This is a genomic window from Paraburkholderia eburnea (assembly GCF_002917095.1).
Classification (GTDB): Bacteria; Pseudomonadota; Gammaproteobacteria; order Burkholderiales; family Burkholderiaceae; genus Paraburkholderia; species Paraburkholderia eburnea.
This window is the reverse complement of record NZ_PQGA01000005.1, coordinates 286,269-343,310: the sequence shown is the minus strand read 5'-3', so window position 1 is coordinate 343,310 and position 57,042 is coordinate 286,269. Positions and strand designations below refer to the sequence as shown.

Here is a 57,042-nt window from a genome sequence, read left to right as displayed (position 1 = left end):
CGTGACCCAGCGGCGCACCAACCTGCGCAGCCGTAGCAAGCGCCGCCGACACGCCAGGCACAATGCGCAGATCGACCCGATGCCAGCGTGAATCCTCGGCCCCTTCGAGCGCTTCGAGCACCGCGGCCGCCATGGCAAAAACACCGGGATCGCCCGACGACACTACAGCGACGCGCCGCCCCTCGCTAGCAAGCTCGAACGCATGCCGCGCACGCTGCAACTCTTCGCGATTATCGGTCGCATGACGCACCTGCCCAGGCCGCAGCGGGCCAGCCATCTCCACGTAAGTCGCATAACCGACAATATCGGTGGCTTCATCGAGCGCGGTGCGCGCCATCGGCGTGAGCAGATCGGCGCGACCTGGGCCGAGACCCAGCACCGTGAGCCGTCCGCGCGCCCGTCCGAGCCTGGACACGTCGAGCGGTTCGTCCGCGACGCCTAAAACGATGCCATGCCCGGCTTCGAGCCGTCGATGCGGCTCAGGCAGTTTCAGCGCGCCAAACACATCGCCATCGACAAACCGCAACGGCACGCCCAACGCAGACGCCGCCTGTTCGAATGCCGCATCGCCCATGTGCACGGCGGGCGCGATGAGCACGGCAAGCGCCTGTTCGGCCACGCCGTTTGCCTGCAACGCCTCGCGCACATATTCGGCCAACAGCGCAGGCGCTTCGGTTGCGCACGCAACGACCGAGCGCGGATGAATCACCAGATGCTCGGGATTGCCGTCCCACGCCTGCGGACTCACGCGGATCGCATGGCTCGCCGCCGCGTCGCGCGGCAGATCGACGTTGTCGAGCCAGGGCGCGTCGCCGTCGATGCGCGTCGTGTCGCCCGCGAGCAGATCCGACACGAAGCGCTTGCCTTGCGCGAGGCTCGCCAGCGCATATCCTTCGGGCGGATTGAGCAGGCAGGTGCCGAAGCGCAGTTCGCCGCTCGTCGTGATCGCAGGCGCGATGCCAAGCGCCGCGCCCATCTCGCGGGCCATCACGTTGACGCCCGTGAGGCCGCCGAGCAGCGGCACGACGGCGCTGCCGTCCTCCGCGAGCGCGAGCACGGGTGGCTCGATGCCCTTGTTGGCCAGCAGCGGCGCGAGGCAGCGGATCACGATGCCCGCCGCGCAGAGCGCGATGAGCGGCGTGCCGCGCCGGTAGAGTTCGCGCAGATGTTCGCCCAGTTCGCTGAACGCGATATCGCCTTGCGCGCGATCCTGCAAGGCGTGAATCCGGGCGCCCGCATAGAGCGCTTTCACGCGCTGCGCGGTGGCGAGCGCGCCAGGCCCGAGCACGACGACGGCGGGCGGTTGCAGCGCGGCGTTCAGCGTTGCCATTTTTCCCCCGGCACGACGAGCAGCGAGAAGTAGGGCGACGCCATCGGATCGACGTCGTCGAGCGGCACGATGCGCTGGTTCGACATCGTTGCGCGCTCAACATACAGCGCGCGATCGGCCAGGCCGAGTTCGGTCAGCACGCGGCGCACTTTCTCGAAGTTGCGGCCCAGCTTCATGATGACGGCGGCGTCCGCATCGGCAAGACGACGGCGCAGTTCTTCCTCGGGCAACACGCCGGAGAGCACCGCGAGGCTCTGGTTGCGATAGACGAGCGGCACGCCCAGCACCGCCACGCCGCCCAGCATCGAGCACACGCCCGGCACCACTTCGGCCTCGTAGCGCGCCGCAAGCCGGTCGTGCAGATACATGTACGAGCCGTAGAAGAACGGGTCGCCTTCGCAGATCACGGCCACGTCGCGGCCCGCGTCCAGATGCGCGGCGACGGTTTCGGCTGCACCGTCGTAGAAGTCCGCGATGATCGCCTCGTACGAGAGCGGCGGCTCCAGCGCTTCCGTGGTCACCGGATAGACGAGCGGCAGTTGTTCCTGCTGCGCTTCGAGGTGATTTTCGATGATGCCGAACGCGTTGCCCTTCTTGCCCTTGGCGACGAAGTACGCGACCACGGGCGCGGCCTTGATGAGGCGCAGCGCCTTGAGCGTGAGCAGTTCCGGGTCGCCAGGGCCGACGCCGATGCCGTGCAGACGTCCTTTGATGGACATTTATTCGATCTCCGAAGCAAGTGCGTTGACGGCGGCGGCGGCCATCGCGCTGCCGCCACGGCGGCCCTGCACGACCACGAAGGGCACGCCGAGCTTCGCGCTCGCGAGCAGCGCCTTCGATTCGGCGGCGCCCACGAAGCCCACCGGCATGCCGAGGATCAGCGCGGGGCGAGGCGCGCCCGCCTCGATCATGTCGATGAGGTGAAACAGGGCCGTGGGCGCATTGCCGATGGCGACGACGCTGCCTTCAAGGTGCGGGCGCCAGAGTTCGAGCGCGGCGGCCGAACGGGTGTTGCCCAGTTCGCGCGCGAGCGTGGGCACCGCGGGGTCGTCGAGCGTGCAGATGACGGCGTTGTCGGCGGGCAGGCGCGCGCGCGTGACGCCGAAGGCGACCATCTTTGCGTCGCAGAGAATGGGCGCGCCGTTGGCAAGCGCCGCGCGGCCGGCCGCGCCCGCGCCTGGCGAGAAGGCCAGATCGGCGACGACGTCGACCATGCCGCAGGCGTGGATCACGCGCACGGCGAGTTTTTCGAGGTCGGCGGGAATGTGCGAGAGATCGGCTTCGGCACGGATCGTCGCGAAGGACTCGCGATAGATCGCCTGGCCGTCGCGGATGTAATCAGACATCAGGAGTGCTCCGGGGCCGCTGCGTGAGCAACTGCTTGAATAGCTGCGCGGCGGCTTCGATCGTCAGGTGGCGCGCGACGGAGCGGCCGAATGGGGCCGTGTGCGCGTCGCGCTCGTTGAGGTGTTCGTCACGGTGCGCGCCGTCGTGCTCGTACACGTCGTACGTGCCGGGCGCCACGGCGAGCAGCGTGAACGGCGCGCGGTGGGCGGCGGCGCAGGAGCGCTCGCAGCCGCTCAGGTGGACGTGTACGCCGGGCGGCAGGTGGGCGGCGAGACGCAGGGCGTCGGCCTTGGTATCGGCGCGGCTCTTCGCGCAGCCCGCCGACCCTGTGCAGGCGATCGTGCGGGCGAGCGGGTGGGCGGGGTCGGCGATAAAGCCGAGCGCTTGCAGGCGTTCCAGCACGTTCCGCGTGACGCCGTTATCGATATTCGGCAGGATTGCGCCTTGCCAGGGCGTGATGCGCAGCGTGCCGTCGCCGTGCGTTTGCGCGAGCGTGGCGAGCGCATGCAGCGTCGCGGCGTCAAGACGCGCGAGCGGCGGCTCGCAGCCGACGTAGCGCCTGGTGCGATTCAGCGCGTGCACGCCGAGCCGCAACGCGAGATCGACGCCAGGACGACGCCAGCCGCGATCGCACGCGATATCGGGCGAGGTATGTTCTTGTGCCCGTTGCAGCACCGCCTGCGCGCCATGCACAGCGACGACTTCACGCATGCGCGTCTCGCCGGGCTGGGCGAGATCGAGGAAGGCGTGCAGCAGCGCGTGGATCAATCTGACCGCTTCAGTCGCCGCGATCGAGCCGAGCGAGCCGAGCGAGCCGTCGGCGGGACAACCCGCGAGGCCGAACATGAAGCGCACGCCGTCGTCGTGCGCCGCCGCGGCCAGCCAGATATCGTGCGGATGATCGAGCGCCGCAAGCCGTTCGCCGCCATCGATCAGCAACGCGAACTTGGGCGAAAGCGCCGCGAAACGCGGCTCGCCTTGCAGCATGGCGACGATGGGGGCGACGAGCTTCGTGGTGTCGATGAGCGCTTCGGAATCGAGGCCGGCGAGCGGACTAAGCATCAGGTTGCGCAGTTCGTCGGCGGCGCGCAGATCCGCGCTGGCACAGACGCCCGGACCCAGGCCCGCATCGACGAGCGCAGCCGTGAGCGCTGCTTCGCTGCCCGCGCGGATGCCGCGCACCTGAAGGTTCGCGCGATTCGTCAGTTCGAGCGCGCCCTGCGCATGCGCGAGCGCGGCTTCGGCAATCGCGTGCGCCTGCGTGGCTTGTAGCAAGCCGCCAGGCAAGCGAATGCGGCAGAGGCCGCCGTCGAGCGCCGCGACGACGCGCACGAGCCCCGGGCACGCCGAACGGCGGGCCGCGGCCCATGCAGCGGGGGACGAAGCGAGGGAAAAAGCGGGCTTCGAGTCGTGATTCAAGGGGCACTCGTGTTGGGAATCGCGCGGTCGTCGAACCGGGCCGCCTCACTGGCCGAAGCGGCGCGACTCATGCGCGAGCGCTGGCCGTATCGGCAAGGGGCGAGAAACGCGTGGGACATTCGCGGTTTCCGGCCCGTCCGGTGCCAGCGGAAGCGGTATTATGCCCGTTTTCCAGCGCGATCCGCGAATCCCGACGGGCCGCGCGCAACGCATGACGGAGCACGGATGCAGGGCAGGCGAGCGTGGCTGACGGTGATCGGCATAGGCGAGGACGGATATGCGGGGCTGGGGCGCGAGGCGCGCCGCGCGCTCTTCGCGGCAACGGTCGTGACGGGCGGCGCGCGCCATCTGGCAATGCTGCCGTCGCGCGTGCAGGCGCGCCGCGAGCCGTGGCCGCAGCCGTTCAGCGTCGAGCCGTTGCTTGCGCTGCGCGGTAAGCGCGAGCCGGTCTGCGTGCTGGCGAGCGGCGATCCGATGTTCTACGGCGTGGGCGCGACGCTCGCGCGTCAGCTTCCGGTGGATGAACTGTGCGTGTTGCCCGCGCCTTCGTCGCTGTCGCTTGCGGCGGCGCGTCTCGGCTGGGCCTTGCAGGATACGGCGGCGGTGTCGCTGGTGGGCCGGCCGCTCGACGCGCTGCGGCGGCATCTCTTTGCGCGTTCGCGCGTGCTCGCGTTGAGCGCCGATGGACGCACGCCCCAGGACATTGCCGCCTTGCTTGTCGAACAGGGCTTCGGCGCGACGCGTCTGATCGTGTTCGAGCATCTGGGCGGCGCGCAGGAGCGGCGCATCGATGGCCGCGCCGACGCGTGGCATGACGGCACAATCGTCGAAGAAGTCGCGGCCCTGAATCTCGTGGCCTTCGAGTGCATCGCCGCCGACGGTGCCGACTTCAACCCGGCACGGCCCTGGACGCTTACGCCCGGCCTGCCCGACGACGCTTACCGGCACGACGGCCAGCTCACCAAGCGCGACGTGCGCGCGCTCACGCTCGCCCGCCTCGCGCCGACGCCGGGCGCATTGCTCTGGGACGTGGGCGCGGGCAGCGGTTCGATCGGCATCGAATGGATGCGCGCGCATGCGGCTTGCCGCGCGATCGCGATCGAGTCGAACGGCGAGCGCCAGCGCTTCATCGAACACAATCGCGACGCGCTGGGCGTGCCCGCGCTGCAACTCGTGGCGGGGCGCGCGCCCGACGCGCTCGCGGGACTCGCCGCGCCCGACGCGGTGTTCATCGGCGGCGGCGTAACGGCGCCGGGCGTGCTGGAGACCTGCTGGGAACGGCTGGCGCCGGGCGGGCGGCTCGTGGCGAACGCGGTGACCGTGCAGAGCGAAGCGGCGCTCGTGGCATGGCGCGCGCAGCATGGCGGCACGCTGACGCGCATCGGCATCGGCGAGGCTCAGCCGCTCGGTCGCTTCGACACCTGGCGCCAGGCGCTGCCCGTCACGCTGTTCGAGGCGATCAAGCCATGACCGTGCGGGTGTTGTTGCTGGGCGGCACGGGCGACGCGCTGCGGATCGCGCGCGCACTCGGTCCCAAGCACGTTTATAGCCTCGCGGGTCTGGGTCGCGTGCCCGCCGATCTGCCTTGCGCGGTGCGTGTGGGCGGCTTTGGCGGCGCACAGGGACTCGCGCACTATCTTGCCGACGAAGGCATCACGCTGGTGCTCGACGCCACGCACCCCTACGCGGCGCAGATCAGCGCGAACGCGGCGCTTGCGTGCGACCAGACGCAGGTGCCTTACTGGGCGCTGCGCCGCGCGCCGTGGCAACCGCAGCCGGGCGACGACTGGTGCAAGGTGCGCGACTGGGCGGGCGTGATCGAAGCCATTACGCCCTATGCGCGCGTGCTTTTCACGCTCGGTCGCGAACCGCTCGCGCATCTGGGCGAAGTGCCTGGGCATCAGCACTGGACCGTGCGGTGTCTCGACGCGCATCCGGGGCACGCTCGCGCGAGGGTGATCGACGCGCGCGGACCGTTCACGCACGAGGGCGAACGCGCGCTCTTCGAGGCGGGGCGTTACGACGTAATCGTCAGCAAGAACAGCGGCGGCGCGGCGACGGAAGCAAAACTTGCCGTGGCACGCGAAATGGGCCTGCCCGTGGTCATGATGCAGCGGCCTTCGCTGCCGCCGGCGCAACGCGAATTCGCTTCGGTGCAGGATGTGCTGGATGCACTCGCGACTCACACTCAACGGAATATCGACGCATGACTGTTTTCTTTATCGGCGCGGGGCCGGGCGATCCCGAACTGATCACCGTAAAAGGCCAGCGGCTTGTGCGGACTTGTCCCGTCATTCTCTACGCGGGTTCGCTCGTGCCGCCCGCGGTGCTCGAAGGCCATCGCGCGCAACAGGTCGTGGATACCGCGCCGCTCACGCTCGACGAGATTGTCTCGCTGCTCGAAAACGCCCATCGGCAAGGTCATGATGTGGCGCGCGTGCATTCGGGCGATCCGTCGCTGTATGGTGCGATCGGCGAGCAGATCAGACGCTTGCGTGAGATTGGGATTCCTTATGAAGTGGTGCCCGGCGTGACGGCGACGGCGGCGTGTGCGGCGGCGCTCGGCAACGAACTCACGCTGCCAGGCATTTCGCAGACGCTGATTCTCACGCGCTATGCGACCAAAACGTCGATGCCCGAAGGCGAGGCGTTGAGCGATCTCGCGCGGCACCGCGCGACGATGGCGATTCATCTGGGCGTGCGCCATATCGCGCGCATCGTCGAGGAATTGCGTCCCCACTATGGCGACGATTGCCCCGTGGCCGTGATCTATCGCGCAAGCTGGCCCGATGAGGAGCGCGTGACGGGGACGCTCGCGGATATCGCCCGGAAGGTGCAGGCGACGGATATCGAGCGCACGGCGCTGATCCTCGTTGGCCGCGTGCTGGGGGCGGTCGGGTTTGCGGATTCGACGTTGTACGGGGCGGCAAAGCGGTAGGAGCGAACGGGTAATACCCGAACGAAATTTGCGCGACGTTGTGCTATGTCGCTGTCGATACTAAACCAGGCACATCACCTCATTCAATGCGCGCCGGCATGTTTATGATCGGCGTGCGTATGCGGCTGGGTCAGCGCGCTCACCGCTGCAAGCACGACGATATTCACGCCCAATGCGAGAAAGCCGATGTTGATGTCCTTGAGCGTATCGGGTGCGAATGGAATCAATTGCGCCACGCTCACATGTGTCACCGTGGTAAGCACGACCACCAGCACACCCGACAAAATTCCGCAAAATGCACCTTGTTTCGTGACGCGATTACGCGCAGACAAGCTGCATACGAGTGCCGGAAACAATTGCGTGACGAAGTTATAACCCATCAGCAAGAGCGCCACGATGGTCTCGCCGCCATTGAGCGTAAAGCCCACCGCGACCAGCGCGATCACCGGCACGAAGAGGCGCGCGAGTTTCGCCACGCGTTCGTCGTCGGCCTGTTTCATCATGGCGCCGCGATACACGTCGTTGGCGATGAGCGTCGAAGCGGTGGTGAGAATCATCGATCCCGGCACGAGCGCGGTGAGCACGCCCGCCGCGCCGATCACGCCCACGAACCACGGATCGAAGGTCTGCAGCGCGAGGCGAAACAGCGAAAGATCGATGTCGCCGCCCTTGAGGCCGGGCACCTTGAGCACCGCCGCAAATCCACAGAAGAACACGAACAGCAGAATCAATTGATAAAGCGGCAGGATCGCGGCATTGCGGCGGAAAATGCGTTCGTCCTTTGCGGTATAGACCGAGCCGAACGTATGCGGCCACATGAAAAAGCCGAGCGCGGTGAGCAGCACGGTCGACTGGAACCACGTCACGCTTTGGCCTTTGGCAGGGAAGGTGAGGAAGCCGGGTTTCGCGGCGTCGATGGCGCGGAACATTTCCCCGAGGCCGCCATAGTGATGAATCGGCAGATAAATGCCCAGAAATACGGCGATGGCGAGAATCATCGTGTCCTTCACGACCGAATTCCACGCACAGCCGCGCACGCCCGAGACGATCACGTAAGCCGTCACCACGGCCGCGCCGATCCAGATCGCCGCCGTCGATGAAATCGCGCCATACGAGGCCGTCGTCACGATGATGCCCAGGCCCTTGAGCTGCAGCACGAGATACGGCACGAGCGCGAGCACGCCCACGCAGGCGACCAGCACGCCCAGCGCGGGACTGTTGTACTTGCGCGAGAAAAAGTGCGGCTGCGACATCAGCCGGTGCTGCTTGGCATAGCGCCACACGGGCGGCAGCATCCAGTAAGAGAGGATGTACGCGAGCGTCGCGTAGGCGAGGATGTAGTAGACCGGCGCGCCCTTGCCGTAGGCGAAGCCGCTGCCGCCGAGGAACGTGAAGGTGGTGTAGATCTCGCCCGCCATCAGCAGGAACACGAAGGCGGTGCCGAAGCTGCGTCCGCCCACGGACCACTGTTCGAGACTCATGTCGTGCCCGCGTCGCGCGCGCATGCCCAGACACAGCGCGACGACCGTGATTGCCGCAATGATGACGAGTGCGCTCATGGTCGCACCTCGCGTTGCGGATCGACGGCGGTGCGGTTGACCGGATCGAGGCGATAAACGATGGCCATGATCGCCGACGTCAGCACGACCCACAGGACGATCCACGCCAGCACCAGCGGCATGCCGAGTATGAGCGGTTCGGTGCGGTTGACGAACGGCACGCCCAGCAGGATGCCGATAAAAGGTAGCGCTGCGAGCAACCTCAGTGACATGGCAACTCCTTTTTGCAAAAGGGGAAACGTCGCGACCGGGTTCGAGCGATTTACTCTATGCCCGCGAACGCGCCCCGTAAAGCCGCCAAAAATCCCGAGGCAGGCTTACGCGCCCGCACGCTACCGATCGCTGCCGATGGATGGTGCGCCGCGTCACGCACAAGCCGATTCCGTGCCTGCGCAGCGCATTCAGAGGGCACGCCGCTGGCCGATCCAGTTACACTTCACGCACCCTGGCGGGATGTGCCTGCACGACGCGCGCGCCGCCGCAGTATTCAATCTCTGCACTAGCCCCGTTTTTCGGATCGACTTCATGATCGAGAGCCTGATTTCAGACATTCTGTTCGGTTTCACCGGACTGATCAGCATCATCAATCCCATCGGCATTGCCTTTGTCTTTCTCGACCGCACGGCGACGCTCACCGACGAGGAGCGGCGCCTGCTCGCCAAGCGCGTGGCCACCAATGCCGGCCTCGTGCTGCTGGTGGCCTTTTTCGTGGGCACGCCGATCCTGCATTTCTTCGGCATTTCGATGGAGGCGCTGCGCATCGGCGGCGGTCTTGCTGTGGCCGTGAGCGGCTGGCAGATGCTCAACGCGCCGGAACCGGAGCCGCCTGCGGCGAGCGATCCGGCGCTCAAGCCGGTCAGTTCGTGGTCGGCGAGCGGCAAGGCTTTCTTTCCGCTGACAGTGCCGCTGACCACCGGTCCCGGATCGATCGCGACGGCCATCGCGCTCAACGCGAACCGCACGCACAAGCTTTCCGCGTGGCTGCTGTCGAGCATCGCCTCGGTGGTGATTTCGCTGCTGGTCATGCTGGTGATCTATTACGTCTACAGCCGCGCCGCGCGTCTCGCGCACTATCTGGGCGTGGAGGGCACGCGCGTCGCCATGCGTGTATCGTCGTTCCTGTTGTTGTGTATCGGTGTGCAGATCATCTTGACCGGCCTGACCGGTTTCCTCACGCCGATTGCCGGACTGCACGCGGCGAATTAAGCGGGGAACCGGGCTGGAAGCCGGGCGCGAAGCCGCACGGCGGCCGCGCGCCAATCTGATCGACGGAGGCAACGATGTGCCGCTGGCTTGCTTACACGGGTAATCCGATTTCGCTCGAAACCGTGCTGTTTCGCGCGCGCCATTCGCTGATCGACCAGAGCCTGCATTCGACGCTCGGCGCCACCACGACCAACGGCGACGGCTTTGGCCTGGGCTGGTATCAGCATCCGCACGATATTCCGTATCGCTATCGCAGCGTTCACCCGGCCTGGAACGACCGCAATCTGCGCGAGCTGGCGCGGGCGGTGCACGCGCCGTTGTTCGTCGCGCACATTCGCGCCGCCACGCATACGCCGGTGCAGGAGACCAACTGCCATCCGTTCCGGCATCGGCGCTGGATGTTCGCGCACAACGGGCTGATCCGCAGTTTTCCGCTTGTGCGGCGCGAATTACTGCTCGCGATCGATCCGGAGCGCTTCAATGCGCTCGAAGGCTCCACCGATTCGGAGGTCATGTTCTATCTGGCGATGACGTTCGGACTCGAACTCGATCCGGTCACGGCGCTCGAGCGCATGGCCGGCTTCGTCGAGGCCACCGCGCAAAAGCACGGCATCGAGCCGGCGCTCAACATGACGGTCTTCGTGAGCGACGGCGAGCAGATCGTGGCCGTGCGCTATTCGAGCGAGCACGACTCGCGCTCGCTCTTTCACAGCACGTCGTTCAAACATTTGCGCGAGCTGTATCCCGACGATCCGCGCATCGCGGCCGTGGGAGAGGATGCCTATCTGCTGGTGTCCGAACCGATCGTCGATCTGCCGGAGGCCTGGGCCGAGGTGCCCGAAGCCACCGCGATCGTGGTGCGCGGCGCGCAGATCGAATACCGTGATTTCAAACCCGTCGCGCCTTGAAGTAGCGCGAACCCCGCCTTTAGCGATGTGAGCCCAGCCACGCCACGCGCGCTGCGCGGCGGGCCGCGGCGCGCGCGAGCACTTCGTCGAACAGCGACACATCGACGGGCTTGACGAGGTGCATTTCGAAGCCCGCGGCGCGCGTGAGTTCGATATCGGCGGCCTGGCCGAAACCCGTCATCGCCGCGAATACCGTATGGGCAAGCGCCTCCAGCGTGCGCAGGTCGCGCAGCGCCGCATAGCCGTCGATCTCGGGCATGGCGATGTCGATGAGCGCGGCGTCGGGCGTGAAGCGCTCGGCCCATTCGCGCGCCTGGGCGGCGCTATAGGCCACGCGCACGTCGTGGCCCTTCAGTTCGAGCAGCATCGCCAGGCTGTCGGCGGAATCGCGGTTGTCGTCCACCACGAGCACGCGCAGCGGCAACGACCCGTCGTGCGTGAGCACAGGCTGGCCGACCGTGCTGATCAGCCCTTCCGTCAGGTCCACCTGCGCCGCGTTGCTGGTGCGCGCGAGCGGCAGGCGGATCGTGAACGTGCTGCCCGCGCCCGGCCCGTCGCTGGCCGCCGAAATGGTGCCGCCGTGCAGCTCGACGAGCGAGCGGCACAGCATCAGGCCGATGCCCAGGCCGTTTTCGCTCGGCCCGGGCATCGAGCGGTCCTGGCTGAAGAGGCCGAAGATCGATTCGAAGGTTTCGGGCCGCAAACCGCGTCCTTCGTCGCGCACCTGGATCAGCACGCCGCGTCCGGCCTCCTGCACTTCGACGGCAATGCGGCTGTGGTCCGGCGAAAACTTGGAGGCGTTGTGCAGCAGGTTCTGCAAGACCTGCACGAGGCGCGTGTGGTCGCCGGTCATCAGTAACCGCGAGGCGGGCACGACGGTTTCCACGCGCTGTCCGCGCGCGGCGGTGAAAGGCTCCACCGCTTCGAGCGCGTCCTTCACCACTTCGCACAGATCGAGCGGCGCCTCGCGCAGTTCGATCTTGCCCGAGGTGATGCGGCCGACGTCGAGCAGGTCGTCCACGAGGCGCGTGAGATGGACGATCTGGCGGTCGATCAGTTCGCGCGCGCGCTCGACTTCGGGACTCTGCGCGCTCATCAGGCGCATCGTGGCGACGGCGTTGCGCACCGGCGCGAGCGGGTTGCGCAGTTCGTGCGCGAGCATGGCGAGGAATTGCTTCATCTGCTCGCTCGAATGTTCGAGTTCGTCGGTGCGGCGGCTCTCGGTCATGTCGCGCGTGACCTTGGCGAAGCCGGTCAGGCGGCCGTGCGCGTCATGAATCGCCGTAAGCGTGACGTTGGCCCAGAACATCGAGCCGTCCTTGCGCACGCGCCAGCCTTCGTGGACGCAGCGGCCCAGATCGGCGGCATGGCGCAGCTCGCGCTCGGGCGCGCCCGCCGCGATGTCGTCGGGCGGGTAAAACACCGAAAAATGCTGGCCGATGATTTCAGCCGGACGGTAGCCCTTGAGATTGGTGGCGCCGCTGTTCCAGCTCACCACGCGGCCCTGCGCGTCGAGCATGAAGATCGCGTAGTCGCTCACGCTTTCAACCAGCAGGCGAAAGCGTTCTTCGGAAAGCCGCAGCGCTTCGACCTGGCGGCGCTCCGCCGTGAGGTCGCGGGTGATCTTGGCAAAGCCCGCGAGCGAGCCGTCCTGTTCGCGCAAGGCGGTGATCACCACGTTGGCCCAGAACATCGAGCCATCTTTGCGCAGACGCCAGCCTTCGTCGTTGAAGCGGCCGTGCAGGGCAGCCTGCTCCAGCTCGTGCTCGGGCCAGCGCCGGGCGTTGGCTTCGTCGGTATAGAAACGGGAAAAGTGCTGGCCGATGATTTCGTGCGCTTCGTAGCCCTTGATACGTGCGGCGCCCCGGTTCCAGCTCACCACATGGCCGCGCGGGTCGAGCAGGAAAATCGCGTAGTCCTCGATGGGCTGCACTAGCGCTTCGAAGCGGCGCCCGCTATGGCCTTCGGCGGACAAGCCGGCAGCGGGTTGCATCGCGGGATCGGACGTGGTCATGGTCCTTTCTAATCGGAAATGAGAGACGGCCGGGCGCTCGCGCGGCGCCGCGTACCGCGCCGCAGCTTACCACGCACGCTGGCCGGCGCGATCGTACTTTTCGGCCATGGCGGGGATGCCGGCGCGCACCAGACGCTCGGCGCGGCGCACCTGGCGGGTCAGCAGCACGACATGCGCCGGCGCGACGCGGCGGCGGCGCAAGGCCCAGAATGCGCCGCGCAACAGCGCGAAACCGGCCGGTCCGAGCGAGCGCTGCCGCGCGAATACGACCAGCGCGCGGCCCGTGGCGGCGAGCGCGTCGCGCATCGGCAGGCGCATCCACGCCACCCACGCCGAGTTGCGCGCGTGCGTGCAGTGCTGCGCGCGTGTGAGCCAGCGGTAGAGCGGCTCGCGGTGCGCGAGCGCCGATTCGCAGTAGACGATCGAATGGCCGGCGGCGAGCACGTCGAGCGCGGCAAGCTCTTCCGCGCCGCCGTGCGAAAGCCGCTCTTCATAGCCGCCGAGCGTGCGGAACACGGCCGTGCGGAACACGCAGGCACCTGCCATGTAGTTCGCGAGCGCGGGGCCGGGCAGGTCGTCGTCGCCGGGCGAGGTGGCGTTGAGCATCAGGCAGGCGGGGTGGATTTCGCGCTCATCGTGGCCGACCACGCGTGCGTTGAGCACGGCCACCTGGCGGTGTTCGTCGAGCCATTGCACCGCATGGGCGAGCGCGCCGGGCGCAAACCAGGTGCTGTCGTCACAGCAGGCCACGTATTCGGTGGGCGCCAGCGCAACGGCGCGGTTGAAGCCCGTCATGCCGCGATCGCCCAGCCCCTGAACGATGCGCACCTGCGGAAACAGCGAAGCTAGCAGGCCGACTGTGGAGTCGGTCGAGCCGTTGTCGGCGACGATCACATAAGGATGCTCGGGCAGAGCGGTGAGGCGCGCGACGGTATCGACAGTCTGGCGCACGTGATTGCGCGTGAGCACCACGACGGTGATGCGGGAACCCGACGGGGGAGTCGGGGCACTGGGGGCGCCGGAGGCGCCAGGAGCGGGAGCGGAGGCGTTCATCGCGGTTCCATCTTCCATCGCGTTGCGGGCGGCGCAAGCCGGCGGCCAGCATGCAGATTGCTCTGCGGAGGTCTTTTCAGGATACGCCGTTGCGGATCGGCTTGCACCCCGCCGGAGCGGCCCTGATCGGCCCGAATCGCTTGCGCTGGCGGGGATTCTGACGGTCTGGCACAAACGATGCTGCATTGCGCAAGCCCCGCGATAGCACTTCATACCGCATCAGGTCGCGCATGCGCCATGCCCAGGAAGCGGAACGGGATCGTGCCGCGCTTCGCCCGCATACCCGGCCAGTGCGGGATCAATGCGCGGGCACCGCCGATTTAGGCACGTTGGACGCGCGGGTGTTTTCCGTGTGCGGATACATCGCGAGCAACACGCGCAGCACGCCATTGGTCCAGCCGAAGCCGTCCTGCAGCGGATATTCGCCGCCGCCCGCCGAGGACGCCTTCGCCGCCGCCGCGCTCACGTCGTACTTCTCGACCAGCTTGTGCGTGCGCTGGTAGTAGACGAGATTCGTCGCGATCCAGCGCGTGGCGATGGTCTGCGCGAGCGCGCTTTCGCCATAACGGCGCAGGCCCGTCACCGCGAGATATTGCAGCGGCGCCCAGCCGTTCGGCTCGTCCCACTGCTGGCCGCTTGCCACCTGCGTGGTCGCGAGGCCGCCTGGGCGCAGCAATCCCGCGCGCACCGCGCCCGCTGTCTGACGGGCCTGTTCGCGCGTCGCCACACCCGCATAGAGCGGATAAACCGTTGCGGCCGTGAGCCGATGCGTGAGCGCGCCGTGCACGAAATCGTAGTCGCTGAAGGCGTGGATCTGCGGGTCCCAGAGCACCCGGCCGATCGCGGCGGCGCGTTGCTGCGCGCGCTGGCTCATCTGCTGCGCCTCGCCTGCGTCGCCGCTCATGCCATAGCCTTTGGCGAGCGCGCGCTCGAGATCGACCAGCAGCGAATTCAGATCGACGGGGACGAGCGACGTGATGTCGATGGTCGCGAGCGTGCGGTTGTCGGCGAACCAGCGCGAGCTGAAATCCCAGCCCGTTTCGCCGCCCGCGCGCAGATTGCGCCAGAGTTCGGGCGCGCCGCGTTGCGGGGCGCTTTGCGCGGTCAGCACGTCTTCGCGATACGACTCGTCGCGCGGCGTGTCGCGCGCGTCCCAGTAGCGGTTGAGCAAGGTGCCGTCCGCGAGACGCACGACATGGCGCGTCGCCTCGCCCGGCTTGAGCGTGTCGGCGCCTGCCATCCAGTAGTCGTATTCCTTGCGCAGTTCGGGCAGATAGCGCACGTAGGTCGCGTCGCCGTCGCGGCGCGCGACGAGCGCCACCATCTGCGCGAAAAACGGCGGCTGCGAACGGCTCAGGTAATAGCTGCGATTGCCGTTCGGAATGTGGCCGTAGCGATCGATCAGGGTAGCGAAATTGTCGAGTTCGTCGCGCGTGAGATCGTGGCGTCCGCTCGCTTCGAGGCCGAGCATGATGAAGTACGAATCCCAGTAGTAAATCTCGTTGAAACGCCCGCCCGGCACGACATACGGTTTGGGCAGCGGCAGCAGCGACGAGTACGGCTGCTGCGTGCTATCCGGATTGCGGCGCAGCACATCCCAGAGCGTGTCGATGTGGCTCACGACGTTTTGATTCGGATCGGAAACATAGTGATCGTCGGTCTGTTTCTGATCGGAAAAATGCTGGGCGACGAACGCGCGCAATGCGCTTTTGCGTGCGTCGGGATCGGCGAAGGCGGCGTTGCGCGAACTCCAGACCTCGTAGTCGGCGACGATTTTCGCGGGCGCTTCGTTGGGCACCATGTCGGCGAACGTTTTGCTGTCGGGGAAGACCTGGGCAAGTTCGACGTCGCGATAGAGCTGGCCGAACAGTTCGGACGGCGGTTTGGGTGCGCTTTGTAAATCCTGCCGAGGGGCGGTGGCGGAGGTGGTGGTTTCGGATGCAGGCGCGGACGCGGCGGTCTGCGCGAACGTCAGCGGCGTCGCGCAGACGAGCGGCAATGTTGCGATCAGGGCGGCGGCGCAGCGGCGGGCGCGGGAGGCGTCTGGATTGAGCATCGGGAATAACGGCATCGGCGTGGCTCGCGGTGATTGTTGGTGGAAGGGCGCTTACCGGCGCGCGACCGTGTCGCCGGCAAAAACGCTGTGGCGCAGCAATTTTCGTTCCGCCCCCGTTGGCGACGATTGAAGCGGCGTCCTCGCACTATCTAAATTCGGCATAGTTCCTATTCTTCATATCGCGTTGCGCGATACCGCGTGCCGAAGCCAAACTTGCGCAAAATCAACTACGCAAACGGAGACACCTATGCGCACCCAGGTTGGCATCATCGGCGCGGGCCCTGCGGGCCTGCTTCTTTCCCATCTTCTTCATCTGCGCGGCATCGACTCGGTCGTGCTCGAAATGCGCGGCCGCGAGCAGATCGAATCGACGATCCGCGCGGGCGTGCTTGAACAAGGCACCATGGATACGCTGACCGAAGCCGGCGTCGGCGCGCGCATGAAGGCCGAAGGCGCGCTGCACCACGGCTTCGAACTGGCGTTCGAAGGCAAGCGCCGCCGCATCGATCTCACCGCGCTCACGGGCAAGGCCATCACGGTCTACGCGCAGCACGAGGTACTCAAGGACCTGGTGGCGGCGCGCGTGGCCGCCGACGGCAAACTGTTCTTCGGCGTGAAGAACACGTCGATTCACGGCATCGACACGGATACGCCCTCGATTCGCTTCGAGCACGAAGGCGAGCAGCACACGCTGCATTGCGACTACGTGATCGGCTGCGACGGCTCGCAGGGCGTCTCGCGCGCGGCCATCCCCGCCGCGCTGCGCCAGGACTACGAGCGCGTGTTCCCGTTCGGCTGGTTCGGCATCCTCGTGGAAGCGCCGCCCTCGTCCGACGAACTGATTTACGCACGCCACGATCGCGGCTTCGCGCTCGTCAGCACGCGCTCGCCCAACGTGCAGCGCATGTATTTCCAGTGCGATCCGAAGGACACCGTCGATAACTGGTCCGACGACCGCATCTGGGCCGAACTGCACGCCCGCGTCGATTCGGAAGAAGGCCATCAGGTGGTCGAAGGCAGGATCTTCCAGAAGAACATCGTCGGCATGCGTAGTTTCGTCTCGACGACGATGCAGCACGGCCGCCTGTTCCTCGCGGGCGACGCGGCGCATATCGTGCCGCCGACGGGCGCAAAGGGCCTCAATCTGGCCGTGGCGGACGTGCGCGTGCTGACCGCGGCGCTGGTGGCGTTCTACACGGAAAACCGCACGGATCTGCTCGACGGTTATAGCGAAACCGCGCTGCGCCGCATCTGGCGCGCCGAGCACTTCTCGTACTGGATGACGCGCATGATGCACCGCCTCGACGACGCCACGCCGTTCGAGCAGCGTTTGCAGGTCGCGGAGCTTGAGCACGTGACCACGTCGCGCGCGGCGGCGATGGCGATGGCCGAAAACTATGTGGGCGCGGTGGCGGTTTAATCCGCTCAGGCGTCATGTAACGCGAAGGGGGCGGCTGGAAGCGCCCCTTTTTCATGGTCTGTCCGGCGCGCCGTTCACACCCAGCCCAGCCAGCGCCACCACGTCGCCGCGAACAACAGCAGCAATAGATAGCCGATCACGCTCAGCACGAGGCCGACGCGCGCGAACTGCCTGGCGGTGAAGGTATCGGTGGCGAGGCACACCATGTTCTGCGGCGCGTTGATCGGCAGGATGAAGCCGAAGCTCATCGTGAACCCGAGCAGCATGGCGATTCCCAGGCGATTGAAGTCGCCCGACATCGACTGCAGCACCGCGATCAGGATCGGCAGCATGGCCGAAGTCAGCGCCGTGGCGCTCGCGAACCCGAGGTGGATCACGACCAGAAACGCGGCCAGAATCGCAAACGCCATGAACGGCCCGGCCGTATCCAGCCCGGTGTGATGCGCGACGAGGTCGCCTAGCCATTGGCCCGCCTTCGTCGTCAGCAGCGCGGTGCCGAGGCTGATGCCCACGCCGAATACGATGACCGTGCCCCACGGAATGCGGCTTTGCACCGTCTTCCAGTCCATCACGCCGAAGCGCGGCAGAAGCAGCAGCACGAGACCCACGTAGGTGACCGAGGTGGTGTCGAAGGGGTGCAGCTTGCCTTCGGTGGCCCAGAAACACAGCAGGCCGATGGAGACGCCCAGCAGACGCTTTTGCGGGCCTGTCATGGGCCCGAGTTCGCGCAGCGACCGTTCGACGGCTTCCTTGCCGCCCGCGATGGCGTCGGTTTCGGGCGGCAGCATCTTGAGCACCAGCACGAACAGCACCGCCGACATCACCAGCGCCCACGGCGCGCCCGCGATCAGCCAGTCGAGCCACGTCACGCGCGCACCCAGCATCTTGTCCATGAAGCCCACGGTCAGCAGATTCTGCGCGGCGGCGGTCTGGATGCCGACGTTCCAGATGCTGGTCGCCTCCGCCACCACGATCATGATGTCGGCCGCGATATTCGAGCGCTTGTCCACGCCGAACGCCGAGATCACGCCGACCATGATCGGCACCACGCAGGCGCTGCGCGCGGTGGCGCTCGGCACCACGAGCGAGAGCACGATGGTCACCGCGATCGCGCCGATCAGGATGCGCCGCGTGGTGGTGCCGATCAGCGAGAGCGTGACGAGCGCGATGCGCTTGTCGAGGCCGGTAACGGTCATCGCCGCCGAGATGAAGAGCGCGCCCGCCACCAGCGCAAGCGCGGAATTCGAGAAGCCCGCGAGCGCCATGCTGATTGCCCGGGACGTGCCGTACAGCTGCGAGGGATCGTCGATGGTGGGTGCGGTGCCCACGAGAAACGCCATCAGCGACGTGATGATGATGGCGCTCGCTTCGTAGGAGACGGCTTCGGTGAGCCACACGACCACGGCGAAGGCGAGGATCGCCAGCATGCGCTGACCGGCCACGGGCAGGCTCGCCGGCAGCGGCAGCAGCAACACGACGACGAGCGCGATCGCGCCCGCGATCAGGCCGATCGGCAGCCCGGTTTTTTTCTGCGCCTGTGCGGCGCTTGCCTCCGGTTTCATTGCGTTCATGCGTTGCGCTCCATGTGGACCGGCACGTCGCGCATCGTCCCATAACGGACTGGGGTGTGCGTCGTAGGTGCTCTGTAATGGGGCGAGACGGTGGAAACGCGAAAAGCGGGAGCGGCGGAGGGAGGCGCTGCGAAGGATCGTTGGCAGGACCGGCAGCGCCGGTCCTCGTGCTACGTCGGCAAAAACGAAACGACTGCGAACTTACTGGCTTGCGCCCTGGGCTGCAGCGGCTTTCTTTTGTGCGTCCTGGAGGTTCTGCGGGTAATTCGGGTCGTTGTTCGCGGGCTTGTAGCCGGCGTCTTCGAGCTTCTTCAGTTCCGCGTTGTTCTTGGCGCGGGCGGCCTTTCGTTCGGCCTTGCGCTGCGCGCGCGCCTGCTTCTTCGCGGCGGCCTTCTGTTCCTTCGTGAGCGGCGCCGATGCCGTGGCCGGTGCCGTGGCGGCGGGCGCGCTGGCGTCCTGGGCGAACACGGGAGCGGCGGTGCCGAGCAGGAATGCGGCGGTGGCCGCGGCGAGAGTCAGCTTGCTGGTGGTGGAACGCATTGATACCCCTCTTGGTTGGTGTGTGCTGCTGGATTCAGGGTGGGTGATGCAGGCAAGGCGAGAAGCCGTACAAAAGCGGCGCGGTCCGAAACGCCGCAGATTTGCCGGATGCCGCACCCCGGGGTCAATGTATACGATCCTTGTAAAAGACGGTAGCAAGTGCCGACCCTAATCGGCAGCGGGCCTGTTTTTCAGTGCTTTTGCGCCACGCGCCCGACAATGAGCGAGCGTTGCGCCAGCGTCGCCGCGTTCTGCTGGCGCACGCGCTCGACCACGGCGGCCGGTGCGCTTTGCGGGCTGCCCGCGTCGAAAGGCGGCGCGGGCGCATATTCGAGTTCGAGCTGGAGCGCCTGCGCGGCTTCGGCGCCGATCAGTTCCGCTGCGAGCGTCAGCGCGAAATCGATGCCCGCCGTGATGCCGCCGCCGGTGATCAGCGAGCCGTCGCGCACGACGCGTTCTTTCACGGCAATGGCGCCGAACGGTTCGAGCAGCGAGTGGAAGGCCCAGTGCGTCGTGGCGCGGCGCGAGCGCAGCAGGCCCGCGGCGCCCAGCACGAGCGAGCCGGTGCAGACGGACGTCACGTAGCGCGCGTTTTGCGCCTGGCGTTGCACGAACGCGAGCGTGTCGTCGTCTTCGAGCAGCGCGGCCACGCCGCTGCCGCCCGGCACGCAGAGCACGTCGAGCGGCGGGCAATCGTCGAATACGGTATCGGGCGTGAGCAGCATACCGGTCGCCGACATGAGCGGTTCGCGCGTCTTCCAGACGAGCCGCACGGTCGTATCCGGCATCGAAGCCAACACGTCGTAGGGGCCGCAAAGGTCGAGCGGCTGAACTTGAGGGAAAAGCAGAAAGCCGATCTGGAGCGTCATGGTCAGTGCCTCGAAGTGACGGGAAGAGGGTTGCGGGCGCCAGCCCGCTCACCGTCACTCTACGTACGCGCTGGCACGCCCGAGCGCCAAAAAACGCGCAAAAGCTGCCAGCGCCCCGTATCTTTGTGCCAGCATCCTGCCAGGCGTCACGAACCGAACAACCCGTCATCTCCACATGGATCTTCATGTCACCGTATCCGGCCAGCGCGACCTCGCCGGACAGATCTACCGGCAACTGCGCGAACGCATCGTCGAGGGGCGGCTGGCGGGCGGCACGCGGTTGCCGTCCACGCGCGACCTCGCCGGGCAACTCGGCGTCTCGCGCAAGACCACGCTCGACGTGTTCGAACGGCTGCTTGCCGAAGGCTATCTGATCGCGCGGCGCGGCTCGGGCACCTTCGTCGCCGACACGCTGGAGCGCTTGCCCGCGCGTGCGCCGGGACATCCGAATGCGCAGATCCGCGCGGCCGAGGCAAGCAGTCGCGAACTGCCAGACGAGCGCCAAACATACGAACCGCGCGACGCCAACGCGCGGCCATGGTGGCAGACGCAGCCCGAAGCGCTCGCGATGCCGCGTCCCGATCCGCGTCTCGCCTGCGATTTCGCGGGCGGCGTAACGGACAAATCGCGCTTTCCGTTCGACGTCTGGCGCCGCTGCATCACCGACGCGCTACGCGTCCAGGCGCGCGGCCAGGGCGCGTATCGCGATCCGGCGGGCGAGGAGAAGCTGCGCCTGGCGATATCGCGCTACCTCGCCTTCAACCGCGCCGTCGCGAGCAACTGGGACGACGTGATCGTGACGCAGGGCGCGCAGCAGGCGCTCGCGCTGCTCGCGCGCGTGCTGTTGCGGCCGGGCGACACGATCGCCGTCGAAGATCCCGGCTATCCGCCCGCGCGCGAAGCGTTCGCGTCGCTGGGCGCGAAGGTCGTGCCGGTGCCCGTCGACGCCGACGGTCTGATCGTCGCGAAGCTGCCGAAGTCCGCGCGCGTCGTCTATGTGACGCCTTCGCATCAGTTTCCGCTGGGCATGCCGATGAGCCTCGCGCGGCGCGTGGCGCTGCTCGAATGGGCCCAGACGCACGGCGCGCTCGTGATCGAAGACGACTACGACTGCGAGTTCCGCTTTGAAGGACGTTCGCTCGAACCGCTCAAGAGCCTCGATAACGCCGGTCTCGTGGCCTACGTCGGCACCTTTTCGAAGACCATCTTCCCCGAGTTGCGCGTGGGTTACATGGTGCCGCCCGCCGCGCTCAAGGGCGCGCTCATGCGCGCGCGGCAGACGGCGGATTGCCACGGCTGCGTGCTGACGCAGACGGCGCTGGCCAATTTCATGCTCAACGGCCACTTCGCGCGGCACCTGCGGCGCATGCACCAGACCTATGGCGCGCGGCGCGAGATGCTGCTTGCGCATCTGCGCGGCCCGCTTTCTGCATGGCTCGATCCAGTGATGCCGAACACGGCGGGCCTGCATCTGGCCGCGCGTCTCGTCGCGGGCGCGGACGAATCCGCGCTGCTGGCGGCGGCGCGCGCGGCGTCGGTCGGCCTGCATGCGCTCGCGCCGTTTCATCTGAATGCGCCGCTGCAACAAGGCTTTCTGTTTGGCTACGGCGCGGTCGAGGTCGAACAGATCGACGCCGCGCTGACCTCGCTCGCCGCGCATCTCGCGACGTAGCGAGGCGCGTCCGAACGCGAAAAACGCCATACGTGTGGCGTTTTCGCAGCGGCGCAGACGTGTCGCGGTGACATGGTCGGCATCTCCACGGATGATGCCAGGGCACGTTTACCCCTGTAAACAGGCGTCAAAATGCGTTCTGGAGTCGGCTTCGAACAAAAAATTTGCATCGGCGACGCAAAAGAATGACGCAAAACGCTTGCACGCTTGTAGAATCCGCCGATGAAGCATTTGCATCCCGCTGTGCTTCGTCGATTCACTGACCAACACTGGTAGGAGAAACATGCCGACTTCCGCAAAGAAAGTGGCTGCCAAAAAGGCTGCTGCCCCGGCCAAGAAGGTTGCCGCAAAGAAAGCAGCGCCCGCCAAGACGGCTGCCGCCAAGACCCCCGCAGCTAAGAAGGTCGCCGTGAAGGCGTCCGGCGCTCCGTCGCCGATCAAGGACACCTTCACGAAGGCCTCGCTGGCTGCTCACGTCGCTGAGCGCGCCGGTGTCGAGCCGAAGGCAACGAAGGCAGTGCTCGCCGCACTGGAAGACACGATCCTGGGTTCGGTCCACAAGAAGGGCGCTGGCGAATTCACGCTGTCGGGCCTTCTGAAGATCGTCGTTCAGGCTGTGCCGGCGAAGAAGAAGCGCTTCGGCAAGGACCCGTTCACGGGTGCAGAGCGCTGGTTCCCGGCCAAGCCGGCTAGCGTTCGCGTCAAGGCACGCGCGCTGAAGAAGCTGAAGGACGCAGCAGCAGGCTAAGCGCCTCTCGCCGTGGCTTTTCGGTCACGGCTTGCGTCAGTACCCAAAGAATCCCCGTTGGCTTTGTGCCCGCGGGGATTTTTATTTGCCCGCCAAATGTGTCGTGGGGCGTATGCTGCAGATTTCATGCTCAAATATTATGGTTCAAATTCTTGTAATATCCGGCGATAAATAACGAAGATCTGACAGATAAAATTTTCATCTGATATTGCATGGACGGATTTATCCAAGGAGCTATGTCCTTATATTATGGCTGACTCTGAGTTGAGCATTCGCCAGGTCGAGGCGTTTCGCGCCTTGATGCAGGTGCGCACGGTCACGCGCGCCGCACATACGCTTGGCGTATCGCAACCCGCGGTAAGCCGTTTGCTGGCCGACTTCGAGTCGAGTGTCGGCTTCGCGCTGTTCGAGCGCAGGCAAGGTCGTCTATGGCCGACGGCCCAGGCGCACGCGCTGCTTGCGGAAGTGGAACGCGCATTCAGCGGCTTCGATCGTGTCGTGCAGGCGGCCGCGCAGATACGCGAGCAACGGCGCGGCGCGATCTGCGTCGCGGCGACGCCGGAGTTTGCCGCGGATTTTCTGCCGCGCGTGGCGGCGGCATTTGCGCACGAGCATGAGGGCGTGGACGTGGCGCTGCTCACGCTCGAACCGGCGCTGGCGCTCGAACGTGTCGCCGCGCGGCGCTGCGATCTGGCCATCGTGAACGAGGCTGCGCCGCTGCCGGGCGTGCGGCTCGAACGTCTGGGTCAATGGCCGATGCGCGGCATCGTGCCGCGCGGGCATCGGCTCGCGCGCAAGCGCGTGTTGGGCGCGGCGGATTGCGAGGGCGAGGCGTTCGTCTCGTTTGCGCCGGGCACGCCCGCGCGTCTGCGGATCGATCGCTTGTTTGCCGAATGCGCGGTGACGCGTGCAAGCGGCGTCGAGGCGGATCTCGCCCAGGCAGTCGTCACGCTCGTGGAAGCGGGGATGGGGATTGCGCTCGTCGATCCGGTGACGGCTGCGGCGCTGGGAACGCGCGTCGCCGTGAAGCGTTTCGAGCCGGCGCTGGAGGTGCCCGTGAACGTCGCGCGCGCCGCGCAGCACGAAGCGTCGCCGCTGGCCGATGCTTTCGCTCGATATGCGGCGGCGGCGCTCGCGCGGCTCAGGTGAGCCAACCCGACCCAAGCCAACCCGGTCGGCAGAACGCGCGGCCATGAAAAAACCAGCCCTGGCTCGCGCCGAAGGCTGGTTTGGGTGCAGCGCGTGATTTCTAGCTAGCTGCGTGGTCTCGTCGCGTGGCCGGGCTTGCGCCCGGCTCATGCCGTCGATCAGAACTTGTGGCGGATGCCCAGGCTGACCAGCTCTTGCGAGTTCGATGCCGAGTTGATGCCGTACGAACCGATCGATGCGCCGGCGTTCACGCCCGGCTCGCCCGGCTGCGTGCCGCTGGCGTGCTGGTAAGCCGCCACGGCGTACAGGTCGGTGCGCTTCGACAGGTTGTAGTCCGCACCGAGCGAAACCTGGTGGTACGTGCTCGACGTCTCGCCTGCGGCGTGCGTGTAGATGTAGCCGAGGCCCAGCAGCAGAGCCGGATTCACCTGATAGCCAAGGAAGCCGCCGCCGACGTTGAAGCGCTCGGTCGACGCGAATGCCGAGAAGCCGTCCGGCTTGAACTGCACGTTGCTGTAACGGATGGCGAACGTGAACGGACCTGCGACGTATTGGGTAGCGATCGATGCGATGCCAACCGACTTCGCCGAAGCGAGGCTGCTGGTAATCACGCTGCCGTCGTAGAACACGTTATCCGACGTCGCGCCTGCCGCCCAGCCGCCATTCGTCGCTGCCAGGCGGTCTGCCGGGCTCGACGAGTTGTCCATGCGGAAGTAGCCGGCAGCGGCGTTGAACGAGCCGATGCCATACGTTGCAGCCGCACCCCAGCTTTGACCCGAACCGGTTGCGCCAGCGACGCCGCCCAGTGCGTACATGCCTTCGAACTGGAAGCCGTCCAGCACCGGCGACACGTACTTGACTGCGTTGTTGGTGCGCGAGCTGTTGTCGTTGTTGTCGACGTCACCCGGCGTGGCGAACTGGCTGCCGAAGTAGTTGTCGCCCGTCAGCGGCTGAACCATGTCGACCAGCGGGTCGTACTGGCGGCCCAGCGTCACGGTACCGTATTGATCGTGCGTCAGGCCGACGTATGCCTGGCGGCCGAAAATCTCGGTGTTCGCGTTAAATGCAGAGAACTTGCCATTGTTGATGTTGAAGCCGCTTTCCAACTGGAAAATCGCCTTCAGACCGCCGCCCAGATCTTCCGTGCCTTTCACGCCCCAGCGGTTGCCCGACAGGTTGCCGCCTGCCAGACCGACCAGGTTCTTGTTGTTGCCGTTGGCGTCCGTCGTGTTGTGTGTCCACTGGATCGATTCATCGATCACGCCGTACAGGGTGACGCTGCTCTGTGCATGTGCCACGCCGGTAACGGCCAGCAGGGCCAGCGAGAGGGTCGAGAGTGCGACTCGTTTCATCCAGAATTCTCCACGCAGATGTTTGATTTAGTTGTTGCTGTTGCGCAATGGAGAATAACGCAGGGGTGCAAATGTGCCGAACTGAAAAAAAATCAGTGTCGCAAAAAGCTGACACACCTAGGTAAGGCCTTGAAATACGGGAGATTTGGCGATTCTTTCTGTTACTGGAATATCGGATTGCTGACTCTGCATTATTGTCGTTTTCGCTACAAGTCGCGAAAGGTGCAACTCCGATTGGCAAGGTGTACGGGGAAACAAGGTGCAACCAGGGATGTGCCCTGGTTGCGCTTCAAAAGGGTTGGCGTGCTCTATATGGAAAGAAGCGGTACGGATTGGCGCAAACGCGAGAATCGCTCAGGATTTTTTGCGCGCGCTGGCGTGACGGCGGCTGGTGGCGGCGGTCACGGCGATGGCGGCGCTGGCGACAATCAGGACCGAACTCCACGGGTGCCGCTTGACATAGCGGTCGGCGGCGGCCACGGTGCGCCCCGCGTGCACGAGCGTGAGCGCGGCGGCATAGGTGGCGCTGTCCTCCATGCGCACGACCGAGCGGCGGATCTGCAGCCCGCCGTTGCCGCGCCGCGCGAAGGCGCCGCCCGTCGCGCGCGCCTGGCCGATGGCGCGCAGAGGGGCGTTGGCGTCGTCCACCGCCATATCGGCGCCGGTGGCTTCGGCGACGGCCGCCGCGTAGGGCGGCAGCGTGCCGTGGCTCAGACCGCTTTGCGCTTCAGCGGCGGTGACGGGCGCAGCCGCGGCGGCCTTCGGCGCGCTCACGGCGGCTTCGCGTAGCGGAGCGATCGTCGAGGCGGCCAGCACGGAGGCCAGCTTGGCGCGGCTGCCGGGCGGCGGCTCGTCGAGGAAACCCCACGTGCCGCGCGGATCGTGCAGGCGCCCGCGCGCGGCGGAGAATTCCGCGCCCAGCAGCAGCACCGCCGCCGAGAAGTACAGCCACATCAGCAAGACCGCGAGCGAACCCGCCGCGCCGAACGCCGTCGCCATGCCCGCATGGGCGAGATAGAGCGCGAACAGCTTCTTGCCCACCGAGAACAGCACGGCGGCGACGATCCCGCCCACCATCGCGTCGCGCCATAGCACCAGCGCATCGGGCAGAAAGCGCAGCAGCGCCGCGAACGCGACCGCGAGCACCAGCAGCCCCGCCGCGAACTGCACGACGTTGCCGATAAACAGATAAGTGGAAGCGCCCCAGAGCCATTGCCCGACGAAGGTGATGGCGGCGTCCAGCACGAGCGAAACGATCAGGAGAAAGGCGACGCCCAGCACGAGGCCGAACGAGATCAGCCGCACCCGCACCAGCGCGATCACCGAGGAAGCACGCGGGCCTTCCGGCGGCCATACCAGATTGAGCGCGGAATTGAGCGAGGAGAACGTTGCGGATGCTCCGACCACCAGCAGCACCAGCGAGATTGCGGCGGCCAGCCCGCCCGCGCCGCCCGCGCGATGGGCGTTCTGGACGATCGTGGTGATGCCGGCGGCGGCGTCGTTACCGAGCACGTTATGCACCTGCCGGAACAGCTCGCCGCGCGCGGCGTCGGCGCCGAAGAACCAGCCGGCCACGGCAATCACCATGACCAGCGTGGGCGCAAGCGAAAACGCCGAATAAAAGGCGATGCTCGCGGCCAGCGACGGACAGCGGTCGGCGATGAATTGCCTGCACGCGTCCATCACCCAGGAAACTTCCTTGCGCGCGGCCGATTCGAGCCGCCGGGATGAAATCGTCGTCATGTTTATGCGTCCGGCGTTCAAGCGTGTTCGAGCGTGTTCCGACAAGGATGCAGCCAGGATTGCAGGCCAATCCGCAACCCGCGTTGCGCTGCACCTTTCGTTTGACTATAGCAATCTCAATACCTGGTTGCGCGCCGTGCGCCGGGGCGCAACTCCCGCGATCCGGTTCCCAAAACGTCTTATACTGAAACGACCCACAACCAGAAAGCCGAGGACGCACATCATGCTGCAGATGTCCCGGCGTCAGTTCCTCAAGGTCACGGCTACGTCGCTGGCGGGATCCAGCCTCGCGTTGATGGGCTTCGCGCCCGACAACGCGCTTGCCGAAGTCCGACAATACAAACTGGCGCGCACCACTGAAACCCGCAATACCTGCCCGTACTGCTCGGTCGGTTGCGGGATTCTCATGTACGGTCTCGGCGACGGCGCGAAGAACGCCACGGCGAGCATCATCCACATCGAAGGCGATCCCGATCATCCCGTCAATCGCGGCACGCTCTGCCCCAAGGGCGCGAGCCTGATCGATTTCATTCATAGTCCGAGCCGCTTGAAGTATCCGGAGTACCGGGCGGCGGGATCGAACGAGTGGAAACGCATTTCGTGGGACGAGGCGCTCGACCGCATCGCGAAGCGGCTCAAGGAAGACCGCGACGCGAATTTCGTCGATAAAACCGCCGACGGCAAGACGGTCAACCGCTGGCTGACCACCGGTATGCTGGCCGCCTCGGCGGGCAGCAACGAAGTCGGTTATCTCACGCATAAAGTGGCCCGCTCGATGGGCCTGCTCGCATTCGACAACCAGGCGCGTGTCTGACACGGCCCGACGGTGGCAGGTCTTGCCCCGACGTTTGGCCGTGGTGCGATGACGAACCATTGGGTCGACATTCGCAATGCGGACGTGATTCTGGTGATGGGCGGCAATGCGGCCGAGGCGCACCCGTGCGGCTTCAAGTGGGTCACCGAGGCGAAGGCGCACCGCAAGGCGCGGCTCATCGTGGTGGATCCGCGCTTCACGCGCACGGCGTCGGTTGCGGACTTCTACGCACCGATCCGCACCGGCACGGACATCGCGTTCCTGGGCGCCGTCATCAACTGGCTGCTCGCCAACGACAAGATCCAGCACGAGTACGTGAAGAACTACACGGACTTCTCGTTCATCGTGCGCGACGACTATGCGTTCAACGACGGCATTTATTCGGGCTACGACGCGCAGAAGCACGCGTATCCCGACAAGTCGTCGTGGAATTATGAGCTGGGCGATGATGGCTTCGTGAAGACCGACGACACGCTGCAGAATCCGCGCTGCGTGTATCAGTTGCTCAAGCAGCATTATTCGCGCTATACGCCCGAGATGGTGGAGAAGGTGTGCGGCACGCCGAAGGACAAATTCCTCAAGGTGTGCGAAATGCTGGCGAGCACGGCGGTGCCGGGCCGCGCGGGCACGATTCTCTACGCGCTTGGCTGGACGCATCATTCGATCGGCGCGCAGATGATCCGCACGGGCGCGATGGTGCAATTGCTGCTTGGCAATATCGGCATTGCGGGCGGCGGCATGAACGCGCTGCGCGGCCACTCGAACATCCAGGGACTCACCGACCTCGGCCTGATGTCGAATCTGTTGCCCGGCTACATGACGCTGCCTGTCGAAGCCGAGCAGGATTACGGCGAGTACATCAAGAAGCGCGCGCAGCAGCCGCTGCGGCCGAACCAGTTGAGTTACTGGCAGCATTACGGCGCGTTCTTCGTGAGCTTCATGAAATCGTGGTGGGGCGATAACGCCACCCAGGAGAACAACTGGGGTTACGACTGGCTGCCCAAACTCGACAAACCCTACGATCTGCTGCAGACCATCGAGCTGATGAATCAAGGCAAGATGACGGGCTATATCTGCCAGGGCTTCAACGTGATCGCGTCCGCGCCGGACAAGGCGAAAACGGTTTCGGCGCTCAGCAAGCTCAAGTGGCTCGTGATCATGGACCCTCTGGCTACGGAAACATCGGAATTCTGGAAGAAGTACGGCGACTATAACGATGTCGATACGGCTTCGATCCAGACTGAGGTGTTCCGCCTGCCGACTACCTGCTTCGCGGAAGAAAACGGCTCGCTCGTGAGTTCGAGCCGCGTGCTGCAGTGGCACTGGAAGGGCACCGAGCCGCCTTTCGAGGCGAGGAGCGACCTGGAGATCATGTCCGGGCTGTTCCTGCGCATTCGCGCCGCCTATCAAAAGGACGGCGGCAAGGTGCCGGACCCGATCCTCAAGCTGAGCTGGCCGTACGCGAATCCGGAAAGCCCGACGCCGGAGGAACTTGCCATGGAGTACAACGGCAAGGCGCTCGCCGATCAGACCGACCCGAAGGACGCCACCAAAGTGCTCGTGAAAAAGGGCGAGCAGCTTGCGGGTTTCGCGCAGCTCAAGGACGATGGCACCACGTCGAGCGGCTGCTGGATCTTCTGCGGCGCGTGGACCCAGGCGGGCAACCAGATGGGCCGGCGCGACAACTCGGACCCGACCGGCATCGGCCAGACTTTGAATTGGGCCTGGGCGTGGCCGGTGAATCGGCGCGTGCTCTACAACCGGGCCTCGTGCGATACCGCTGGCAAGCCCTTCGATCCCACGCGCAAGCTGATTGGGTGGAACGGCGCGGCGTGGACCGGGGCCGATGTGCCCGACTACAAGGTCGATGAGTCGCCCGATCTCGGCATGGGGCCATTCATCATGAACCCCGAAGGCGTGGCGCGTTTCTTCGCGCGTGACGGTATGAACGAAGGTCCATTCCCTGAGCACTACGAACCGTTTGAAAATCCGCTGGGCTACAACCCGTTTCATCCGAACAATGCGCAGGCCACGTCCAACCCGGCCGCGCGCGTGTTCCCCGACGACCGCAAGACCTTTGGCACCGCGCAGAATTTTCCGCACGTGGCCACCACGTATCGCCTCACGGAGCATTTCCACTTCTGGACCAAGCACGCACGCCTGAACGCGATCATCCAGCCGCAGCAATTTGTCGAAATCGGCGAAGAACTGGCGAACGAGGTGGGCGTGGTCGATGGCGGGCGCGTCAAGGTGTCGAGCAATCGCGGCTACCTGATCGCCGTGGCCGTCGTCACGAAGCGCATCAAGGCGCTCACGATCGAGGGCAAGAAGGTGCACACCGTAGGCGTGCCGCTGCATTGGGGCTTCACGGGACTGACAAAACCCGGCTATTTGACGAATTCGCTCACGCCGCCCGTCGGCGACGGCAATTCGCAGACGCCCGAGTTCAAGTCATTCCTTGTGAAAGTGGAAAAGGCATAAGGGGGGAACATGGCTTTTCAGTCGCTAGACATCAAACGCCTGTCCGCCACCACGACGCCGCCGCCTGGCGTGCGCGAGCCGGTGACGGGCACGGTCGCGAAGCTCATCGACGTCACCAAGTGCATCGGCTGCAAGGCGTGTCAGACCGCGTGCATGGAGTGGAACGACCTGCGCGACGAGGTGGGCATCAACACGGGCGTGTACGACAATCCGCGCGATCTCACCGAGCACTCGTGGACCGTGATGCGTTACACGGAATACGAGAATCCGGACGGCAACCTCGAATGGCTGATCCGCAAGGACGGCTGCATGCATTGCGAGGACCCCGGCTGCCTGAAGGCGTGTCCCTCGCCGGGTGCGATCGTGCAGTACACGAACGGCATCGTGGATTTTCACGAGGAAAACTGCATTGGCTGCGGCTATTGCATTACGGGCTGCCCGTTCAATATTCCCCGGCTGTCGAAGACGGAACATCGCGTCTACAAATGCACGCTTTGTTCCGACCGCGTGGCCGTGGGGCAGGAACCGGCCTGCGTGAAGACATGTCCGACGGGCGCGATCGTGTTCGGCACCAAGGAAGACATGAAGGTACATGCGGCCGAGCGTATCGAAGACCTCAAGGAGCGCGGTTTCGAGAACGCAGGGCTGTACGATCCGCCGGGTGTGAGCGGCACGCATGTGATGTACGTGCTGCATCACGCGGACAAACCGTCGCTCTATCACGGGCTGCCCGATAACCCGCGCATCAGCCCGTTCGTGCGGCTGTGGAAGGGCGTGGCCAAGCCGCTCGCGCTCGCGGGCATCGCGCTCGCGGCGCTGGCCGGCTTCTTCCATTACACGCGCATCGGCCCGAACGAAACGCATGCCGAAGACGAAGAAGCCGCGCTTGAAGAGGCCCGGCGAATTCATGCCGAACGAGATGGTGAAAAAGGCGGTGACCTTCCCGAGGAGCGCAACGATGAGCGACCATGAACCGCGCCTGATCCAGCGTTATACGGCGAACGAGCGCAGCAACCACTGGATTACGGCGATCACCTTCGTCCTGCTTGCGCTGTCCGGGCTGGCGATGTTTCATCCGGCCATGTTCTGGCTGTCCGCGCTGTTCGGCGGCGGCCAGTGGACGCGCATTCTGCATCCGTTCATCGGCATCGTGATGTTCGTCTCGTTCATGATTCTCGCGCTGCGTTTCTGGCATCACAACTATCTCGACAAAGCCGACGTGCAATGGCTCAAACAGATGGATGACGTGCTGCACAATCGCGAGGACAAACTGCCCGAAATCGGCAAATACAATGCGGGACAGAAGCTGTTATTCTTTACGCTGGTGGTTTGCCTCGTGCTGCTGCTGGTGAGCGGCATCGTGATCTGGCGGCGTTACTTCTCGTTCTATTTTCCGATCACGATTATCCGTATCGCCGCCGTCGTGCATGCGGCTGCGGCCTTTGTGCTGATCGTGAGCATCGTCGTGCATATCTATGCGGCGATCTGGGTGAAGGGATCGATTGGCGCGATGACGCGCGGCTACGTCACCTGGGGCTGGGCGCGCAAGCATCATCCGCGCTGGTTCCGCGAGAGCATCAAGTAGCCGTCCATTACGAGGCTTAACGGACACGCTGCTGGCAGGCCGCCTCGCCCGCAAGGGCGCGGCGGCTTTTTGCTGATTGGACGGACGAGGTTGGATGGAGACTTAGCCGTGACGCAACAACGCATACTCGACCCGGAACAGATTCAGACGCAGGACCCTTCGGCGATTGTGCGCATCCGCTTGCCAGAACGCGCGACGCTGTTCAAGGAGCGCGCCGCGCGTCTGCGCAAGCTGGCGGATCACAATCCGATCGGCGGCTATATGCGGCTCATGGCCGTGCTCGTGGACGCGCAGCAACAGGCGCTCGAACATCTCGACGTGCAGATGCCTTCAGCCGAGGCGATCGCCAACGCGCAACGCCATTCGATGCCGATTCTGCCCGCGCTGGGCGCGGATCGCGATCCGCAATGGCGTAGAGTGCTGCGGCGCCTCGCCGATCGTGTGGAAGCCGCTGGCGCCATTACGCCCACGCTCGCGAAAGTGCTCGACGACTTGCGCGCGATGAGCGATGCGCAACTCGACGCCCAGGCAGATGCGTTGCTCGCGCAACGTTATGCAGAGGTTGCGCCTGCCATCGCGCCTTTCGTCATGGCCGCGTTGCAAACCGTGTGGACCGGGCTCGCAAGCCGGATCGATGTGAAGGACGTGACCTATGTGGATGCGCCCGGCGTGTGCCCCGTGTGCGGCCTGCCGCCCGTGGCGAGCATCGTGCGCGTGGGCGGGGCGTTTCAGGGCTATCGCTACACGCAATGCAGCCTTTGCGGCACCGAGCATCATGTGGTGCGCGTCAAATGCACGAATTGCGATTCGACCAAAGGCATTGCCTATCAGGGTATCGATGGAGGCAATCCGGCCTTGAAGGCCGAATCGTGCGACGAGTGCCATACGTATCGCAAGATCGGCTATCAGGACAAGGACCTTGAATTCGAACCGCTCGCCGACGATCTCGCGAGCCTCACGCTCGATCTGCTGATGAGCGAAGCGGGCTACCGGCGCGCAAGCGCGAACCCGCTGCTGTATCCCGAAGCACCGGCCGATCAGTGAGGCGATTCCGATGACTGAAACCGTGGAGCAGAGCGCGAAACCCGTGTTGGAAGCGAGCGCGCTGAATGCCTTGCTGGCGCGGATGCCGGCTGTGGAGCGCGTGATTGCATCGACCGAAGCGCAGCCGCTGATCGCGCAATATGGACGCACCCAGGTGCTCGCGGCGATTCGCGCGACGCTCGATGGATGGCGGCGCGATGTGCAGGCGGGCGATTCCGCTTTTGGCGCCGATGCCGGGGCGTTTTCAATCGAGCGTGTAATTGCCGATGTCGATCGCAATTTGAACGCACGCGCGCGAGGCAAACTGCGCGCGGTATTCAATCTCACCGGCACGGTGCTGCATACGAACCTGGGCCGCGCCTTGTTGCCCGATGAAGCGGTAAGCGCGGTGGTGCAAGCGCTCACGCAGCCTGCGAACCTCGAATTCGATCTTGCGTCCGGCAAGCGCGGTGATCGCGACGATCTGATCGACGAACTCATCTGCGAACTCACCGGCGCCGAAGCGGCGACCGTCGTGAACAACAACGCGGCAGCCGTGTTGCTCACGCTTTCCGCGCTGGCGGCGCGCAAGGACGTGATCGTTTCGCGCGGCGAACTGGTCGAGATCGGCGGCGCGTTCCGCATTCCCGACATCATGAGCCGGGCCGGCGCGCGCCTGCGCGAGATCGGTACGACCAATCGCACGCATCTTAAGGATTACGAAGCGGCTATTAGCGCACGCACGGCGCTGCTGATGAAAGTCCATTGCAGCAACTACGCGATCAGCGGCTTTACGAAGAGCGTCGAGCTCGACGAACTCGCACCGCTCGCGCGTAGTCATGGCCTGCCGGTGGCGGTGGATCTTGGCAGCGGCACGCTCACCGACCTCACGCAATGGGGTCTGCCCGCCGAACCCACCGTGCGCGCCACGGTGGAAGCGGGCGCGGATATCGTGACCTTCAGCGGCGACAAATTGCTGGGCGGCCCGCAGGCGGGGCTGATCGTCGGACGCAAGGAATTGATCGCAAAGATCAAGAAGCATCCGCTCAAGCGGGCATTGCGCGTGGGCAAGCTCACGCTTGCGGCGCTGGAGCCGGTGCTCAGGCTCTATCAGGCGCCCGAGTTTTTACGCGAACGGCTGACGACGCTGCGCCTGCTCACGCGCGCGGCCACTGAAATGCACGCAACCGCGACGCGTGCGTTGTCCGCCTGGCAACGCGCGCTGGGCGAAGGCTACGACGTGAGCGTCGAGCCGATGTTCAGCCAGATCGGCAGCGGCGCGTTGCCCGTGGACGTGCTGCCGAGCAGCGGGCTTGTCGTGCGCCATCGTGGAAAAGGCAGCAGTGGCCGCGCGCTGCTCAAGCTTGAACGTGCGTTACGGGCACTGCCGCGTCCCGTGATCGGCCGCATCGCCGACGACGCTTTGCGCCTCGACCTGCGTTGCCTCGAAAGCGCGGACGAAGCAGCGTTTGTCGCGCAGCTCGCGGAGTTGCGCCTGTGATCGTTGGCACTGCAGGACATATCGATCACGGCAAGACCACGCTCGTGCGCGCGCTGACCGGCGTGGACACGGATCGCCTGAAAGAAGAGAAAGCGCGGGGCATTTCGATCGAGCTTGGCTACGCGTACACACCGCTTGCGAACGGTGACGTGCTTGGTTTTATCGACGTGCCGGGGCACGAAAAGCTCGTGCATACGATGGCTGCGGGCGCATGCGGGATCGACTTTGCGTTGCTCGTGATCGCCGCAGACGATGGCGTGATGCCGCAAACGCGTGAACATCTCGCGATCCTGCAATTGCTGGGCGTGCTGCACGGCGCGATCGCGCTCACCAAGGTGGATCGTGTGGACGCCGAGCGGCTTGCGCAGGCGCGCGCGGAAATCTCGGCATGGCTCGCGCCGACCTCACTCGCCGACGCGCCGATCTTCGAAACGAACGCAAGCGTGCCGGATGATACGGGCGTCGCGCAACTCGATGCGTATTTGCGCGAGCGCGCGACGCACTGGCAATCGCGCCGCGACGACGGATTGTTTCGCCTCGCCGTTGATCGCGTATTCACGTTGACGGGGCAGGGCACCATCGTGACCGGCACCGTGTTCGCGGGACATGTGCAGACGGGAGACACGCTGTTGCTCGCACCCGCTGGCGCACCCGTGCGTGTGCGCGGCATCCATGCGCAGAATCGCGCCGCAGAAACGGGACATGCGGGACAACGTTGCGCGCTCAACTTGACCGGCATCGACAAGGATCGCATCGCGCGCGGCGACTGGATCGTCGATGCGAGGCTCGCGCAGCCCGCCACCCGGCTGGATGTCGAACTGCAATTGCTGGCCGATGCGGATATCACGTTGCAGCACTGGACGCCGTTGCACGTGCATCTGGGCACGACGCATCGGATGGCGAACGTCGCGCTGCTCGAAGGCGACGCACTTGCGGCAGGCGAACAGGCGCGCGTGCAACTCGTGTTCGATTCGCCGCTGCAGGCGATGCCTGGCGACCGCTTCATCGTGCGCAATGCGCAGGCGAGCCGCACGGTGGGCGGCGGCCGTGTGCTGGACCCGTTTGGCCCGGCGCGACGACGGCGCACGCCGCAGCGGTATGCGTGGCTCGACGCATTGCGCGAGTGGCTCGACGATGGGCGTGTGGATGCGCTGATCGCCCAGGCGCCGCACGGGCTGGAGCGTAGCGCATTGATACAGTTGACGGGCTACGACGCTGCGACGCTCGCGTTGCCCGACGACGTTGTCGTCATCGCGCCGCAAGGCCGTGCCGAAGACGCGACGCTGCTCGCGCGCGAACATTGGGCGCGCCTCGCCACCCACATCGTGGATGTGCTGGGCGACTTTCACGCGCGCGTGCCCGACGAGCAAGGTCCAGACGCCGCGCGCCTGCGGCGCATGGCGGCGCCGCTCGCGAGCGACGCGGTTTGGCGCGCAGCCGTTGATGCCCTGGTCGAGGAAGGACGTGTGGCGCGCAGCGGGCCGTGGCTGCATCTACCATCGCACGCGGTCTCGCTGGATGCGGAAGAGGAGGCATTGGCGGCGCGGCTCATACCCTTGATTGCGCAAGGACGCTACGATCCGCCGTGGGTGCGCGATCTCGCGCGCGAGGTGCAGCAGCCGGAAGAGAAGGTACGCGCATTGCTGCGCAAACTCGCGCGCCTGGGGCGTCTATATCAGATCGTGCGCGATCTGTTTTATGACCGGGAGAGGGTGCGTGAACTGGCGCGTCTGATCGCGCACACGGCAGCGGGCGAGGGTACGGGGGTCGGCGCGGCGGCGTTTCGCGATGCGTCAGGACTTGGCCGCAAGCGCGCGATCCAGATTCTGGAGTTCTTCGATCGCGTTGGATATACTCGCTTTCAGCGCGATCTGCATTTGTTGAGGCCCGATAGCCCTATGCGCGAATGGCTATGAATAGACGAGGGCAGTGCAGGTGTGCGCTTCGATTTTGCGTGTCATGCAGCGGTTCTTTGTGGTCAAGGGAAGGCAATCGCATCGGGTGGTGCGGCTGGACTTCAAATCCAGTTGGGGACGTCAGCCGTTCCCGGGATGGTTCGACTCCATCTGCTTTCCGCCAGTAAAGGCTCCCAGCCTGTCTCAAAGACTCCCGCTTACTATCTAAAGAGCCTTATTTTACGGCGCTTTGGGGGTGAGAACGTTCTTGATCCCTCTCGCTCGCTACCCCACAATCTGACCATCAAACGTGGGGAGGATTGGGGGTAAGCATGGCGACACGTCAACTGAACAGGCTGACAGCGCTCGGAATTGGCAAACTGATTGATCCTGGCTATTTCCGCCAGTCGGCGCTTATCGGCCGATCTTTCATCACTTGTCGATATTAATGACGGAATTCCTCAGGCGGAATCATACGCTTGTATAGCGTGGCATATTTAGCACGCAAACCCGCGCAAGCAAATACGATGCAGAAAAGGCTGGAATCAATGCAGGCGCCAATAGTGCTGGGGGAGCGGGCTCAGGGAGCTTGAAGCGGTTCGGCTTTAACTGTGGCGAGCCTGGTGCCCGCAAATGGGTCATCGCGCCAGTTTACACCGGCGGTTTTGTTTGATTGTTTCTCCTGGGCCTTGCGAACCGAGAAGTGTTCAAGGGACTGTCCTGCGCTGGTCGCCTGGACCACCCACTGCGGGGCTGCGCCTTCTCCGTCCCATCCATTGCCAAAGGCATCGCGATACTTCACCGCAAGTATGCGGCGTTGATCTTCCGCGATCGATGCGGCGATCGCCTCGGGCGTGATATTGAATTCGGCCATCCTGCGCTGCAGGTAGGCCACGATACTGTCGCGCTTTCGTTCATCCATTCTGGTTGTCTCCGCCTGGCACGAGTTCGCGTGCAGGCTGGTGTACATCATACCCTACCAGGATAACACAATGGACAACGGCTTATATGCCGGCGCATCCAGCTATTGTAGGGAAGACAACGTAACAGGCCATGCGGTTCCCCGATGTTCACCCGATTCCAGATGGCGGATTCAGGCAAATATGGGTCGAAAGAGATCTGGAAAATAACCGGCGCGTTCAAGCGCCGGCCGGCTGAATCAACGGATCAGGCAAAACTCAGCGGCACTTCCAGCCCTTCCGGGATCGCATAGTCCGTCATGTGACGGCGCGAAAGCTCCCAATGCGCTCTCACCAGTTCGCCCGCGCGTTCCGTGTCGCGGCGCTCGATAGCGTCGATGATTTCATCATGCTGATGCGCTGCCTGATGCATTTCGTGCTGCATGTTTTCAGTGGCAGGGTAGCGATAGAAAGTCTTGCCAAGCCGCGCGTGATCGATCAGCAGGCGGCGCAGACTGGGCATCAGATAATCGTTCTGCGCCATATTGCCGATTTCGAGGTGGAACTGGTCGTTATAGAGAACCCGATTTTCCACGTCATGAGCGTCGATTGCCTCGCGGAAGCACTTCTGGATTTTCCGCAGCTTCGCGACGTCGGCGGCGGTGGCGTTTGCTGCCGCGAGTTGAGTCGTCGCGACGTAAATGAGCGGCGCGGCCAGGAAGAAGCTGCGCAGCGAGTGATAGTTCATCGATGAAACCCGCGCGGCGCGATTGGCTTCCAGTTCGATATAGCCTTCGGCGGCCATCTGGCGCATCAGTTCGCGAACGGGAGGGCGCGACAGGCCGAATTCATCGCACAGGGCCAGTTCGTCCACCACGGCTCCCGGCTTCAATTCCATGCTCACGATGCGGCGGCGCAGGGTTTCGGCCAGTACGGCCTTGCGGTCGGTGGGGACGTTGCTATCGATGGGGGATTCGTCGGGGCTAGTTTTCATCGGGATTCTCTGTCTACCTTTTGTGTACTATAAATCGCCGAATGAAAAACCACCACACGACACAGCGGGCGGGCGCTTCCCCGCGCCCTGCCAGGGTGGTCAGACTCGCTCCCCAATTCGCTTCGACGGCGCGTTCACGGGCGCTTTGATGCGGCGAGGGCGGGTGGCGAGCCAGCACAGGATCGACCCCGTGCAGACCATCATGGCGCCGTGCCAGAACGCGTCGGATAGGGGCGCGTGCAAGAGCGTTGCGGCGAGCGCCGCGGAAATCACCGGAATGAAATACGAGGCGCCGGCCAGAACCGTGGCGTTGCCATGCAGAATCCCGATGTTCCAGGCCGCGTAGCCGAAACCCATCGCCGCCGCGGCCAGAAACAGATAAACCATCGCGTGCATGTCGAAGCTCATCGCGCCGCCACCCTCGATCGCGTATTTGATCCAGAGTACGGCCGACACAAGCACGAAGAACGGCGTGACGCCGTTCTTGCCGTTCGCGATGCGCGCCGTCACCGTGCAATACGCCGCCCAGATCAATGCGCCGCTGAATGCCAGTCCGTAACTCAGCGGGTTATCCTTGACGTTCGCCAGCATGCCCGCGAGATCGATGCCTTGATCGCCGCCGAGCACCCAGCCGATTCCCATCATGGACAGCACGAAGCCGGGCACGACAAGCAGGTTGGCTTTCTGCTTGTTGAACACGATGGCCGACACCAGCGTGAAAGTCGGCCACAGATAATTGACCATGCCGACTTCGATCGCCTGCCTGCCGCTATTGGCATAGCCGATCGACAGCGAAAGACACAGTTCGTAGGCGACAAATAGCGCGCTGCCCCAAATCAGATAATTGCGCGGAAATTGCCTGAGATTGGGGAAGCCGACGGTCAACGCGAGAAAGACGGAGGCGACCGTGTACATCATGGCAGCACCGCCGGTCGCGCCCAGGCTTTCGCTGACACCGCGAATCAGTGCGACGATCGACGCCCACAACATGATCGCAACGAGCCCTATCAGCGTGGCCGTATCCTTGCTTTTCATACCTCGAACCTGCTTTGATGATTCAATTTTGCCAGTGCGCCCGCCGTGTTCTACGCGCTCATGCGGGCACGTCGATCCAGATCGTCTTGATCTCGGTGTACTGGTCGTGCGCCCACACCGATTTGTCCCGGCCGCCGAAGCCCGATTCCTTGTAGCCACCAAACGGCGTCGTGATATCGCCTTCGCCGAAGCAGTTGACGGTGACGACGCCCGCGCGGATTTCGCGCGACAGGCGGATCGCCTTGTTCAGGCTGCTGGTATAGACCGAAGCGGCCAGACCATACACCGAGTCGTTGGCGAGTTCGATCGCTTCGTCGATGTCCTTGAACGTGGTCACCGCAAGGACCGGGCCGAAGATCTCTTCCTGGAACAGGCGGCTTGTTGCGTCGACGCCATCGAGCACGGTTGGCTCCACAAAAATGCCGTGCTCCGTGTCGCCGCCGAACGCCACGCGTAGTCGCTCCGTTTGCGCCTGCTCCAGATACGAGCGGACTTTCTCGAAGTGCGCCTGGCTGACCATCGCGCCGATACGGTGTTCCGGATCGAGCGGATCGCCCATCTTCCATTCGCGCATCTGCACGCCGATGCGTTCGAGCAAGGCGTCCTTGACGTCGGCATGCACGATCAGGCGCGAGGATGCCGAGCAGTTTTCGCCCATGTTCCAGAACGCGCCATTGACGACGTGTTGCGCGACGGCGTCGAGATCGTCCGCGTCTTTCAGGACCACGGCCGGATTTTTGCCGCCGCACTCTAGCACAATACGCTTGAGATTGGATTCGGCCGCATAGTGCAGAAAGCGCCGGCCCGTCGCGGTGGAGCCGGTGAAGCTCACCATATCGACGTCCATGTGCAGGCCCAAAGGCTCGCCGACTTCCTTGCCGCCGCCGGGCAGCACGTTGAATACGCCCGCGGGCACGCCGGCTTCGTGCGCGAGTTGAGCCACGCGCAGCGCCGTGAGCGTGGTTTCCTTTGCGGGCTTCACGACGACGGAGCAGCCCGCCGCGAGCGACGGACCGATCTTCCACGCCAGCATCAGCAGCGGAAAATTCCACGGCAGCACGAGACCGACGACGCCGATCGGTTCGCGCACGACCAGCGAAAGGGCATTCGAACCGACCGGCGCAGTGGAATCGTAGATCTTGTCGATCAGTTCGGCATGCCAACGAATCGTATGGATTGTTTCGGGCACGTCGGTGTTCTGGCATTCGCGGATCGGCTTGCCGCTGTCCAGACTCTCCATCGTCGCGAGTTCGTGCGCGTGCGCTTCGAGCAGATCGGCGAATTTCAGCAGGATCGACTTGCGGCGCGCGGGCGGCAGGTTACGCCAGCGGCCATCCTGATAGGCCGCGCGGGCGCTGGCGACCGCACGATCGACATCGGCGGCGTTGCACGCGGCGATTTCCGCGAGCACCGCGTTCGTGGCCGGATTCGTCGTCGTGAACGTTTCGCCCGAAATCGACGGCGCGAAGGCGCCGTCGATGAAGGCCTGGGTCGGCAAGGTCAACTGAGCGGCCAGCGCCGCGTATTCCTGAGCGCAGAGCAGATCGGCCATCAGTCCTGGCCTCCGACAACAGAGGTGACTTCGCGCTTGAGTTCAGTGACGATGGTTTGCAGGCGCTGCTTCTCGTCGTCGTTGAGACCCTTGAGCGGTGCGCGCACGCCGCCGCTGCGCAGGCCGACGATTTCGCAGCCGTGCTTGATCGACTGCACGAACTTGCCTTCTTCGAGGAAGTCCATCAGCGGCAGCATCGCGGACATGATGCGGCGGCCCTTGTCGAAATCCTTTTCGACGGCGCAGGCCCGGTACAGCGCGATGTGCTCGGCCGGCAGGAAGTTGGAACCGGCGCAGACCCAGCTACGCGCGCCCCAGGCGAAGAATTCCAGCGCCTGATCGTCCCAGCCGCACGACACGGCCAGATTCGGGAATTCGCGCGCCAGCATATGCAGTTGGCCCGTCTGTCCCGAGCTTTCCTTGATCGCGACGAAGTTCTTCGACGCGGCACACACGGTACGGAAAAATTCGCGGCCCATCGAGACGCTCATGCGGCCGGGGTAGTTGTACAGCATGATCGGCAGATCCGCCGCACGATCGATGGCGAGCGCGTGTTCGGCATTTTCCTGCTCGGTCGGCAGGGCGTACGGCGGCGAGCCGACCAGAATCGCGTCCGCCTTGATTGCCTTCGCGGCCTTCGCATATTCGACCGAATCTTCCGTGCGCACGGCGCCCGTGCCGATGATCAGAGCGGTGCGCGAGCCGATCACTTCTTTCGCGAGGCTGCCCAGATCGAAGCGTTCCTGCGCGGTTTGCGCGTAATACTCGCCCGTCGAACCGCCGATGATGATGCCGTGCACGCCCGCCGCGATCAGCGATTCGAGCACGTCGGCAAAGGCCTTTTTGTCGATCTGTCCGGTGGTGTCGAGGGGCGTGATGGCCGGCGTGTAGATGCCTTCAAAGTTCATGATGTCTTTCCGTGAAAATAAGAACGAGGAGTCAGTGATTCAACGAAGCGGCTTCCTGCAGGCTGAGCGAACGCGTTTCCGGCGCAAGCGCGAGCGATGCGGCGAGACCGACAAACGACACCGCCGCCGCTGCATACATGGTGTTGCCGATGCCGACGCTATTGAGCGCGATGGGCACGAGCCAGGTCCCGATCGCCGCGCCAATGCGCGAAAGCGAAGCGCCCATGCCGACTGCGAAGGCGCGAATATCGGTCGGGAAAATTTCGTTCGGATAGACGAGTTGCAGCACCTGAGCGCCACCGATCAGCACCGCGTACGCGCCGAACAGCACGAGAATCAGAATCGCCGAGCCATTCGAGCAGGCGCCGAGCGCGAGCAGTGCGAGCGCCGACCACAGGAAGCTGTGAATCACCATTGCGCGGCGGCCAATCACGTTGATGATGCGCGTGGCGATGATGCAGCCGACCACGAACAGCAGCGTGATGGCGACCGAGCCGAGCGATTCCCATTTGCCGGTCAGGTTGAGCGCTTCGAGCACGCGCGGCGCGAACGAATAGACGGCGAACACAGGGATCACCGAGCAGCTCCAGAAGACCGTGACGAACAACATGCGCTTGCCATAACCGGAGTGCAGCAAGGCCCACAGCGAGGTCTTCTTTTCGGCCGTTTCTTCGGGCAGATTCTTTAGTGAGAACGACGGACCGTAGACCTTCTTGATGACCGCTTCGGCTTCGGCGCGGCGGCCTTTGCTGAGCAGCCAGCGCGGCGATTCGGGTGTGCCGATGCGCACGACGAACAGCACGAGTCCGATCGCAGCCGGGCTCGCCAGCACCCAGCGCCACGCATCGGGTGCGCCGCTGCTGAGAATCAGATTGCCGACGATATAGGCAAGCGCCGCGCCGAGGAACCAGATGATCGTCAGCATCGCGAGACGCGGGCCACGGTACTTGCGCGGCATGAATTCGACCAGCAGCGAACCGGCCACGGGATATTCGATGCCAACGCCAATGCCGATCAAAAAGCGCAACACGAAAAGCGTCTCGCCGGAGTGCACCCAGAATTGCGCGAGCGAGCAAACGAGGAAGATGACGGGGCCAAAAAAATAGGGCTTTTGACGACCGAGCCGGTCGGACAACCAGCCGCCCGCAAAGCCGCCGACAAAGATGCCGATGAGCGCGGAGGCGGCCACCATGCCTTCCCAGAAGCTCGTTAGACCCAGCGCTGCGGAAAACTGCACCATCGCCACGCCGATGATGCTCAGGACATAGCCGTCCATGAGCCAGCCACCGCTCGAACGGATGGTCAGCAACTGATGGAATCCATTGAGCGGGACGTCCTCGATGGATATGTGATTGTTCGACATTGCCAGTCTCCTTCCATGAAATCGGACACTATGTTTCGTGGTGCGAACCACGTTATCTTCGTCCAGTGCTTCGTTTAAGGTGCGATCGGTCTATATGCAGGTCCATGCCGATTTATCGCGGTCCATCGCAGTCGATTTGCGAATCAGCTTTCCAGCCCCGCCTTGCGTTGGCCCCACCAGAGCGTCGCGTTGACGCCGAGCGAGAGGAACGGTTCGGGCGGCGCTTTGTTCGGCCCCGAGGTTTCGAGCAGGAAATTAGTCAGTTCATTGGACTTGCCCGCGAGCCAGTCGGCGAGCAGCGTGCCCGTCACCGTGCCGCGCGTGATGCCAAGGCCGTTGCAGCACAGCGCGCCATAAACGTTCGGCGCCAGTTGCCCGAAAAAACCCTTGTGGTTCTGCGAGAGCGCGAGCGAGCCGCTCCAGGTGTATTCGAAATCGACTTGCGGCAGCATCGGGAAGCGCCGTTCGAACGACAGGCGATGGCGCTGCGCGAAGCGCGAGAGGTTTTGCTCTTTCGGGCGGCCGTCCGGATTGAACGAGAAGCTGTTGCGCACCAGGATGCGGTTGTCGTGCGTGCGGCGCAGCGTGCTGCCGAACGGGTCGGCGGGAATCACGCCCCAGAACGGCTTGCCGCCCAGTTTCACCTGCTCGGCGGCGGTCAGCGGGCGCGTCAGGCTCGCATAGAGAAACACGGGCAACATCGTGCGCTCCAGAAAGCCGAAGCGCATCCCGAACGCGTTGTTGGCGAGCACCAGCTTGTCGGCCGTGATGCGGCCGTTGCGATGCGCCAGCACGATTTTCTCGCCGTATTCCACATCGGTGATCGGCGTGTGTTCGTGGAGCGTGACGTTGGGCGGCAGGCAGTCGGCCAGTCCTTTGACGAGGCCCGAGGGCTGTACCAGCACCGTGCCGGGCGTGAACAGCGCCTTGCGATAGAACGAGGTGCCGATGTGCGCCGGCAGCGCCGCGCCATCGATCACTTCGTACGGTTGCCCCAGCTTGTCGAGGCCACGGCGATAGGCGTCGAGCACGGCCACGCCGCGCTCCTCCACGGCCGCCTGATATTTACCGGACGCCGTCATATGGCAATCGATGCCGTGCTCGCCGACCAGCTCGCGCAGGATCGTCTGGCCGAGCAGATTGAGCTTGAGCGTGGTCCTGGCCGTGTCGATGTCGCCGATGTAATCGTCCGCGCCGATGTCGTGCGGCAGATCGATCGCAAAGCCGGCATTGCGCCCGGAAGTGCCGAAGCCGACCTCCTGCGCTTCGATCAGCACGACTTCGTCGTCGGGGAAGTTCAGTGCGAGCTGCCGGGCAGCGGCCAGACCAGTGAAACCGGCGCCGATCACGGCCCAGCGGGCCGTTGTTTCGCCCGTATGGCCGGCTTTGGGCGTGCGCGCGCGACTCGTGTGATACCAGCCACACATCTTGTCGTCCGCGGGGAGCGAGGTAACCGTTTGCATTTCCAATTCCAATATCGCTTTTGAAACCCACCGCACCTTCGGGCGATTGCGCACCAGCTTCATGCGCCGTCCCTCGGGCCCATACAGCGCGACGGCGTCTTCCAGACCGTCGGTTGATGTCGGAGTATTCTCACGTCCAACATCAATGTATACAAATTGTAGACGAAGTATAGATTTGAAGCAGACGGAGTAAAAATAAGGGTTTACTCGCTGAAATTGCGTATCGGTGCGGCGTTTCCGCGTGGAGGCGGGGCGTCAGGTGCGTCGCTGTCGCAATCGTTATAGGGACAGTCGAAAAGGTTCTATATCGACCGTTTTTGGCTCCGGATGATGAAAGCGATCAGGGCCACATGCCTGACGATGTCCCCGAAACACACGGAGGAAGACCTATGCGGCAGATTGATAGGCAACCTGGCTTGATCGATGGAGTGGCCGCCGGTTACGAAGATCTCGACCCGCGCGCAGACACGAGCCCGGCTTCGCACCGGCTCGCCGATGGACTCAAGCAACGGCATGTCGTGATGCTGTCGATCGGCGGAAGCGTCGGCGTGGGCCTCTTCGTCGGTTCGGGACATGTGATTGCCGAAGCGGGACCCGCTGCCTTGCTCGCCTATGTGTTCGGCAGCCTGCTGGTCGTCACAGTGATGCGCATGCTCGGCGAGATGGCCTGCACGATGCCCGATTCCGGATCGTTGTCCGCTTACACAGACAAGGCGATCGGTTCATGGGCCGACTTCGCGATCGGCTGGATGTACTGGGGGTTCTGGGTGCTGGTGGTGCCGCTGGAAGCGACGGCCGCCGCCAACATCCTGAACGGCTGGGCGCCTGATGTGCCGGTCTGGCAGCTTTCCGTGCTGGTGACAGCCGGTTTCACCGTCGCCAATCTCGCGAGTGCGAAGAATTACGGCGAACTGGAGTTCTGGTTCGCGATTATCAAGGTGAGCGGCATTCTGCTTTTCATTGGCTGTGGCATTGCCGCGATTTCGGGCTTGCCGCCGTCTGTCCACCTGGCGCCGATCGTCGGCGCGTTGCTGGCGACGATGTTTGCGTTTCTCGGCACCGAGGTGGTCACGATTGCCGCCACCGAATCGGAAAATCCCGCAAGAGAAGTCGGGCGCGCGATTACGTTGGTGGGGTGGCGTATTGCGCTTTTCTATATTGGTTCGGTGCTGTTCATCATTTGCACGGTACTGTGGAACGATCCCGACTTGAGCCGCCTTGGTGCGTACCAAGTCGTACTGCACAGTTTTCACATTCCCTATGCACAACTGATTACCGATGGCCTGATTCTCGTCGTGATCGGTAACTGTCTGAATTCCGCGCTCTGCACGGCGTCGCGGATGATGTATTCGCTCGGCAGGCGAAATCAGGCTCTGCGCTTCATCACGCGAACGACCGCTAATGGCGTGCCGGCGCGCGCGGTGATGGCGTCAAGCCTTGTGGCGTTTTTGGCCTGTGGCGCGAATTATCTGGCGCCGAAATATGTCTTCGATGCCTTGTTGTCGACGACGGGCGCTATTGCCTTGCTTGTGTATCTCGTGATTGCCGTCAGTAAGCGCCTTGTTGCCGCAGGGCTGATGTAGATTTGATAGGGTTCGCTGAATCGCGTCGTTCAAATAAAGAGCGAAATCAGGCCGCCGATGGTGATGCCCGCAGCAAGCCATCGACCGAACGAATAGGCGTGGTTGGGGTCGGGCGGCTGATCGGGCCGCGCCAGACCCAGCGCGCCATAGACCAGCGAGCGCATTGGCTGCGCGTTCGCCTGTTCGGTGCTTTCCCCTGCATCGCTTGACGGGGCGGTTGCCACGGTTGTCGATACGTCCGTCGCCGCATCGGTCGATGCGTCATTCGATGCGGCGGCGTAGGCCTGCGGCGAGATCTCCACCGCATCGTCCTGCGACGCAGGCGTAGAACTATCGCTTGCGTCCGTTTTTGCCACCCCGTCTTTCGTGGTCGTCGTGACATCCGCATTACTGCTGCGGGTATACGCGGCGCTGTCGCCGGCGGTCGTCGCCAAACTGCCGATTTCCATTTTTCACCTCTTCTAATTCATCGCTTTATCGCGACGCCACGATATTCCCATGTGGGGTGCCGGACTGGCCGCGCAAATCCGCGAGCAACGTGGGGCATTGCGTATTAATCAGGAAAGCAAAGCAGCGAGTCGTCTCCGCGCGGGCGATTTGCTCACGCCGCGTACGGCGTCGCAAGCAATGCCGTGCCCGGGCCGGTACGTGAATTTGCGCCGCTTTCCCCGTTTCGGCTTTCGAGCATGGCTCGCGTGACGCCCGCGCGCGAAGGCGGGGCGCAGACGCAGCAGGTATAAGGCTTGTTGGCGTCGCGCATGGGGCGCACGAAGCGGCCCGTGCAGGTGCCGCAGCGCGTCAGGGCGAGCAGGCCGCCTTCGAAAAAGCGCAGCAGCGTCCATGCACGCGTGAAGCTCAGCACGCGTTCGGTTTCAGCGCAATCGCAGTGTTCGAGATACAGCCGGTATGCACGCGTAAGCGCGTCGAGCCGGTTGCATTGCGCCTCATCCTTGAGATACAGAAAGATGTTGTAGAACAGCGAGGCGTGAATATTGGGCAGCCATGTGAAGTACCAGTCCGCCGAAAACGGCAGCATGCCCTTGGGCGGCGACGCATCCTTGATCTCACGATAGAGCCTGATCAGACGATTGCGCGAAAGATTGAGTTCTTTTTCCAGCACCGGCATGCGAGCGCCAAGCTGGATCAGTTCGTTCGCGCGCATGACCTCGCGCGCCTCTTCGGTGACACTGCCTTTGTACATGACGTTGCACTCCCAGGGGCAATAGTCCGCTGCCGAGGCAGCGTGGCGTCCATGCCTGAATTTCACGGGCGATTATAGAAGCGGGAGATTGAGCGTCAAGAATAATATTCTGGAAGTAACCGGAAGTTTCGTTAATGAAATCAGAGGTTTTGCGCATCGCCACAGGCCCATTAAGGCGCAAGAAAACAAGGTGTTTCGTGCAAACTTTCCACTTCTGTTTGATTGGAAAGGAATAGAAATATTTGTGTGCGAAAACGCCCGTGACGAGGACTTTATGGCGCGGCATGATGTCGCCGCCCTGCCTTTGCGGCGCAACGCAAGGTAATGCGGATTATTACGGGGTCTTGCGACGTAACCTTTTTAGTCCCGTCTACCGATAAACTTCGACTTTCCAATTTTTACGCGCGCGGCATGAAATGCCGCCGCGTGCTCGCTTTCTATCGATGATGCTTCCCTTCTCCGCCGGTTCTCCTTCGTTCAGACACTTGCGCAAAGGTTTGTCGGGTTCGCTGGCCAGCCCGCCGCGGCGCAGGCTGCTCAAGGGCACGATGAGCGTACTGGCGCTCGGTGGTTGCGCAAGCACGCTTTTGAGCGCATGTGGCGGGGACTATTCGGATGGTACGGGGCCGCAATTCGCGCCGACGCCCGTGGCGAATTCAGTCGCGAATTTTCGCGACATCGGCGGCGCGGCGCCGGGTTATTCGACGAGCGACGGCGCGCATGTACGGCGCGCACTGCTATACCGCTCCGACGCGCTCACGCCCAATGCGGCAGACACAGTGACACTTGAGCGCATGGGATTTGCGTGCGTCTATGATCTGCGCACGCCCGCCGAAAACGACAGCACGCCCGACATCACGCTGACCAGTGCGAACCGCGTCACGCTCAACGTCCTGGGCACGTCGACACCGCGCTCGTTCGCGGGCTATTCGGCGAGCGAGCTGGATGCGGCGATGCAGGCGCAGTGGCGCGAGCTGGTGACGGGCCGCACGCAATGCATCGCCTATGGCGCGCTGCTCGAACATATTGCCGAGGCGTCGGCGCCGCAATTGATCGTCGGCGGTACTGGGGTCGATGTGGCGGGCTGGGCGTCGGCGCTGCTGTTGCTGATCGCGAACGTGCCGCTCGAAATCGTCGTGCAGGATTTTCTTTTGACGAATGCGTGGCGCTCGACGGCGATCGATTCGCAGAATCTCACGCCACCCGTGCAGGCGAGCTATCTGCAGGCCGCCTGCGATGCCTTGCAGTCCAGCTATGGCGATATCAATCGCTACCTGCAGAGTGGCCTTGGTCTTGATTCAGCGACGGTGGGGCGCCTGCGCGCCCGCCTCGCGGTGTAAGCGCATACGGCGCATGGCCGTTCGATCGGCCGTTCAGAGCACGGGCAGCGCGATGCGCACGCGCAAGCCGCCTTCGGGGTGGTTGGAGAGTTCGCACTGGCCGCCCTGATTGCGCACGAGACGCGTGATGATCGCGAGCCCCAGGCCGCAATGGCCTTCGCCGCCGCGTGCTTCGTCGAGCCGCACGAATGGTTTGATCGCCGCCGCCACGCGATCGGCGGGAATACCCGGGCCGTGATCGCGCACATCGATGATCCATTGCGCGCCTTCGCGGCGCGTGGCGATCTCGACGGGCGGCACGCCATGTTCGAGCGCGTTATCGACGAGATTCGAAATCAGCCGGTCCAGCAACGTGCGCGGCATGTGGAATGCTGGCCCAGCGCGCAGATCGAGCCTGAAAAGCACGTCTTCATCGCTGCTGGTGTCCGAATAATATTGTTCGCGCAGCAGTGCATCCACTTCCACTTCAGGCCCGGATTCAGGCCGTTGTCGCGCGAATTCCAGAAACTGCTGGACGATATCGTTGAGCGAATCGACTTCGCGATAAAGCTGCTGACGCTCGAGGTCGGAGCCCAACATCGACGCACGCAGCTTGATGCGCGTGAGCGGCGATTTAAGGTCGTGCGCGACGCCGGCCAGCATGACTGCCTGGTCGTCGTCGGCTTCGTTGAGCTGCTTCATCATGCGGTTGAACGAGCCGATCAGTTCACGTAGTTCACGCGGTCCCTGTTCGTTCACGGGCATGGGCCGATGGCCGCCGCCGAAGGCACGCGCCGCCTGCGCGACGAGCGAGAGCGGACGCTGCATCTGCCACACGGCGAGCAGCGCGACGAGCAGCGACATGGCGAGCAGGCCGCCCGCAACCGGCAGAATATTGGGCGGCGGCGGCAGATCGACTGGCGCGACGATCCACGTGGGATGGCCGGGAAAGCGCACCCAGAGCGCGCCGCGACGGTGTTTCAGATCCGCAAGAATTTCAGTGCCCGCCGGTAGATCGCGCAGCAACTGTTTGCGCAGATCGGCGAGCGGTTCGCGCGTGGGCACTTCGAGTTTCACATCGGCCGGCATGTTCCAGGTGGGCACGAGATGCACGCGCAACGCCGGTGCGAGTTCGACTTCGTTGGGCGCCGCGCCGTTGGCGGCGTGCAGCATCAGCAGCAGCCCACGCTCGAAACCCTCGACTTCGTGGCGGCGCGGCTGCGGCGCGAACACGACGAACCAGCACGCCTGCACGATAAAAAGCACGAGCGCCGACATCAGGGCCATGCGCCCAAACAGCGTATTCAGCGGATTGTTCATGAACCGGCGTGTGCAGCAGCGGCCACGTCGTTGCCATCGATTTCATCTTCGCGCAGCGGCACGAATACATAACCCTTGCCGCGCACGGTCTGCACGAAACGCGGCTGCGCGGGATCCTCCTCAATCACGCGGCGCAGACGCCAGATCGGCACGTCGAGGCTGCGATCGTTGAACGGCACGCCGTCTTCGCGCAGCAAGTCGTGGATCAGGACGCGAGAGAGGACGCGGTATGGATTGCGCGCGAAGATCTTCAGGAGAGCGAAGATGCTGTCGCGCAGGGGCACGCGCTCGCCGTCGCGCAGCAGTGCGCGTGTGGCGAAGTCCAGCTCGAACAACCCGAACTGGCAGCGCTCGCGTGCTTCAGGCGCGCTGGGCGGCACCGCGCCATGACGGCGCAGCACCGTCTGGATGCGCAGCAGCAGTTCTTGCGGATCGAAGGGCTTGGCGACATAATCGTCCGCGCCGAGCGTGAGCCCGGCGATGCGGTCGGTCACCGCGCCGCGCGCGGAGGCGAAGATCACTGGAATGTCGTCGCCTTGCGCGCGCAACGCGGCAAGCGTGCGCAGCCCGTCGGTGCCCGGCATCATGACATCGAGCACAATGATCGAAGGCCGTTCGAGTTCGAGCCGTCGCGCGAGGTGCGTGCCCTCGTGCAGCACGGATGTCTGGAAGCCGTGGGTTCGCAGGAAGCGGGAAAGTAGATCGCGCACGACCGGATCGTCGTCGACGATGAGAACGTGTGGACTCATCGTGAAATTTTATTTGATGTCGACGTTTCGATGAATAGCGCCGGTGTGACTGATTCTTACCTACGCTTACCGACGGACCCCAACAGGGCTTCCCGATGGCTTACTTCACTGCAACAGTGGCTTCCTGAACTGGCGTTTGCGCAGTAGCCTTCGCCTCCGGGGTCGGAACCGATGCCTGTTTTACGGGCTTGTCCTTCGTCTGCGCGATGGTTTTGTCGATCGATGCTACGCTCGTTGCGTTCGCAATCGCTTTGCCCGCTGCGGCATTTTCCTGTGCATTCGATGCGGACGGCGCGGGCACGGCGGCGGGAATATGCTTCGCGAGCGCGTCGGCGATACGCTTCTGGCGCGCGTCGGCGGCGACGCCGCTAGGCATCTTGCGCAGACGCAGCGCTTCGGCGTTGGCCTCGGCGTCCTCGTGTTTTGCGTCGGTGTGCTTGACCGCAGGCTCAATGCCCTTCATTTCCAGCACGGCGTCACGCGCGGTCGGCGCCAGATGCTGATCGGCGACACCATCCTTCACGCGTTGCGCGGTGGCTTGCTGGCCGTGTTTGAAATCGCCTTCGAGTTCGGCGATGCGGCGGTTATACCAGTCCGTCACGCAAGCCTTGTCCTTGCAGTTGTGCTGGCGCCATTGCCATTGGTTGACGCGATCGGCTTCGAGCGCGGTAGCGTCGGGCGTGGCGTCGACGGCTGTTTTATACAGCGCGGCGAGCTTGTCGTCGAGCGCGGACAGCGTCGGATCGGTACAGACGATGCGCTCCGACGCCGAGGCGTTGTGCGGGCAATGGAAGCTCGCCGCTTGCGCCGCTGTGGAAACGGCGAGCGTGGCAAAGAGCGCGAGCGCGGCAGCGCTGAGGCCGCGAGGCAGGATGGATTCGGCGCGGTGGGTCAGTTCTCGGTTCATGGCGGACACGATGATGTTGAAATGGCAGGGAATGACAGGCGGCTCGTCCGGCGTCGCCACGGCGCACTGCGCCGCAAGGAAAACGATAGCGCAGCGTCCTCAACACAAAGCGTTGCTCAACGGGGCGATTGCTGGATCGCTTACGAATCGTTTCAAATCGGGTACGAGCGGTAAGAGGGCGCGCGCGATTTGCAGCCAGGACTGGATTCAAGGCAAGTGCGCTATAAAAGTGCTTACTTGAAGGGGGATTTGCGAATAACTGGAAAGCCACCTTCAATACTGGCCGATATCTGCGCCATCGCTCATCGCGCTTTGCCGCGATGATGCATGTCGAGACCTGCCGCCCGCGCAACGTATTGATGTGAATCGACGTGAATTGACGCGAATCGACATCATCGCGCGCCGTGCAGCCCATCGACGCGTTCCGCCTCTGCCGCCATGCTCAACGTTATCCGCTCCTCACTTTGCGCAGCGGCGCTTGCCGCGCCGCTCGCACTCAACGGCTGCGCGTGGACGCTGATCACGGCCGCCGACGCCACAGGTTCGGTGATCCAGGCCGGTTATGCGGTCGCCTCGAATTACGCGTCGCCAAAATTCGTGACGGGACGGCCTGTGAATCTCACCGATGTCTGCATAGAGATCAATCCGATGGTGACGGCTGCCGATTTCGTGCCGTCGCTTCAATACGCGCTTGCGCAGCGCGGCGTGCGCTCGGACCTTTATAGTCCCGGCACGGAGCCCGCGAATTGCGCTGGCCGGCTGGTCTATAACGCATCGATCGAGTTTGGCCGCCCGACCTTTAGCGACGATAGCAAGGCGTATCTCTCGACCATCAATATGACGATCTTCCTGGATAACCGTATCGCCGTGACGGCGCGCTACGAGGTGCACGGCTTGAGCACGGACCGCTATTCCAGCGCGACCGTGAAGCTTCAGGGCCTGATCGATAGCATGGTGGTGGATCAGACGCGCCTCGCGAGCACATTCGAGCAAGCTTCGAGCGGCCAGTAATCTTTCTCGCCGCATGTTTCAGGAAAGGAATGGGAAGGTAAGGGGTCTTTGCCACGCGTGGCGTGTCCCTTACGATTTGCGCATGACCAATAACGTATTCCTCGTCGACGACGATCCTGTCGTGCGCGACGTCACCGCCGAGTATCTCCAGATGCGCGGCTTCAGCGTCACCGCGCTGCCGTCGGCGCGCGCCCTGCAAAACAAGCTTCGTTCCGAGCGGCCTCAGGTGGTCGTGCTCGACATCATGATGCCGGAGGTCGATGGCATCAGTGCCTTGCGCGAGCTGCGTGCGAGCGGCGACGATCTGCCTGTGATCCTGCTGACCGCGCGCAACGAAGTGATCGATCGCGTGCTGGGGCTGGAATTCGGCGCCGACGACTACGTGGGCAAGCCCTTCGATCCGGGCGAGCTGGCTGCGCGTATCCGCACGGTGATGCGTCGGCGCAGCGTAGCGAGCGCGACGGGCGCGCCGGAAAGCCGCGCGTCGTTCAGCTTCGGTCCGTTCGAGCTGGACTTCCGCTCGCGCGAACTCTATCGCGACGAGGAGCGCATTCCGCTGCGTTCGAGCGAATTCGCGTTTCTGAAGCTGTTTGTGAATCACGCGATGACGATTCTCTCGCGCGAGCAAATCATCGAGATCGTCTATGGCGAAGCAGGGCGATATCGTAATCGCAGTCTGGATGTGGCGATCTGGCGTCTGCGCCGTCTGATCGAAACCGATCCGTCCGAGCCTCGCTATCTGCAAACCGTTTGGGGCCACGGCTATGTATTCGTGCCCGATGGGGAAGTGGGCGTGGCGGAGCGCTACAGCGAATATAAAGGCGAATATAAAAACGACGTGAAGATAGAAGACGAATAAGAAGAAAGGGCGGTTCGCTGTGGTAAGCGATCCGCCCTTTTTTACGCCTGTTCAGAATTGGCAATAACTCAGAATGTCAGCACGCTCAGGAACATGCGCTGCAGCCAGCCCACGGTCGTGGCGTCGTTGAGCATGCCATGGCCGACTTCCTCGATGCGGGCATTGGCGATCTTGCCGGAATCCACGTAGTTGTCGGCTTCGACATCGTTGGGATTCACGATGCCCGACAGGCGCAGACGCTGGTGCTCGCCGCTCATGGCAATGATCTTTTCGCCGGACACCACGAGATTGCCCGTGGGCGTTTTGCTGATGATGGTCACGGCCAGCGTGCCGTTCATGCCGCTCGAAAGCGTATGGCTGCCGCTGCCGTCGAAACTGGTCGAAGCGGAGCCGATATTGAAAAGGCGCGCGAGACGCGCCGCCGTGCCGGTCGATTGATCCGCCGCGGTGGCCGTAATGTCGCTCGAACGCTTGGCGGCGGCGGAGGCGGTGTCGTTGCCGGTATAGGTTTCGGACAGCCGGATCGTCAGCACTTCGCCGATGTGCTGGGCGCGCGGTGTTTCGTAGAGTGCGATGGACGTGCCGGCCTGATAGATCGAGCCGCTCGTGTTGACGTTGAGCGGTGCTTCGGCGAGCGGCGGCGACATCGGGGTATCGACAATCGAATCGGGCGTGGAACAGCCCGCGAGCGACAGGGCAAACGCGGCGCTTGCGAGCGCGCAAGACAGAGAATATTTCACGGTCTTCCCGGTCTTAACAAAAGATAAGGAATCCGATGTAACTGGAAGGGGGCGAGTGTGGGAGGAATTCATCATTATCGTCTGGATACGCGTGGTGGCGAGCTCGGTTTGTCGGCCTGACGGGTCAGCCTTCGTCGAACTGGCTGACCTTCAACGCGCGCTCGAAGCCCTTGGGGCGCGGGCTGGGTGGTTTCAGCAGATAGGTGAGCGTGGCGCGTCCGCCGTCGGGCAGCACGCAGATCGTGATCGTGCTTGAGGCGTTGTCCCATACGAGCAGCGGCACGTCTTGGGTGCCGCGCATGTGCGGCTTGCCATAGCGCGCCGCGAACAGATCGCGCAGATCGAACGCCGTCATGTTGTCCACCACGAAGGACATTTCATTGAGCCGCAGCGGGTCGCTGGGCGCATCGTGCGCGAAGCGCAGCACATGATCGACGGCAGGCGCGCCGGCCACGACCGCGAGCGACGGCGCCCAGCCATTCGAGGTGCGGTGCGCCCAGCGGCAGGCAATGGTGGGGCTGGCATAGCTCTTGAGCATCATGCCGATGTCGCCGCCCGCCACGTCGGTTTCGCAAACCAGCGTGCTCTCGTGCGGCGTCGCGCGGATCATGTTCGCCTCGCGCAGCGCGCTCAGCGTGATGCCTAGCGAGATGCCGCGAAACGAGAACGGCGTATCGTTCTGCACGGTGGTACGTGTGCGCGCGGCCGTCGCACGATGTTGCGCCGGCGCAGGTGACGCCGTATGCGATGGCAGCGGATTCGCCGGCTTTTGCTGGGCTTGCTCAAGCTCGGCCTTGTGCATGTTTTGCGATGTGGCGGGCGCAGTAACGGACGCCGCGGTGCCCACTGCCCCGGCACACGCCGGCATGGTGAGCATGCTGGCGCAGAACGCGCCGATAGCTCCTGACGTGAAGACAATCCACGACGCCCGTTTCATGATGCCGCTCCGCTTAATCGACTGCCGCCGCGCACGCGTCGAACGGGATCGCCGCCGGATGACCGACGACGGGCACGACCTTCAGCGTTGCCGAGACGACGCGGCAGGGGAATGCCACGACCGCGCAGCCGTCGAGCGGCAGCGTGATGCTGGCGAGCAAAAGGGCTGACGCGGTGCGCGCAAAGCCATTGGAAAGTTGCATGGCGGTCAGCCTGGACATTACCTGGGAGTACGACACGACAGTCGATGAAGCGGTCATGCAGTGGTGTTGATGGTGTGGCCGAGCGGGCCGACCGGAGTCGGTTGCACGGTTTTGGGTTTGGCTGACGAATTGCCGCCCGGTTGCTGCAGGCCGCTCGATTTGGTGCCGCGATTGTTCGCAAGCGGTTCGGGCGAGGAAGGACGGGTGAGGTTGCTGGAACCGATGGAACTGGTCATGTGGGGCCTCCTTGGCACAATGAAACGAAGAGGAGGGCGCGCGCCGTCGCAGCGGCCGCCCCCGTGGTGCGCTGCCCGAAAGCGGATTCCGTGGCGGCGCATCGAATCTTCGCGTCTCGCGGTGCGCCATGAAGCAACAATCAAAGGGGCGCTTTACCGGAAGCCTTACGAGCCCTTTCGCGGGTATACGAGTGCCGGAGCGCAGGCGCCGTGCGGCCGCGCGAAATGTTGCGCAACCTTGCCGCCGGTAAGGGCTGAAACCCTTGTCGGGCGGGCCTGAGGGAAGCATGAGTTTTCCGCACGCTTCCCTCGACAATTAATCGTTTGTGAGCCATTCCGTGACGGCGGGATACTGCGCCCAACCTGGAGGCGACGCTCCGGACACAATCAGGCATCACATCATGCGATCAGATTACAATTTCATTAACGGGACATTCTTCGAAACGGACGCGCCGCGCATCGCCGTCCATAACCCGGCGACGGCCGAGCTGATCGGCCACGTGAGCGCCGCAAGCGCCGCCGACGCGATCCGCGCCGTCGAGGCTGCGGCCACGGCGCAACGTCGCTGGCGCCGTCTGCCCGCGGCGGAGCGCGGCGCGATCCTCGCCCGCTTCGCCGATGCCATCGATGCCCGCTCGCCGGTGATCGGCACGGTACTGGCGGCCGAATCCGGCAAGAGCGTCGCGGACGCCACGTCCGAAGCGCATTACGCCGCCGAAATCCTGCGCTATCACGCGCAATGGGCACGCCGCATCGAAGGCGAGGTGATCCCGAGCGACAGCGCCAACGAGAATCTGATCCTGATGCGCGAGCCCATTGGCGTCGCGGCCTGCCTGATTCCGTTCAATTTCCCGATCTATTCGTTGCTGCGCAAAATCGCGCCCGCCCTCATCACGGGCAATGCCGTGGTCGCGCGGCCCAGCAACAATACGCCGTGCTCCGCGTTCGAAGTGGCGCGCGCCGCGCAGGACGCGCAATTGCCGCCGGGTCTCTTCAACGTGCTGGCGATGGATCACGACACGGCGGCGGTGCTCTGCACGCATCGCGACGTGGGCATGATCTCGCTTACGGGCAGCGTCGGCGCGGGCCGCAAGGTGCTCGATTACTGCAAGGAAAACATCGCACGGCCGTCGCTCGAACTGGGTGGCAAGACGCCGGCCATCATCGAAGCCGACGCCGATCTCGAAGCGGCCGCCACGGCCATCGCGCGCTCCAAGACCACGCATTGCGGTCAGCTCTGCACGGCCATCGAGCGTGTCTACGTGCAGGCTTCGGTACATGCGCGCTTCGTTGAATTGCTGCGCGACAAGATGAAGGCCGTGAGCTTCGGCGACCGCGCCGTGGACGCCGCGCACATGGGCCCGCTCATCAGCGAGCAGGCACGCGCCTCGATCCATGCGATGGTCGAACGCGCCGTGGCCGACGGCGCCAAGGTCGAAACGGGCGGTTATCTGCCCGAAGGCGCGGGCCACTTCTATCCGCCCACGCTCCTGAGCGCGTGCCGTCAGGACATGGAGATCGTGCAGGAAGAGATCTTCGGGCCGGTCCTGCCGGTCCTGTCCTACGAGACG

At 64.3% G+C, this 57,042-nt stretch carries 51 protein-coding genes and 1 tRNA gene (2 of these 52 running past the window's edge); 22 read left to right on the top strand and 30 right to left on the bottom strand.

The genetic code is table 11. The annotated features are described in order from the left end of the window. The 4 genes in view from cobJ to cobG are tightly spaced (each overlapping or abutting the next) and all read right to left on the bottom strand, a layout consistent with a single transcriptional unit that may run on beyond the window. Positions 1-1,330: the 5' portion of a precorrin-3B C(17)-methyltransferase gene (cobJ, locus tag B0G62_RS13600; protein ID WP_103704696.1), read on the bottom strand. Its footprint begins 383 nt before the window's first position; 1,330 of the gene's 1,713 nt are visible here — the first part of the coding sequence; it begins with the start codon at positions 1,328-1,330; its stop codon lies beyond the left edge, outside the window. Continuing rightward, complete coding sequence (locus B0G62_RS13595; RefSeq protein ID WP_103704695.1) at positions 1,318-2,049, bottom strand: precorrin-2 C(20)-methyltransferase; 732 nt, start codon at positions 2,047-2,049, stop codon at positions 1,318-1,320. Before B0G62_RS13595 ends, cobJ begins: the two co-directional genes overlap by 13 nt. Next, positions 2,050-2,676: a precorrin-8X methylmutase gene (locus B0G62_RS13590; protein WP_103704694.1), complete on the bottom strand. Its 627-nt coding sequence runs from the start codon at positions 2,674-2,676 to the stop codon at positions 2,050-2,052. Then, entirely contained in the window at positions 2,669-4,096 is a 1,428-nt protein-coding gene (gene cobG / locus B0G62_RS13585) for a precorrin-3B synthase (RefSeq protein ID WP_103704693.1), read from the bottom strand. The genes B0G62_RS13590 and cobG overlap by 8 nt, the downstream gene beginning before the upstream one ends. A 225-nt stretch (positions 4,097-4,321) precedes the next feature. Here cobG and cbiE point away from each other — a divergent pair, with 225 nt between their 5' ends. Genes cbiE through cobM form a run of 3 tightly spaced genes read left to right on the top strand, consistent with a single transcriptional unit; the run spans position 4,322 to position 7,034 of the window. Beyond that, positions 4,322-5,566, top strand: coding sequence for a precorrin-6y C5,15-methyltransferase (decarboxylating) subunit CbiE (gene cbiE, locus B0G62_RS13580; RefSeq protein WP_103704692.1), 1,245 nt, complete (start codon positions 4,322-4,324; stop codon positions 5,564-5,566). Continuing rightward, positions 5,563-6,306, top strand: coding sequence for a cobalt-precorrin-6A reductase (locus tag B0G62_RS13575; RefSeq protein ID WP_103704691.1), 744 nt, complete (start codon positions 5,563-5,565; stop codon positions 6,304-6,306). Before cbiE ends, B0G62_RS13575 begins: the two co-directional genes overlap by 4 nt. Continuing rightward, on the top strand, positions 6,303-7,034 hold the full coding sequence (cobM, locus tag B0G62_RS13570; RefSeq protein WP_103704690.1) for a precorrin-4 C(11)-methyltransferase: 732 nt from the start codon (positions 6,303-6,305) through the stop codon (positions 7,032-7,034). Before B0G62_RS13575 ends, cobM begins: the two co-directional genes overlap by 4 nt. Before the next feature lie 83 nt (positions 7,035-7,117). On the opposite strand, the gene B0G62_RS13565 is transcribed toward cobM, so the two are convergent. Both B0G62_RS13565 and B0G62_RS13560 read right to left on the bottom strand, forming a co-directional pair. After that, the gene (locus B0G62_RS13565; RefSeq protein ID WP_103704689.1) at positions 7,118-8,593 is read right to left on the bottom strand and encodes a sodium:solute symporter family protein; all 1,476 of its coding nucleotides are present in this window, start codon (positions 8,591-8,593) and stop codon (positions 7,118-7,120) included. Then, entirely contained in the window at positions 8,590-8,805 is a 216-nt protein-coding gene (locus B0G62_RS13560) for a DUF3311 domain-containing protein (RefSeq protein WP_103704688.1), read from the bottom strand. Before B0G62_RS13560 ends, B0G62_RS13565 begins: the two co-directional genes overlap by 4 nt. A gap of 313 nt (positions 8,806-9,118) precedes the next feature. Here B0G62_RS13560 and B0G62_RS13555 point away from each other — a divergent pair, with 313 nt between their 5' ends. Both B0G62_RS13555 and B0G62_RS13550 read left to right on the top strand, forming a co-directional pair. Further along, positions 9,119-9,799 (top strand): MarC family protein, encoded by a 681-nt coding sequence (locus B0G62_RS13555; RefSeq protein WP_103704734.1) that lies wholly within the window; start codon positions 9,119-9,121, stop codon positions 9,797-9,799. Positions 9,800-9,873: 74 nt separating this feature from the next. Continuing rightward, positions 9,874-10,707, top strand: a complete 834-nt coding sequence (locus tag B0G62_RS13550; RefSeq protein ID WP_103704687.1) for a class II glutamine amidotransferase — start codon at positions 9,874-9,876, stop codon at positions 10,705-10,707. Positions 10,708-10,726: 19 nt separating this feature from the next. Here B0G62_RS13550 and B0G62_RS13545 read toward each other — a convergent pair whose 3' ends face one another. From B0G62_RS13545 to treF, 3 genes are all read right to left on the bottom strand, one after another. After that, on the bottom strand, positions 10,727-12,721 hold the full coding sequence (locus B0G62_RS13545) for a PAS domain-containing hybrid sensor histidine kinase/response regulator (RefSeq protein WP_103704686.1): 1,995 nt from the start codon (positions 12,719-12,721) through the stop codon (positions 10,727-10,729). Between the two features lie 66 nt (positions 12,722-12,787). Then, positions 12,788-13,774 carry a glycosyltransferase family 2 protein gene (locus B0G62_RS13540; protein ID WP_103704685.1) on the bottom strand — a complete coding sequence of 329 codons (987 nt, stop codon included), beginning with the start codon at positions 13,772-13,774 and terminating at the stop codon, positions 12,788-12,790. 298 nt (positions 13,775-14,072) lie between these two features. Further along, on the bottom strand, positions 14,073-15,845 hold the full coding sequence (gene treF, locus B0G62_RS13535; protein ID WP_244193225.1) for an alpha,alpha-trehalase TreF: 1,773 nt from the start codon (positions 15,843-15,845) through the stop codon (positions 14,073-14,075). A gap of 232 nt (positions 15,846-16,077) precedes the next feature. Here treF and B0G62_RS13530 point away from each other — a divergent pair, with 232 nt between their 5' ends. Next, entirely contained in the window at positions 16,078-17,250 is a 1,173-nt protein-coding gene (locus B0G62_RS13530; RefSeq protein WP_103704684.1) for a 4-hydroxybenzoate 3-monooxygenase, read from the top strand. Between the two features lie 74 nt (positions 17,251-17,324). Here B0G62_RS13530 and B0G62_RS13525 read toward each other — a convergent pair whose 3' ends face one another. The 3 genes from B0G62_RS13525 to B0G62_RS13515 form a co-directional block, all read right to left on the bottom strand. Next, positions 17,325-18,821: a DASS family sodium-coupled anion symporter gene (locus B0G62_RS13525; RefSeq protein WP_103704683.1), complete on the bottom strand. Its 1,497-nt coding sequence runs from the start codon at positions 18,819-18,821 to the stop codon at positions 17,325-17,327. 201 nt (positions 18,822-19,022) lie between these two features. Beyond that, the gene (locus B0G62_RS13520; protein ID WP_103704682.1) at positions 19,023-19,361 is read right to left on the bottom strand and encodes a hypothetical protein; all 339 of its coding nucleotides are present in this window, start codon (positions 19,359-19,361) and stop codon (positions 19,023-19,025) included. Positions 19,362-19,552: 191 nt separating this feature from the next. Then, positions 19,553-20,230, bottom strand: a complete 678-nt coding sequence (locus B0G62_RS13515) for a DJ-1/PfpI family protein (protein ID WP_103704681.1) — start codon at positions 20,228-20,230, stop codon at positions 19,553-19,555. A gap of 175 nt (positions 20,231-20,405) precedes the next feature. On the opposite strand from B0G62_RS13515, the gene pdxR reads away from it, so the two are divergent. The 3 genes from pdxR to B0G62_RS13495 all read left to right on the top strand — a co-directional run bounded on the left by pdxR (position 20,406) and on the right by B0G62_RS13495 (position 23,799). Next, the gene (gene pdxR, locus B0G62_RS13510; RefSeq protein ID WP_103704680.1) at positions 20,406-21,902 is read left to right on the top strand and encodes a MocR-like pyridoxine biosynthesis transcription factor PdxR; all 1,497 of its coding nucleotides are present in this window, start codon (positions 20,406-20,408) and stop codon (positions 21,900-21,902) included. A gap of 283 nt (positions 21,903-22,185) precedes the next feature. Further along, positions 22,186-22,650 carry an HU family DNA-binding protein gene (locus B0G62_RS13500; RefSeq protein WP_103704679.1) on the top strand — a complete coding sequence of 155 codons (465 nt, stop codon included), beginning with the start codon at positions 22,186-22,188 and terminating at the stop codon, positions 22,648-22,650. Between the two features lie 249 nt (positions 22,651-22,899). Beyond that, positions 22,900-23,799 carry a LysR substrate-binding domain-containing protein gene (locus B0G62_RS13495; protein WP_103704678.1) on the top strand — a complete coding sequence of 300 codons (900 nt, stop codon included), beginning with the start codon at positions 22,900-22,902 and terminating at the stop codon, positions 23,797-23,799. A 158-nt stretch (positions 23,800-23,957) separates the two neighbouring features. Here B0G62_RS13495 and B0G62_RS13490 read toward each other — a convergent pair whose 3' ends face one another. Next, the gene (locus tag B0G62_RS13490) at positions 23,958-25,151 is read right to left on the bottom strand and encodes a porin (RefSeq protein WP_103704677.1); all 1,194 of its coding nucleotides are present in this window, start codon (positions 25,149-25,151) and stop codon (positions 23,958-23,960) included. Positions 25,152-25,505: 354 nt separating this feature from the next. Next, a complete protein-coding gene (locus B0G62_RS13485) occupies positions 25,506-26,900 on the bottom strand; it encodes a YihY/virulence factor BrkB family protein (protein ID WP_103704732.1) in 1,395 nt (464 codons plus the stop codon). Positions 26,901-27,117: 217 nt separating this feature from the next. On the opposite strand from B0G62_RS13485, the gene fdnG reads away from it, so the two are divergent. The 7 genes from fdnG to B0G62_RS31645 all read left to right on the top strand — a co-directional run bounded on the left by fdnG (position 27,118) and on the right by B0G62_RS31645 (position 36,377). Continuing rightward, the gene (gene fdnG / locus B0G62_RS13480) at positions 27,118-30,189 is read left to right on the top strand and encodes a formate dehydrogenase-N subunit alpha (RefSeq protein WP_103704676.1); all 3,072 of its coding nucleotides are present in this window, start codon (positions 27,118-27,120) and stop codon (positions 30,187-30,189) included. A 9-nt stretch (positions 30,190-30,198) separates the two neighbouring features. Beyond that, positions 30,199-31,161 (top strand): formate dehydrogenase subunit beta, encoded by a 963-nt coding sequence (fdxH, locus tag B0G62_RS13475; RefSeq protein ID WP_103704675.1) that lies wholly within the window; start codon positions 30,199-30,201, stop codon positions 31,159-31,161. Then, positions 31,148-31,774 carry a formate dehydrogenase subunit gamma gene (locus B0G62_RS13470; RefSeq protein ID WP_103704674.1) on the top strand — a complete coding sequence of 209 codons (627 nt, stop codon included), beginning with the start codon at positions 31,148-31,150 and terminating at the stop codon, positions 31,772-31,774. Before fdxH ends, B0G62_RS13470 begins: the two co-directional genes overlap by 14 nt. A 108-nt stretch (positions 31,775-31,882) precedes the next feature. Further along, a complete protein-coding gene (gene fdhE / locus B0G62_RS13465; RefSeq protein ID WP_103704673.1) occupies positions 31,883-32,818 on the top strand; it encodes a formate dehydrogenase accessory protein FdhE in 936 nt (311 codons plus the stop codon). Between the two features lie 10 nt (positions 32,819-32,828). Further along, positions 32,829-34,298: an L-seryl-tRNA(Sec) selenium transferase gene (selA, locus tag B0G62_RS13460; protein WP_103704672.1), complete on the top strand. Its 1,470-nt coding sequence runs from the start codon at positions 32,829-32,831 to the stop codon at positions 34,296-34,298. Continuing rightward, on the top strand, positions 34,295-36,214 hold the full coding sequence (selB, locus tag B0G62_RS13455; RefSeq protein WP_103704671.1) for a selenocysteine-specific translation elongation factor: 1,920 nt from the start codon (positions 34,295-34,297) through the stop codon (positions 36,212-36,214). Before selA ends, selB begins: the two co-directional genes overlap by 4 nt. A gap of 67 nt (positions 36,215-36,281) precedes the next feature. Continuing rightward, a tRNA-Sec gene (locus B0G62_RS31645) sits at positions 36,282-36,377 on the top strand. Positions 36,378-36,773: 396 nt separating this feature from the next. Here B0G62_RS31645 and B0G62_RS13450 read toward each other — a convergent pair. The 7 genes from B0G62_RS13450 to B0G62_RS13420 all read right to left on the bottom strand — a co-directional run bounded on the left by B0G62_RS13450 (position 36,774) and on the right by B0G62_RS13420 (position 44,407). Next, positions 36,774-37,115, bottom strand: a complete 342-nt coding sequence (locus B0G62_RS13450) for an H-NS family nucleoid-associated regulatory protein (RefSeq protein ID WP_244193224.1) — start codon at positions 37,113-37,115, stop codon at positions 36,774-36,776. Positions 37,116-37,360: 245 nt separating this feature from the next. Next, positions 37,361-38,086 carry a GntR family transcriptional regulator gene (locus B0G62_RS13445; RefSeq protein WP_103704670.1) on the bottom strand — a complete coding sequence of 242 codons (726 nt, stop codon included), beginning with the start codon at positions 38,084-38,086 and terminating at the stop codon, positions 37,361-37,363. 99 nt (positions 38,087-38,185) lie between these two features. Then, a complete protein-coding gene (gene yddG, locus B0G62_RS13440; protein WP_103704669.1) occupies positions 38,186-39,121 on the bottom strand; it encodes an aromatic amino acid DMT transporter YddG in 936 nt (311 codons plus the stop codon). Between the two features lie 58 nt (positions 39,122-39,179). Beyond that, on the bottom strand, positions 39,180-40,673 hold the full coding sequence (locus tag B0G62_RS13435; protein ID WP_103704668.1) for an aldehyde dehydrogenase: 1,494 nt from the start codon (positions 40,671-40,673) through the stop codon (positions 39,180-39,182). Continuing rightward, positions 40,673-41,581, bottom strand: coding sequence for a dihydrodipicolinate synthase family protein (locus tag B0G62_RS13430; protein WP_103704667.1), 909 nt, complete (start codon positions 41,579-41,581; stop codon positions 40,673-40,675). Before B0G62_RS13430 ends, B0G62_RS13435 begins: the two co-directional genes overlap by 1 nt. Before the next feature lie 31 nt (positions 41,582-41,612). Further along, the gene (locus B0G62_RS13425; RefSeq protein ID WP_103704666.1) at positions 41,613-42,944 is read right to left on the bottom strand and encodes an MFS transporter; all 1,332 of its coding nucleotides are present in this window, start codon (positions 42,942-42,944) and stop codon (positions 41,613-41,615) included. A gap of 143 nt (positions 42,945-43,087) precedes the next feature. Further along, on the bottom strand, positions 43,088-44,407 hold the full coding sequence (locus B0G62_RS13420; RefSeq protein WP_103704730.1) for an NAD(P)/FAD-dependent oxidoreductase: 1,320 nt from the start codon (positions 44,405-44,407) through the stop codon (positions 43,088-43,090). 389 nt (positions 44,408-44,796) lie between these two features. Here B0G62_RS13420 and B0G62_RS13415 point away from each other — a divergent pair, with 389 nt between their 5' ends. Then, positions 44,797-45,990 (top strand): amino acid permease, encoded by a 1,194-nt coding sequence (locus B0G62_RS13415; protein ID WP_103704665.1) that lies wholly within the window; start codon positions 44,797-44,799, stop codon positions 45,988-45,990. A gap of 29 nt (positions 45,991-46,019) precedes the next feature. Here B0G62_RS13415 and B0G62_RS13410 read toward each other — a convergent pair whose 3' ends face one another. Next, entirely contained in the window at positions 46,020-46,424 is a 405-nt protein-coding gene (locus B0G62_RS13410) for a hypothetical protein (protein WP_146055268.1), read from the bottom strand. A 167-nt stretch (positions 46,425-46,591) separates the two neighbouring features. After that, positions 46,592-47,191, bottom strand: coding sequence for a flagellar transcriptional regulator FlhC (gene flhC, locus B0G62_RS13405; protein WP_103704663.1), 600 nt, complete (start codon positions 47,189-47,191; stop codon positions 46,592-46,594). Positions 47,192-47,279: 88 nt separating this feature from the next. Between flhC and B0G62_RS31240 the strand changes: the two genes are divergently transcribed. Together B0G62_RS31240 and B0G62_RS13400 are read left to right on the top strand one after the other, a co-directional pair. Next, positions 47,280-47,516: a hypothetical protein gene (locus B0G62_RS31240; RefSeq protein WP_146055267.1), complete on the top strand. Its 237-nt coding sequence runs from the start codon at positions 47,280-47,282 to the stop codon at positions 47,514-47,516. 160 nt (positions 47,517-47,676) lie between these two features. Beyond that, positions 47,677-48,531 (top strand): tyrosine-protein phosphatase, encoded by an 855-nt coding sequence (locus B0G62_RS13400; protein WP_167401246.1) that lies wholly within the window; start codon positions 47,677-47,679, stop codon positions 48,529-48,531. A gap of 33 nt (positions 48,532-48,564) precedes the next feature. Here B0G62_RS13400 and B0G62_RS13395 read toward each other — a convergent pair whose 3' ends face one another. The 3 genes from B0G62_RS13395 to B0G62_RS13385 form a co-directional block, all read right to left on the bottom strand. Next, positions 48,565-49,830, bottom strand: a complete 1,266-nt coding sequence (locus B0G62_RS13395; protein WP_103704661.1) for an ATP-binding protein — start codon at positions 49,828-49,830, stop codon at positions 48,565-48,567. After that, complete coding sequence (locus B0G62_RS13390) at positions 49,827-50,579, bottom strand: response regulator (protein WP_103704660.1); 753 nt, start codon at positions 50,577-50,579, stop codon at positions 49,827-49,829. The genes B0G62_RS13395 and B0G62_RS13390 overlap by 4 nt, the downstream gene beginning before the upstream one ends. Before the next feature lie 100 nt (positions 50,580-50,679). Further along, positions 50,680-51,486, bottom strand: a complete 807-nt coding sequence (locus tag B0G62_RS13385) for a lysozyme inhibitor LprI family protein (protein ID WP_146055266.1) — start codon at positions 51,484-51,486, stop codon at positions 50,680-50,682. Positions 51,487-51,924: 438 nt separating this feature from the next. On the opposite strand from B0G62_RS13385, the gene B0G62_RS13380 reads away from it, so the two are divergent. Both B0G62_RS13380 and B0G62_RS13375 read left to right on the top strand, forming a co-directional pair. After that, positions 51,925-52,497, top strand: coding sequence for a hypothetical protein (locus B0G62_RS13380; RefSeq protein WP_103704658.1), 573 nt, complete (start codon positions 51,925-51,927; stop codon positions 52,495-52,497). A gap of 82 nt (positions 52,498-52,579) precedes the next feature. Then, complete coding sequence (locus tag B0G62_RS13375; RefSeq protein ID WP_103704657.1) at positions 52,580-53,356, top strand: response regulator; 777 nt, start codon at positions 52,580-52,582, stop codon at positions 53,354-53,356. Positions 53,357-53,424: 68 nt separating this feature from the next. Here the strand turns inward: B0G62_RS13375 and B0G62_RS13370 are convergent, their stop codons facing one another. The 4 genes from B0G62_RS13370 to B0G62_RS13355 form a co-directional block, all read right to left on the bottom strand. Next, positions 53,425-54,096 carry a flagellar basal body L-ring protein FlgH gene (locus B0G62_RS13370; protein WP_244193223.1) on the bottom strand — a complete coding sequence of 224 codons (672 nt, stop codon included), beginning with the start codon at positions 54,094-54,096 and terminating at the stop codon, positions 53,425-53,427. Between the two features lie 124 nt (positions 54,097-54,220). Then, positions 54,221-55,033, bottom strand: coding sequence for a hypothetical protein (locus B0G62_RS13365; protein WP_146055265.1), 813 nt, complete (start codon positions 55,031-55,033; stop codon positions 54,221-54,223). A gap of 13 nt (positions 55,034-55,046) precedes the next feature. Then, on the bottom strand, positions 55,047-55,235 hold the full coding sequence (locus B0G62_RS13360; protein WP_103704655.1) for a DUF6726 family protein: 189 nt from the start codon (positions 55,233-55,235) through the stop codon (positions 55,047-55,049). A gap of 53 nt (positions 55,236-55,288) precedes the next feature. Beyond that, positions 55,289-55,471, bottom strand: a complete 183-nt coding sequence (locus B0G62_RS13355; protein WP_103704654.1) for a hypothetical protein — start codon at positions 55,469-55,471, stop codon at positions 55,289-55,291. Between the two features lie 401 nt (positions 55,472-55,872). Between B0G62_RS13355 and aldA the strand changes: the two genes are divergently transcribed. Continuing rightward, positions 55,873-57,042: the 5' portion of an aldehyde dehydrogenase gene (aldA, locus tag B0G62_RS13350; RefSeq protein WP_103704653.1), read on the top strand. It continues 252 nt past the right edge of the window; 1,170 of the gene's 1,422 nt are visible here — the first part of the coding sequence; it begins with the start codon at positions 55,873-55,875; its stop codon lies off the right edge, out of view.

Bases quoted from the DNA above. Each gene is read 5' to 3' on its own strand.
- B0G62_RS13595 (WP_103704695.1), bottom strand. From the start codon at position 2,049: ATGTCCATCAAAGGACGTCTGCACGGCATCGGCGTCGGCCCTGGCGAC.
- B0G62_RS13590 (WP_103704694.1), bottom strand. From the start codon at position 2,676: ATGTCTGATTACATCCGCGACGGCCAGGCGATCTATCGCGAGTCCTTC.
- cbiE (WP_103704692.1), top strand. From the start codon at position 4,322: ATGCAGGGCAGGCGAGCGTGGCTGACGGTGATCGGCATAGGCGAGGAC.
- B0G62_RS13575 (WP_103704691.1), top strand. From the start codon at position 5,563: ATGACCGTGCGGGTGTTGTTGCTGGGCGGCACGGGCGACGCGCTGCGG.
- cobM (WP_103704690.1), top strand. From the start codon at position 6,303: ATGACTGTTTTCTTTATCGGCGCGGGGCCGGGCGATCCCGAACTGATC.
- B0G62_RS13565 (WP_103704689.1), bottom strand. From the start codon at position 8,593: ATGAGCGCACTCGTCATCATTGCGGCAATCACGGTCGTCGCGCTGTGT.
- B0G62_RS13560 (WP_103704688.1), bottom strand. From the start codon at position 8,805: ATGTCACTGAGGTTGCTCGCAGCGCTACCTTTTATCGGCATCCTGCTG.
- B0G62_RS13555 (WP_103704734.1), top strand. From the start codon at position 9,119: ATGATCGAGAGCCTGATTTCAGACATTCTGTTCGGTTTCACCGGACTG.
- B0G62_RS13550 (WP_103704687.1), top strand. From the start codon at position 9,874: ATGTGCCGCTGGCTTGCTTACACGGGTAATCCGATTTCGCTCGAAACC.
- B0G62_RS13545 (WP_103704686.1), bottom strand. From the start codon at position 12,721: ATGACCACGTCCGATCCCGCGATGCAACCCGCTGCCGGCTTGTCCGCC.
- B0G62_RS13540 (WP_103704685.1), bottom strand. From the start codon at position 13,774: ATGAACGCCTCCGCTCCCGCTCCTGGCGCCTCCGGCGCCCCCAGTGCC.
- treF (WP_244193225.1), bottom strand. From the start codon at position 15,845: ATGCCGTTATTCCCGATGCTCAATCCAGACGCCTCCCGCGCCCGCCGC.
- B0G62_RS13530 (WP_103704684.1), top strand. From the start codon at position 16,078: ATGCGCACCCAGGTTGGCATCATCGGCGCGGGCCCTGCGGGCCTGCTT.
- B0G62_RS13525 (WP_103704683.1), bottom strand. From the start codon at position 18,821: ATGAACGCAATGAAACCGGAGGCAAGCGCCGCACAGGCGCAGAAAAAA.
- B0G62_RS13520 (WP_103704682.1), bottom strand. From the start codon at position 19,361: ATGCGTTCCACCACCAGCAAGCTGACTCTCGCCGCGGCCACCGCCGCA.
- B0G62_RS13515 (WP_103704681.1), bottom strand. From the start codon at position 20,230: ATGACGCTCCAGATCGGCTTTCTGCTTTTCCCTCAAGTTCAGCCGCTC.
- pdxR (WP_103704680.1), top strand. From the start codon at position 20,406: ATGGATCTTCATGTCACCGTATCCGGCCAGCGCGACCTCGCCGGACAG.
- B0G62_RS13500 (WP_103704679.1), top strand. From the start codon at position 22,186: ATGCCGACTTCCGCAAAGAAAGTGGCTGCCAAAAAGGCTGCTGCCCCG.
- B0G62_RS13495 (WP_103704678.1), top strand. From the start codon at position 22,900: ATGGCTGACTCTGAGTTGAGCATTCGCCAGGTCGAGGCGTTTCGCGCC.
- B0G62_RS13490 (WP_103704677.1), bottom strand. From the start codon at position 25,151: ATGAAACGAGTCGCACTCTCGACCCTCTCGCTGGCCCTGCTGGCCGTT.
- fdxH (WP_103704675.1), top strand. From the start codon at position 30,199: ATGGCTTTTCAGTCGCTAGACATCAAACGCCTGTCCGCCACCACGACG.
- B0G62_RS13470 (WP_103704674.1), top strand. From the start codon at position 31,148: ATGAGCGACCATGAACCGCGCCTGATCCAGCGTTATACGGCGAACGAG.
- selA (WP_103704672.1), top strand. From the start codon at position 32,829: ATGACTGAAACCGTGGAGCAGAGCGCGAAACCCGTGTTGGAAGCGAGC.
- B0G62_RS13450 (WP_244193224.1), bottom strand. From the start codon at position 37,115: ATGGATGAACGAAAGCGCGACAGTATCGTGGCCTACCTGCAGCGCAGG.
- B0G62_RS13445 (WP_103704670.1), bottom strand. From the start codon at position 38,086: ATGAAAACTAGCCCCGACGAATCCCCCATCGATAGCAACGTCCCCACC.
- yddG (WP_103704669.1), bottom strand. From the start codon at position 39,121: ATGAAAAGCAAGGATACGGCCACGCTGATAGGGCTCGTTGCGATCATG.
- B0G62_RS13435 (WP_103704668.1), bottom strand. From the start codon at position 40,673: ATGGCCGATCTGCTCTGCGCTCAGGAATACGCGGCGCTGGCCGCTCAG.
- B0G62_RS13430 (WP_103704667.1), bottom strand. From the start codon at position 41,581: ATGAACTTTGAAGGCATCTACACGCCGGCCATCACGCCCCTCGACACC.
- B0G62_RS13425 (WP_103704666.1), bottom strand. From the start codon at position 42,944: ATGTCGAACAATCACATATCCATCGAGGACGTCCCGCTCAATGGATTC.
- B0G62_RS13420 (WP_103704730.1), bottom strand. From the start codon at position 44,407: ATGCAAACGGTTACCTCGCTCCCCGCGGACGACAAGATGTGTGGCTGG.
- B0G62_RS13415 (WP_103704665.1), top strand. From the start codon at position 44,797: ATGCGGCAGATTGATAGGCAACCTGGCTTGATCGATGGAGTGGCCGCC.
- flhC (WP_103704663.1), bottom strand. From the start codon at position 47,191: ATGTACAAAGGCAGTGTCACCGAAGAGGCGCGCGAGGTCATGCGCGCG.
- B0G62_RS13395 (WP_103704661.1), bottom strand. From the start codon at position 49,830: ATGAACAATCCGCTGAATACGCTGTTTGGGCGCATGGCCCTGATGTCG.
- B0G62_RS13390 (WP_103704660.1), bottom strand. From the start codon at position 50,579: ATGAGTCCACACGTTCTCATCGTCGACGACGATCCGGTCGTGCGCGAT.
- B0G62_RS13385 (WP_146055266.1), bottom strand. From the start codon at position 51,486: ATGAACCGAGAACTGACCCACCGCGCCGAATCCATCCTGCCTCGCGGC.
- B0G62_RS13380 (WP_103704658.1), top strand. From the start codon at position 51,925: ATGCTCAACGTTATCCGCTCCTCACTTTGCGCAGCGGCGCTTGCCGCG.
- B0G62_RS13375 (WP_103704657.1), top strand. From the start codon at position 52,580: ATGACCAATAACGTATTCCTCGTCGACGACGATCCTGTCGTGCGCGAC.
- B0G62_RS13365 (WP_146055265.1), bottom strand. From the start codon at position 55,033: ATGAAACGGGCGTCGTGGATTGTCTTCACGTCAGGAGCTATCGGCGCG.
- B0G62_RS13360 (WP_103704655.1), bottom strand. From the start codon at position 55,235: ATGCAACTTTCCAATGGCTTTGCGCGCACCGCGTCAGCCCTTTTGCTC.
- B0G62_RS13355 (WP_103704654.1), bottom strand. From the start codon at position 55,471: ATGACCAGTTCCATCGGTTCCAGCAACCTCACCCGTCCTTCCTCGCCC.